Here is a 57,671-nt window from a genome sequence, read left to right as displayed (position 1 = left end):
CGGCCAGCCGGAAGCGTACGGGTGGTCCTCCGCCAGCCCGATTCCGTGCGCGCCGCTGCTGTACACATGCAGATCGAACGGGACGCGATGCGCGCTCAGCGCCGCGGCGAACATCAGACTGTTCTCGACCGGTACCGCACCGTCGTCGGCCGTATGCCATAGAAAAGCGGGCGGCGTATCCGCATTTACTTGAAGCTCGCCGGACAACGATTCGACCAGATCGGGCGCAGGCGCCTCGCCGAGCAGATTAAGCCGGCTGCCGGCATGCGTGTGCGGATCGCGGAGCGTGACGACCGGATAGCACAGGAGGATCAGGTCGGGTCTGGCGGATACACGCTCGATCGGATCCTCCGCATCCGGACTTCCCGCGTCCCAGTGCGTGCCGGCCGACGATACCAGATGGCCGCCGGCGGAGAAGCCCAGCAGTCCGATGCGGTCCGCATCGACGCCGAATTCGGCGGCGCGGGCGCGCACCGTCCGGACGGCGCGCTGCGCGTCGAGCAGCGGTGCCGGATGCTTGTACGGGGCGACACGGTACCGCAGCACGAAGGCCGAGATGCCGAGCCCGTTCAGCCACAGCGCGATCGGCTCGCCTTCATGATCGGCACGCATGCCGTAGCCGCCGCCGGGCGCCACGATGACGACGGGACGATCGGGTCCCTCGAGCAGATACGGAAAAAGTGCGGGCCTGTCCTCGGGCGTATCTCCCGCAGCATGGGGCGCCCCTTCCGGCCATAGCAACCATTCTTGTTCATTGCGCATGCACTGGCTCACCTCGGATAAATGAAATTGTTGCTATACGAGCATCTCCATCATCCTAGCATACCGCTCGGATTTTGCCGAGCGCATCGGACATTTCTCGCCGGAAATCGTTGCCAAGCCCCGCCGCTCGTGCTACTATTGTTAAAATTTATCGAGCGAGAGCTATGGGAGGACGATGAACAAGTGGCCAAATATTATACGGAACCTTCGCGCACGTTCAGCGAGTATCTGCTGATACCGAATTTAACGAGGCGCGAATGCACGACCGAGCGCGTGTCGCTCGCGACGCCGATCGTCAAGCACGCCCGCGGCGAGCACCCCCGCCTGTCCCTCAACATCCCGTTCTCCTCCGCGGTCATGCAATCCGTCTCCGACGACGCGATGGCCGTCGCGCTCGCCCGCAGCGGCGGCATCTCCTTTATTTTCGGCTCCCAGCCCGTCGCCGAACAAGCCAGCATGGTCGCCAAGGTCAAGTCCTACAAAGCCGGCTTCGTCGCCAGCCGCTCCAACCTTACCCCCGATCACACGCTCGCCGACGTACGCAAACTCAAGACGTCCACAGGTCACTCCACGGTCGCCATCACGGACGACGGCTCTCCGCGCGGCAAGCTGCTCGGCATCGTCACGAGCCGCGACTATCGCGACAGCCGCGACCCCGCCGACAAGCCGATACGCGAGTTCATGACGCCCTACGACTCTCTCGTCTGCGGCCGCTCCGGCATCTCTCTGCCCGAGGCGAACGACCTGATCTGGGCGCACAAGCTCAACGTGCTGCCGATCGTGGACGAAGCGCAGCGACTCGAGCATCTCGTCTTCCGCAAAGACTATGACGCCCACAAGGAGCACCCGCTCCAGCTGCTCGACGCCAACAAGAGCTATATCGCCGGCGCAGGCATCAATACTCGGGACTATGCGGAGCGCGTACCCGCGCTCGTCGAGGCCGGAGCCGACATTCTCGTCATCGACGCCTCGGACGGCTACAGCGAATGGCAGCGCGATACGATCGAATACGTGAAGGCGAACTTCGACATTCCGATCGGCGCAGGCAATATCGTCGACCGCGAGGGCTTTCGCTACCTGGTGGAGGCCGGGGCCGACTTCGTCAAGGTCGGTATCGGTGGCGGCTCCATCTGCATCACCCGCGAGCAGAAAGGCATCGGGCGCGGTCAAGCGTCGGCACTCATCGAGGTGGCCGAGGAGCGGGACCGCTACTACGCGGAGACCGGCATCTACGTGCCGCTCTGCTCGGACGGCGGCATCGTACACGATTACCACATCACGCTGGCGCTGGCGATGGGCGCGGACTTCGTCATGATGGGCCGCTACTTCGCCCGGTTCGACGAGAGCCCGACGCGCAAGCTCAAGGTCGGCAACAACTTCGTCAAAGAGTTCTGGGGCGAGGGCTCCAACCGCGCCCGCAACTGGCAACGCTATGACAGCGGCGGCAAGGAGAACCTGCTGTTCGAGGAAGGCGTCGACTCGTACGTGCCCTATGCGGGCGGCTTGCAGGAGAATCTGGACAAGACGCTCGGCAAGATCAAGTCGACCATGTGCAACTGCGGCGCGATCAGCATTCCCGAACTGCAGCGCGAAGCCCGCATCACGCTCGTGTCCGCGACGAGCCTCGTCGAGGGCGGCGCGCACGATGTCATGATCAAGGAGACCGGATTGTCCGGCGACTGACGGCAAACAGCCTGAACTCTTCGCTTATCGAAGAGTTCAGGCTGTTTTTTTGCGTGCGGCCTGCGACTGCGCTATCCCGCTCGCTCAGCTTCTCGCAGGGCATATGCGTCGATCCCGGCCCGCATGCCATTATCCCTTCGGCTCAGGACCGCGGCTGTGTCCGGATGGCTCGCTTCCTCCTGAGTCGACGGGATAGATGCGTCGATCCCGGCCCGCATGCCATTATCCCTTCGGCTCAGGATCGCAGCCGTGTCCGGATGGCTCGCTTCCTCCTGAGTCGACGGGATAGATGCGTCGATCCCGGCCCGCATGCCATTATCCCTTCGGCTCAGGACCGCGGCTGTGTCCGGATGGCTCGCTTCCTCCTGAGTCGACGGGATAATGGTATGTCCCACGCGAACGAAGGCATTCCCCTCAGCCGAACCGCCCGCTGATATAGTCCTCCGTCCGCCGGTCCGTCGGGTCGGAGAACAGCTTTTCCGTATCGCTGTACTCGACCACTTCCCCGTTCAGGAAAAAGACGGTCTGCTGCGACACCCGCGCAGCCTGGTGCATGTTATGCGTCACCATGACGATCGTGTATCGGTCCTTCAGCTCCTGCGCCAGCTCCTCGATCTTGAGCGTGGAGATCGGATCGAGCGCGGACGTCGCCTCGTCCATAAGCAGAATATCCGGGCCCACGGCGAGCGCGCGGGCGATGCACAGCCGCTGCTGCTGTCCGCCGGACAGACTGAGCGCCGAGCGCTTCAGATGATCCTTGACCTCACCCCAGAGCGCAGCCGACCGCAGACTGCTCTCGACGATCTCGTCGAGCTCGCGCCTCTTCGTGATGCCGTGCAGGCGCGGTCCGTACGCGACATTGTCATAGATCGATTTGGGAAAAGGATTCGGCTGCTGGAACACCATGCCCACCTTTTTCCGCAGCGTCTCGACATGCACGTCCCCGCTGTAAATATCGGTGCCCCCGATCTCGATGCTCCCCTCCACCCGCGCACCCGGGATCATATCGTTCATGCGGTTGAGCGTGCGCAGCAGTGTGGACTTGCCGCAGCCCGACGGTCCGATGAACGCCGTGATCGCGCGCTGGGGGATTTGCAGAGATACCTGCTTCAGCGCCTGGAATGTGCCGTAGAACAAATTCAGCCTGTCGATCTCGATCAGCGCCGTTCCTTGCATGACTGTTCGCTCCTCTATCATCTATTCGAATCGATCGCTTCTATCGCTTCATGTTCCGCGCCCTGATCCAGAGCGGCACGCGGAACGTCAGGTTGATGAGCAGTACGACCGCGATGAGCACGGCCGTCGCTTTCTGGGCGATGTCGCCCGCGTCCGGCACGATCGCTTCGGACTGGACGTACCACAGATGCACAGCCAGCGTCTCGCCCGGCGACAGCAGATTGAAGTCCCAGAGCGAGCCCGAGGTCGTGACGCCCGCGGTCAGGATGATGACGGCGCTCTCGCCGAAGGCGCGGCCCGCGGTCAGGCAGATGCCGGTCACGATGCCGCTCGATGCGACCGGAATCAAGGTTCTGACGATTGTCTGCAAATGGGTGGAGCCGAGCGCCAGCGATGCGTTCTTCAGCTCGGGCGGGACTGCCCGCAGCGATTCCTCGGTGACACGAGTCAGCATCGGCAGGTTAAGGAAAGCCAGACTGACCGCGCCGCCCAGTATCGTGAGATCGAGATGGAACATATCGACGAACAGCGAGATGCCGAACAGGCCGAATATGATCGACGGGACGGACGACAGTCCTTCGACGCATATGCGGATGAAGCCGATGAACCGATTGTCCGGCGCGAACTCGGCCAGGTAGATGCCGGCCGCCATGCCGAGCGGGATCGAGATCGCGAGCGACAGGAACAAAATATAGAAGGAATTGAACAGCGCGGGCCCGATGCCCCCGCCTTCCTCGATCTCGCTGGGCAGTCCGGTCAGGAAGTCCCACGTCAGCATCGGCAAGCCCTTGCGCAGCAGCATGAACAGCAGACCGAGAATGAACAGGATGATGCAGATGCCGGCAGCCCATACGAAGATGTCGAACAGCCGGTTGGATGCCGCTGCGGCTCCGCTGCGCCTCTTGAATGCGCCCGTATCGAGGGCGGCAGCGGACGTGGAGGCTGAAGTGGAGGCGGACGTGGACGTGGAGCGGCCTTGGCCTTGATCGGACTTGTGGCTCACAGCGCCTTCTCCCCCTTCTTCTGAAGCATCCGCACCGCAACGATCAGCAGCAAGGAGATTGCGAGCAGCAGGAAGCCCATGAGATAGAGCGCGTAGTTCCAAGTGGAGTCGGATTCGACGCTCGTGATCTGCATGACGATATTGCTCGTCAGCACGGCGGTCGGCATGAACAGACTGTCTGCCAGCTGGGGCGTATTGCCGATGACCATGACGACGGCCATCGTCTCGCCGATCGCGCGCGCCATGCCGAGGATAACCGCATACACGATCCCGCGCTTGGCGGCCGGCAGCACGACGCGGAAGATCGTCTGGAAGCGGGTCGAGCCGAGCGCGTACGAGGCGTCGCGGAACTTTTTGGGAACGGCCGAGATGGCGTCATCGCTGATGCGGGCGATCGTCGGCAGCACCATGATCGTGAGCACGATCGCTGCGGCGAGCAGACCGTCGGCCAGGTCCCGGCCGGTGATCTCGCGAAGCATCGGGATCAGAATCGTCAGACCCAGATAGCCGTAGACGACGGATGGGATGCCGACGAGCAGATCCATCACGGGACGCAGCGCGCCGCGCAGCCAGGACGGCGTGACCTCCGCGAGGAAGATCGCGATCAGCACGGAGATCGGTACGGACAGGATAAGAGTAAGCCCGGTCAGGGCGAATGTGCCGAAAATAAAAAGCAGCGCGCCGTAATGCCCATTCTCCGGATCCCAGTTGGCGGAGAAGAAAAATTCCTTGAAGGAAACGGTCTCGAACGTCATCATACCCGTCTTGAACATCAAAAAAAGAATGCCGAACAAGACGAGACAGACGAAGACGGCGGCCGATACGCAGACGATTTTGAACGTTGAATTTAAAAATTTCAGCCGGACTCTGCGTTCAAGCGGATTGCCGCCGGCCTGGCGCAAGCTGTTGCCCAGCTCCGCCGGCGCGATGACGCGACCTTGCGCGTTCATCTCAAGCATAGGACGAATCTCCTCTCCCAGGTGACAGCGTAAAGAAGGAAAAAGCCGGCTTTAAGCGTTGTGACGCTGCAGCCGGCTTGCGTGGCGCGATGCCTTGTCGGCATCGCTTCGGATTACTTGACGGCGGAGAGCGGGATGAACTTCAGCTTCTTGAGCGATCCGTTCTGGAACTTGGCGCTCTGAATGTATTCGATGAACGCCTTGGTCGCACCGGTCGGCTGGCCATTGGTCATGAAGTAGCCGATGCCCCACACTTTGTACTTGCCGTTCAGCACGTTCGCTTCAGTCGGCGCTGCGCCGTTGATCGATATAGCCTTCATCTTGTCGGTCACATAAGGCAGGTCGATATAGCCGATTGCGTTCGGCGTCGTCTCAATCGCCGTCTTCATGTCGCCGCTCGAGCCCGTTTCCTTGTAGTTGTCGCCCTTGGACATGAAGTCCTTGCCGTCCAGCGCCTTCAATTGGAAATTAACGCGCGTACCGGAACCGAACTTGCGGTTCACGACGACGATGTTGGCGTCGGAGCCGCCTACGTCCTTCCAATTCGTCACCTTGCCGGAGAAAATATCTTGCAGCTGCTTGGTCGTCAGGTTGTCGACGCCCACGTTTTTGTTGACGACCGCGGCGAACACCGTCACGGCGACCGGATTGGCCACTTGGCCGTCGAACTTCTTGAAGCCTGGCACGTCGATGGATGCGTCCCAGTCTACCGCGCCGATATCGGCGATGCCCTTGCGGACCGACTGCGGGCCTGCGATGGAGCTGACGGCGGACGCCGAGATTTTGACCTTCGGGTTCAGCTTCTGGAATTCGCTCTTTGCCTGCAGCGTCAGCGGCAGCAGCGCGGAGGAACCGTTGATGACAACTTTGCCTTTAAGCGTACTGGCTGCGGATGCGACAGACGCGCCGCCGGCCGTCAGGGATACCGCGAGCGCGATCAGCGCGGCGGGCTTGAACCATTTTTTCATGGAAATAAGAGCTCCTCTCGTATGGGGAAAAATGTTCGGTCATTCGGTCATTCGTGCGTGTGTGTTGGCGTGGTAATGAAGTTGATCGCGTATTATCGGGCGATCGGCTTCCAGGCTGCGCCTGCTTTTACGTACAGGCCGTCCTCCAGCGCAAGGATGATCTGCGAGCCGTTCACGGCAAGGCCGGAGGCGGCGGCAGGCACCTTGGACAGCAGCTTGCTCGACGCGCTGGCGGGATCGATCTCGTAGATGGCGGATTCGGCATCGTTGATTGCGGTCAGCGCGTACAGCTTGCCGCCGGACCATACCAGCTCTTCTACATCGCCTTCGGCCAGCAGCGTGACGGCCTTCTTGTTCTTGTCGACGGAGACGACGGCGGCCTTGGCATTCTCGTCCGCGACGCTCACATAATAAACGGTCGTGCCGTCGGAGGAGGTCACGAACAGCTTGTCATCCTTCGTCGACGTCAGTACGACTGCAGCCGGCTTCTCGGCGGACAGATCGTACAGATTGACCTGAACCTGCTCGCCGCTCGCATCGATGGCGACCGCATCCTTGTCCAGGTCGGCCGAGTCGGCCGTGGCCTTCGGCGGCGTCGTCACCAAATAAGTAAATCTCTTGCCGTCCGGGGAGACCGAGAGCGAGGACTTGTAATCGACCTTGTCTTCGACGATCTTGGCGATCTCGCCGGAGGCGATATCCATCTTCGCAATGACAGAGCCTTTGTCGCCCTGCAGGAAGTAGATGGCGCTGCCGTCGGACGACCATACGAGCTCGGGCTTGATCGACGTGTCCTTGCTGACTTGGGAGGGCTGCCTGGTCGCGAGGTCGATGATGTATACGGCGCCGTCGGCATCCGTATAAGCCGCCTTGGCACCGTTGGGCGATACGATCAGGTCCGAGCTGCCTTCGGACGTGAGCAGCAGGGTCGACTTGCCTGTCGCTACGTCGACCAGATAATCCGACCGGCCCGCATCAGTCTCCGTCGATACGATCGCTTGGCCTGCATTCACGAAGCGGGCATTTTCCCCGCCGACGAGCAGCTTGATCGTGTTGATCGCAAGTTTGCCTTCCTTCAGCGCCATCGTACCTCCGAGCGCCTGCACGAGCGGTCTGACCGGCACGAACGCCGTTCCGTTCACGCTTCTGACCGCCTGATTGAGGGCGGCTGTCTTGCCGTCGACGGATACTTGCTTGGCCCCCGTCTTATAAGCGAACGTGTGCCCGTCCAGCGTGACGGTCGTCGTACCGTTATCCGTCGTGAGCGCGGCCCGAAGCGCTGCGCTCAAGTCGCGCACGGATACGAGCGTCTCGCCGCCTGCCGCGACGGTGCGCACCGGTACGTCCACGTAGTTGACCGTGAATACGGATTGCTTCACCTGCAGCGTTTCGACTTTTGCCGAGACCGCCTTGACCGCGTTCGTCTGCTTGGCCGCAGTAGCGCCGCCGGCTTGCGCCGCTCCCGCCGTACCTGCCGCTGTCGTTCCCAGAGCCGCTGCCAGAATCGTTGCCGCGAATGCTTTCTTCATCACCATTTGCGCCCAGTCACCCTTCTTTTGGTTGATCTGTTTTCATTATAGGAAGGGTTTGTAAACCGGGATGAAGGCCTGTATTTGGGGGATGTAAATTTTTCCTGGCGTTATCATTCCGAGGGGGTGTCGGCATAAAGATGCCTAAAAAAAGCAGCGGACGCCTCCCTCCGCCGGAGGGGCGCCCGCTGCCTCGATGCAGCCTATGCCTTCTTAATAGCCATATACTTCAAAGCTCCACAGCGAGTAGCCATAAATGGTGCCCCGCTCCGTGCCGTACATCCGCACGTAGCGGCCGCTGCCCGTCACATTCACATCGTCCGTGCCGCCGTCGCCGGTCGTCGTCGTGTAGATGTCGGTCCAGTTCGTCCCGTCCGGCGACGTCTGCAGCTTGTAGGACTTGCCGTAGGCGGCCTCCCAATCCAGCTTGAAACGCGTGAGCGTCCGGCTCTGGCCGAGGTCGACCGCGATCCACTGCGGATCGCTGCCCGCAGCCGATGCCCAGCGCGTGCCGCCGTCCGCATCCACCGCATTCGCTCCCGCGAACGGCGTCTCCGTCGAGGAGACGGTGACCGGCTTGCCCTGCGAGAGCAGCGAAGACGTCTGCTGCGCCGCCGCCCCGTACACTTCAAATTCATACAGCGAGTAGCCGTAAGGCGTCGCCCGCTCCGTCGCATAGACGCGCACATAGCGGCCGGACACCGCAGACAGCGTGATCTCGTCCGTCCCGCCGTCGCCCGTCGTCGTGCTGTACGCATCGGTCCAGCTCGTGCCGTCGGTCGACACCTGAATTTTGTAGGACTTGGCATAGGCCGCCTCCCATTTCAGCGTCGCCTTGCCGAGCGCCTGCGCGCTGCCCAGATCGACCGACAGCCATTGCGGCGCCGCGCTGTACTCCGAAGCCCAGCGCGTGCCCGCATCGCCGTCCAGCGCCAGCGCAGCCGCGAACGGTCCTTCGACCGAGGAAGCCGTCGCCGGACGGCCCAGCGCCAGGTTCGTGCCCGTGCCGCCGCCGGGGTTGCCGCCCGGATTGCCGCCGCTGCCGATCGGCGGCCAGCTGTCGCCGACATTGCTGTTCGTCAGCGGATTGACCTTGACGAGCGACTTCGGACCGACGACAGCCGTCCCTGTCGTACCGGAGGCATTTTTAAACGTCACCGTCACCGCACTCGAGGTCGGATTCCAAACCTCCGCCGTATAAGCGCCGTTTTTCTTATAAACGCTGGCCGCACTCCAGCCCGTAGCCCACACATCGCGCGTGCGCTCGCCGAGCGAAGCCATATTGTTTACAAAATAATACGTATTGAAAATTTCATTTTTTTGCATCGTCGTCGTGTTCCACTTCGCCAGCACCGCCTGCGGATCGCTCAGCGACTGGATCGGCCAGACGATATGCTGCCAGTCGGTCTCCGGACCGCCGTTGTCGGCCACAAAGCCCGCATACAGCGCCGCAGCCTTCGCCTTGTTCAGCCCGTAGCTCGTCAAGTACTCCGAAGTCGGCAGCCAGTGAATGCCGTATATATGCACCGGCGCCGCGCTGAAAAACGTCCCGTAGAAGTTGGAGGAGCCGTATACCTGACCGACCGTCTTGTGCGTCCAGCCCGGCAGCCAGTTGTCCCCGTCATAGTTGAACCAATATTGCTCCACCGCCTTCAGCTCGGTCGTGAAGCCGTAGATCGCCGCGTCGCGATAGGCCGTATTGTTCGTGAGCAGCGCCCACATATACTGCCCGACCCAGCCGAACAACGACTCGCCGGCGGCCTCCTGGTTGTTGCCGTTGTTGTTGTCGGCATAGCCGCCCGCCCACGAATGCCCCTCGTACGGATCGAAGCTGCGGAACGAAGGGTACAGCGGGTCCGTCCGCGACGGATTGGCATAATCGCGAATCAGATGCTCGACCATCTGCCCGTAGTCGTTGCGGAACTGATCGTCGAACGTCGCCAGCACCGACGCCGCGAACACGTAATAGCCGTACGTGAAGTGGTGGTCGGTAATGCCGTAGTTGGCGCCGAACTCGCTCGTCTTGTAGTACATCGTGCCCCAGTCCGAATTATAGTAGAAGAAGTAGTCCGGCTCGCCGTTCGTATACGTGAACCAGTCGGTCAGCACCGACTTGATGCGCGCCAGGAACGTATCCCGATGCGCCGTATCGCCGATCTCGTTGGCCGCGAGCACCCCCATCGCCAGCGGATGCAGCGTCTTGCCCTGCCAGTAGGCGTCCGCCGCCTTGATGTTGCCCGCAGTCTCCTGATCCAGCGTGTTCAGATAGCCGATCAACTGCTGACGCGAATATTCCGGATTGGTCGGCTCCGTGAACTGCGGCACCATGCCGTAGAACCGGTCGTTTGTCGCAAAAGTATTGCCCTCGCGCACCTTCAGGGTGCCTCGGATCGACGGATAAGTCCGGGCGGTGAGCGGAGTGGACGATACTTTCCATTGATGCGGGAACAGCGCCAGCAGCGTCTGATCGGTGAAGCCGCTGCGAACCGACTGCGTCGTCGCTTGGAAATTCGTCGTCACCTGTGCGGTTGCGGGATCGAACGTATAGCTGACGTTCGTCCCCGTCACGAAGGCATAGGCATGGTCGTAGTAGAAGCCCAGGTCGGACAGTGCGGGCAATGCGGCTAGCGACAGGTACTTGCTGCCTGAGCCCATCTTGACCTTGATCTTGGCGCCCGCCCGCTGGAATACGGTGCCCGCAGGCGCGAACAAGCCGTAGTAACGCGTCTGCAGCACATTTTGCGGACTGCCGTCCACATTGACGACGCGCAGCGCCAGCCGGTCTCCGGTATAGGTCGAGCCGTCCGTCGCCAGCACGGTCGCGCCGCTGCCGTCGGTAATCTGCGCGATGAGCGGCGAATAAATCTCGGCGGCATTGCCGTCGCTGAACTGGCTGAACACATACGGCGAGCCCTTGACGAATGTCGTCTTGAGCTTGTCGGTGGCATCGTCGCTCAGCACGCTTTGCACGTGGAAGTCGCCGTAGCCTGTGACGCGCACCTTCATCTGCGCCGTATTGATGTTGCTGGCGGACACATACAGGTCGTACGGACCGTCCGCGTTGACGGCGTTGCCCGCGCTGTCCATCCAGCCCGCGCCAGGATTCAGCAGGCTGAGCCCCTGCGGCGTATACTTGGACTTGAGCGGCAGCGTCACGAGTGCGTCGCCCAGCGGCTTGATGAGCAGCGATTGCCACCAGTCGTTGGAAGCGATCGGCGCATTGATGTTGGAGGTGCGGTTCGCCGGATAGTTCGGCTGCGGCATCTTGATATCGTTGGTCAGGTAGCTGCCCTGCCCCGACTGCACCGTGGACGGCGTCGGCAGCGGCGGGATCGTATACGTCGGCTGCGGCTGACCCGCCACATAGTCGTATACTTCAAAATCGAACAGCGAGTATCCGAAGTTCGTCGCCCGTCCGATACCCTTCATGCGTACATAACGGCCGGATGCGTAGACGGGAATATCCTGCTTCCCGCCGGCTCCGTGCATCTCGCGATAAATCGGCGTCCAGCTCGAAGCGTTGTTGGACACTTCCAGATCGAATATGCGGCCTCCCGATTCCCAGTTCAGGACGATGCGGCCGATCGTGCGCGTGCTGCCGAGATCGACGTAGATCCACTCGTCGTTCGTATGGTTCGAGCCCCAGCGAGTCGACGAGTTGCCGTCGACGGCATTGGCGGGGAGCGTCGCGCCCGGCGGCAGATAGCCGGACTGCTCATAGGAGGATGCGGTGACCGGGCGGTTCAGCGCCACGTTCGGACCGTACTGGGCAGGCGGCGGATTGACGCCTCCCGTGCCGTATACCTCCAGCTCGAAAATCGAGTAGCCGTACGCGGCGAGCGAGCGCTGCTGGCCGAGGATGCGGACGAAGCGGCCGCTGCCGGTCAGCGTCAGATCGTCGACGCCGCCGTCTCCGGTCGTCGTCGTGTAAATATCGGTCCAGCTCGTCTCATCGTTCGACGTCTGCACCTTGTAGGCTTTGGCGTAGGCGCCCTCCCACTGAATTTTGACCCGGCTGATCTGCGCCGACGCGCCCAGGTCGACATAAATCCACTGCGGGTCCGAGCCCCAGGCGCTCGACCAGCGCGTGCCCGTATTGCCGTCCACCGCGAGATTAGCGGCATTGCCGCCCTCCGAGGACGAGGCGTAGGCCGTGCGGTTCAGCGACAGCAAGTACGGATCGGCCGCATAGGCGGACGGCGCTACCGGCAGGTAAGCGAGCGACAGAGCGAGCGACGCCGTCAGTACATACAGGAACGCCCGCCGCAGCCGCCCCGCCCTCTTCCCGGTTCGATTTGCTGCTGACATACTTCAATTCCCTCCATTCAAAATAAAATATTTATCGTATAAGCGGATGCCCCCGCCGCTCTAAGACGGGGACGTCCGCGAACACGCAGCAATTTGTCTACCGCCGCCGCTATCGCTGCTGCCTCTGCCGGCAGCGTCTTATTGGCTCGAAAACCCGTCCCACGCACGGAATAGCGATGTGGCAGCGTCTTATTCGCTCGAAAACCCGTCCCACGCACGGAATAGCGATGTGGCAGCGTCTTATTCGCTCGAAAATCCGTCCCACGCACGGAATAACGATGTGGCAGCGTCTTATTGGCTCGAAAACCCGTCCCACGCACGGAATAGCGATGTGGCAGCGTCTTATTCGCTCGAAAATCCGTCCCACACAAGGAATAACGATGTGGCAGCGTCTTATTGGCTCGAAAACCCGTCCCACGCACGGAATAGCGATATGGCAGCGTCTTATTCGCTCGAAAATCCGTCCCACGCACGGAATAGCGATATGGCAGCGTCTTATTGGCTCGAAAATCCGTCCCACGCACGGAATAACGATGTGGCAGCGTCTTATTGGCTCGAAAACCCGTCCCACACACGGAATAACGATGTGGCAGCGTCTTATTGGCTCGAAAACCCGTCCCACGCACGGAATAGCGATGTGGCAGCGTCTTATTCGCTCGAAAACCCGTCCCACGCACGGAATAGCGATGTGGCAGCGTCTTATTGGCCCGAAAATCCGTCCCACACAAGGAATAACGATGTGGCAGCGTCTTATTGGCTCGAAAACCCGTCCCACGCACGGAATAGCGATGTGGCAGCGTCTTATTCGGTCCGGTAGAGCGATCATCCGCAGCATAACGATACGGCGCAGCTCTACTCGGACCGATAGGACGATTGCGAGCGGTATAGCGTTACTTTTAGTAGACTTCGACCTCGAACAGCGACGGGCCGTAGGGGGCGAGTCCTTTTTCTGTCATGAAGATTCGTACGTATCGTCCGGTGGCCGGCGTGTCGAGCATGACGCTCTCCGCGTACTTGCCGCCGACGGTGAGCATACGGTCGAGCGACCGGGCCGTCTGCCAGTCTGCGCTATCGGCGGACAGATCGGCGCCTTCGGCAGCGGTCTGGATGAGCAGCGCCTTGGCGTACGCCGTCTCCCAGATGAGCCGCAGCGACTCGATGCTGTGCGATGCGCCCAGATCGATGTAGACCCACTCCGGCTTGAACGGCGCCGTATTGTTGTCCGTCCACACCGCCTCCCAGCGCGTGCCGTCGTTGCCGTCGGCCGCGGCCGCCGCGCTCGCGGCGCCGCTGGAGGCGACGACCGCCTTGCCCCGCGCCAGATTGGTCGGCAGCGCGATCGTCTGCGTCGTCTCCGCCGGATCGTAGCCGGCCGCCTCGACCGAGACGAGGTAACTGCCCGGATCTGGGAGCTTCGCGGCCTTGATCGTGAGCAGGCCGGACGCCAGCGTATAGTCGTCGCCCGCGGTCAGCGCCGCTCCGTTCAGCCTGACGGCCGTCAATGCGCCCTCCCATGCTGCGTCAGCGGCGAAGGAGATGCCGGCATCGCGGCCCGGCTTGCCCGTCGCCGCGAGCGGGGTCAGCGCCGGAGGCGTCTTGAGCCCCGATGCGACCGGCTGCCCGTAAATTTCGAACGACCAGAGCGAGTAGCCGTAGATCGTGCCGCGACCCGTGCCGAGCAGCCGCACATGGCGAGCCTGCGCCCCGCCGAGCGGGAGACTGTCGAGACCGCCGTTGCCGGCCGGCTCGGTATACAGGTCGACCCAATCGCCATCGCCGGGCGCGGCGGCCGTCGAGCCTTGAATTTTGTACGCTTTGCCGTACGCGCCCTCCCAGCTCAATTCGGCGCTCTCGAGCGTGTAGACTTTGCCGAGATCGACCGCGATCCATTGCGGATCGGAGGCAGCCGACTCCCAGCGGGTCGCCGGGTTACCGTCGAAGGCGTTCGCGGCGGGCTGGTTCGCGCTCGAGGCGGTCGCAGTCTTGCCGAGCGCCACATTCGGCGCATTCGTCTTGACCGCCTGCGTCAGCTCGGCGCTGCCGTAGCCCGTCGCCTTGACGACGACGGCATAGCTGCCGATCGCCGGGAACAGCGAGGCGTCCAGCGTCAGCTTGCCCGGTGCAACCTGGAACTTGGCGGGCGCCACGATCGTCCCGTTCACCGCGACCGAGACGATCGCGCCGCGCCACGCTTCACTGTCCGGGTAGGTCAGCTCGATCGGCTGTCCGAGCTTGTTGTCCGTCGTGTCGGCGGACAGCGCGGGCGGCGCCTGCACCTCCTTGATCGACACATCGTCGATGTAGACGATGTGCGCCGCGTCCGGCGTCTTGGCGTCGCCGTCCACGACATTGCCGAGCAAATATTTGAGCGACAGCGTCACATTGCCGGCCGGCTTCAGGCTTTTCGTATAGACAGCCTGGGCATCGCCCGTCAGCCGGAAGACGGCCTGCTCGCTGTTGTTGTAGCCGCCCAGCTCGATCAGGATCGGCCGATCCGCCGACGACCAGGCGCGGAAGCTCAGCTCGTACGCCTTGCCCGCCTCGAGCTTGATGCCGCTCTGCATAAGCTGCGTGGACCACGATACCGGCACATTCCACTCCGGATGCATGCCGCCGTGGTAATAAATGTCGAGCCTGGCTGCGCCGTCCGCGACCGCGAACTTCGAGTCGCCGCCTTCGCCGACCCAATACTCCCAGTTGTCCTGGCCGCCGCTGAACTTGCCGTTCAGGACCAGGTTGCCGTCGCCCGCGAATATTTGCTGCGAGACGGCGACATCTGCGTAGCCCTCCGCCCGGATCGTCACGGTGTAGCGCTTGTCGTCGGTAAATACGCCCGGCGCCAGCTCCAGCACGCCCGCCTTGACGACATACTGCGCAGCGTCCAGCGCCGCGCCGTCGACGATTACGGCTGTGATGGCTGCCCGCCATGCCGCATCGTCGGCAAACGCCAGCTCAATCGTGCGGCCGACCCGCGCATCCGTCGTATCGGCCCGCACCGTCGGCGGCCGTTTGACCGGCGCGTCCTTGACCTCGAGCACGACGTCGTCGATGTAGATGTCATGTGCGCCCGCCGGACTTCCCGGCGTCTTGCCCAGCAGGAGCTTGAGCGCGAGATTGGTCTCGTCCGCCGCCATTTTGAATTCATAGTCGTAGGTTTGCCATTCGCTCGTCAGGCCGATCGCACCCGAGTCGAACCGCCGCGTATACGACGGATTTTCCAGCACCGCCTCGATATCGCGCACCGCGGTCGACTTCGCCTTGAAGCTCAGCTTGTAGGTCATTCCCTTGGTGAACGCCATGCCCGACTGGATCAGCATGATGTTCCACGCTTCCGTGCCCGTGCCGCCGACCGCCACCTTGGCCGCGCCGTCCTGCGCCGTGAAGGTCGCCGTCGCGCCTTGGGTGAACGGCTCCCAGGAAGCCAGCCCCGCCGAGAAATCCCCGTTCGCCAGCGGATACAGCTTGACGCCCGTATAGTCCACGTTGCGATTGGTCAAGCGGACGAGGCGGACATTGTCGAGAGTCACCATCCCGGCGCCTTCGCCCATATCGAATATAAGCTGCGCCTCGCGGTCGCTCACCCCGGCCGGCATCGTCAGCGCCAGCTCATGCGCCGCCATCGCGCCGCCGAGCGCGACGTCCCGCGCCTCCCCGTATACGACGGAGCCGTCCTTCGACATCAGCCTGACGCCGATATGCCGTCCTTCGCTCGAAGCCTTCGCGTCGTACGTCAGCTTGTATTCGTCCGTCTGCAGCAGCTCGATGCCGCGCTGCGCGATCCCCACGCCGTCCGCTCCGCCGCTGTCCGTCACCTCGACCTTAAGCTGTCTCGCGTTCGGGTCGACACTGGCGACTGCCGCCGCGCGATCCGACTTGCGCAGCTCCCAATACTTCATCCGGTCCATCGTGCCCAGATCGAAGCCGCCGTTGTACACATGGTTGCCATTGTCCAGCGGCGTCTTGGGGCCGTCCGGATCGCTCGCGGACTCGACCTCGCGCAGTCTGACGTTGCCGATCCATACCGTGCTCGTGTTCGTGCCGAGATTGAACTCGAGCCGGGCGGTCGGATCGGTCGCCGCGTCCATCGCGAACCGGTACGTATAATGCTGAAGCTCCGTCTTGAGCGGGATGTCGAAGTTGTCGGAGTATGCGCCCCAGCCGTTGTCCGCATCGCCGCCGAGCTTGGCGCTGATGCTGCGCGGAGCGGCCGCCTTGGCGTCGAAGCTCAGCTCGTACGCATGGCCCCGGACCAGTGTCGCGTACTGGATCATCTGCAGCGCATACGGCACGCCGCCCCCGTTCGTAATTGTGAACTTCGCATATTTGTCTCCGCTCAGCTCGTCGACCTGCGCCGAGCCTGCGCCGCCGAAGTCAGGCGTATGCAGGAAGCTCCAATAGGTCGGGTCCAGCGCCTGCGAGGACGAAGTGATATCGGTCAGCCCATGCTCGTAGTCGGCATCGTAGATCAGGCTGCCTTCCACGGCAGGCTTGCCGTCCGCCGGGAACGTATCCTTGACCTGGACGGGTTCGACTGGCGTCCGATACGGGCGGCCGTCCATCTCGTACACGCGGACGTAGTCGACCTCCATCTTGGCGGGCAGATCCGCATCGGCCGGCATCCGGTTGCCGTCGTACAGTCCGCCGACCGCGAGGTTCAGGATCAGATAGAACGGCTGGTCGAACGGCGCCGGATAAGCGTACTTGTCAGGCTGGCCTTCGCCCTGGCTGTACCAGTCGTTCACCTTCTGGTACAGATTGCCGTCCACGTACCAGCGCAGCTCGCCCGGCTCCCATTCCACCGAATACGTATGGTAGTCTGCGACCGACTGGCCGGCGGGGAAATGATAGGTGTCGCCCATCGACTTGTTGTTCGGGTACGTCTTGCCGAAGTGAATCGTACCGTCCGCCTCGCCCGGCAGCCGGCCGCGGACTTCCATGATGTCGAGTTCGCCGGAGGACGCCCAGACGCCGTATTCGCTGTTCTTGGGCATCATCCAGAATGCCGGCCACAGCCCCTGGCCTGTCGGCAGCTTGATGCGCGCTTCGAACTTGCCGTACGTCTGCGTGAACGTATCGCTCGTCCATATCCGTCCGGACGTGTACGACTTGCCGCCGAAGCTTTGCTTTTTCGCTTCCAGCACGAGGCGTCCGTCCTTGATGCTCACGTTTTCCTTGCGGTAATATTCCTGCTCGTTGTTGCCCCAGTCGGTCACGCCGTAGTCCGCGCCGTTGCCGAGCTGGTAGCCCCACTTGGTGAGATCGAGCCCGTTCGTGTCGGGCGTCGCCGCCTGGCCGTCGAACTCGTCGCCCCACACCAGCTTCCATGCGCCGACCTTCTGGCTGACGGACGCGTCCGGGTAGCCGGCCGCCTTGACGACGATGCTGTAGTCGCCCTTCGCGGCGAAGGCTGCGGCCTTGATCGTCGCCTTGCCCGCCGCGAGGCTGTAGCCGTCCTGCGCCAGAGCCGTCCCGTTTACGGCGATGCCTGTGACGGCTTCGCGCCATGCCGCGTCGTCGGCGAACGTAAGCTCGATCTCGCGGCCGACCGTATTGTCGCTGTCGTCCGGCGCGAGCTGCGGGGCTATCCGCACGGGCGGCGGCGTCGAAGTCGGTGCTGTCGTCGGCGTCGATGTCGGTGCTGTCGTCGGCGTCGATGTCGGCACCGTCGTGGGCGCTGTCGTCGGTGCCGTGGTCGGTGCCGTGGTCGGTGCCGTCGTCGGCGTAGGTGTTGGCTGTAAGCCGCCCGCCTGGCCGACCCGGCCGCCCTGCACGCTTTTCGGCTGTCCGGCCGCGACGGATTCCCCGTTCAGCTTCACGTCCGCTGCGTTCGACACGACCTTGTCCGCCGTGCCCTTAATATCGAGCCTCGTGCCCGCCGCCGCTTCGTTCACGATCAGCTCTCCGATCCGCGCATGCTCGCCGGCCTCCAGCACGGCCGTCTCCTCTACGACGACGGCTGCAGCCTCGCTCTCTCCCTCCAGCGCGACGCGGACGGGCGATCCCGGCTTGTCGACGACGATTCGCTTCGCCTGCGTATCGATCAGGTGGATGCTGTTCGCCCCGCCGCCCTCGATATAGATCGTGCCGGCCGCCTTGACCTTGCTGAGCGTCACATCCCCTTCGCCGATGCCGGCCGTCAAGAAAATATCCCCCGAGACGGTCGCGTCCTCAAGCGTCGCTCCGGCTGCGCTGACGAGCATATTGCCCTCGAGCGTCAGTCCGGCCGTCCGCTTCGCCTCGCGCAGCGCCGCAGGCGCCAGCCGATCCAGCAGCGCGATCGCCTCTGCGCGCGTCAGCGGCCCGCCCGGACGGATCGTCCCGTCGGCGTAACCCTTCATGTAGCCCGCGGCGGACAGCGCGGACAGCGCATCGCGGGCGTACGCCGCGATCTCACCGCGGTCGGCGTAGCGGTCCGCCTCGTCTCCCGCCTGCTTCAGGCGGAACAGTCCGGCCGTAATCTTGGCCGCCTCCTGCCGCGAGATCGCCGCGTCCGGCTTGAAGCTGCCGTCCGGGTAGCCCGCGATATAGCCGGCGGTCTTCGCCGCCGCCGCATCCGCGGCATACCAGGCGCCTGGCGCGACGTCGGAAAAGGCCGCCCGGCCCGCTCCCGCGCCGTCTGCCTGCCCCGCGCCGAACCCGAACAGCGTGTTGACGAGCTTGGCGAACTCCGCCCGCGTCACCTGCCGGTTCGGCATGAACACGCCGTCCCCATAGCCGTTCGCGAGCCCTGCGGCCAGCCATTTTCTCGCCTGCGCCTCCGCCCAGTGTCCCTGCAGATCGTCCTTGCCGCCGGCAACCGCACCGACTGCCGTCGTGCCCGGCACGCCATCCTCTTCGCCCGCCGCATCGAGCGTGCCGGTTGCGGCGTTCGCCGGCAGCGCCGCCGCACTGCCGATCGCCAGGCTGAGCGCGACCGCCAGCAGCCGTTTGCTTTTCCTTACCATACTGTCATCCTCCAACCGCACATGGCGTCTAGTTTGCAACTGACATCATTGTAGGATGGATACGCTTACAGGCACAGTTAACCAATCAACGATAAATGTAACAAATTAAGGATTGTGTACAAGTGCGCAATGGCAATGGAGAACATACGACGGCGGCAATATGACGGGGGGCTATGGGCCGCATGCATCAAAGGGGGGCCGCGCTCGCGGGCCCGTGAGCGCCGGTCGACGACAGCGGACAAGCGGCGCATTGAACCGAAAAAGACGCACCAGGACCGTGTCGCTCGGACCTGATCCGGGACACAGCCTTGTGCGTCGATACCTCGCAAGGTTCCACTTTAACTTTACTGCAAATATGCATTTATTTTCGTCGTCCGCGCCGCCCGCTTCATAGATAGCTGCAGCTATACAGTTAATCTTTCGTTCCAGGCTCGATTTTGCGCTGCCTCTGGACCATGAGCTGCATATTTGCAGTTATGGCGGGAATAGCGTCCTCATTTCGGAAAAATAAATGTACGATTGCAGCTATCGGAGCCAAGCAGGCGCAGGCGGACAGAAGCAGCGAGCAATAGACGACGGCATACGTGCAAATTGCCCGGCAGAACTAGCCAGCCGCGGCCTCGTCCCCGGTCTCGACAGCCGGCAGCGTCAGCGTCACAGTCGTGCCCTTGCCGACCTCGCTCTCGATCTGCACGCCGTATTGTCTGCCGTAGTGCAGCTTGATCCGCTGGTCGACATTGCGGATGCCGTAGCCCGACTTGTCCCTGCCGTCCGCCCCCGCATTGTCTGCGGACTCGCCGCCGCCGGACTCGCGTTCCGCACGGCCGCCCGTCTGCGCGCCCGAGCCTCCCAGAATAGCTGCGGCCGTCTCCGGCTTCATGCCGAGACCGTTGTCGCGCACCTGCATGACGAGCCGGTCGCCCTGCCGCCGGACGGCGATGACGATCTCGATCTCGTCATCGTACCAGGCGTGCTCCAGCACGTTCTCGATAAACGGCTGCAGCACGAACTTCACCGTCTCGCAGCGCTCCGCCTCCGCATCCGTCTCGATCGAGGACCGGATTCGCCCCGCATACTTCATATTCTGGATATTCAGATACGACTCCACGATCTGCAGCTCCTTGCCGACCGAGATCAGCATCTCGCCTTTGTTCAGCGTCAGCCGGTAGAACTTCGCCAGCTCGCGGATAATCTCGTGCAGCGTCCCGATCTCGCCCAGCTTCGCCATCCGGCTGATCGAGGAGAACGTATTGTACAAAAAATGCGGGTTGATCTGCGAATGGAGAATTTGCAGCTCGGCTTCCTTTTTCGCCAGATTGCTCACGTACACCTCGCCGATCAGCTTCTGCGTCGCCTGCGCCATGTCGTTGAACGACTCCGCGATGTCCGCGAATTCGTCCCGCCCCCGGTAGTGGATGCGGCGGCTGTACTCGCCTTCCTTGAACGCGCGCAGCGACTGCGTCAGCTTGGACACGCGCTTGAAGAAGACGCGGGCGATCAGGAAGCTGACCAGCGTCATCGCCAGCACGCACAGCGCGCAGACGAGAATCGTCAGATCGCGCACGCGGCGCGAGTTTTCCTTGAACGAGTCGACCGGCACGAGCGCCGTCAGCGTGACCGGGAGGCGGTCGATCCGGCGCTCGATGCGCAAGTAACGGCGGTCGTCCGGCGTCAGGCCGGAAGCCGCCTCGCCGCCGCTCCCCGCAGCGCCCGCAGCCAGCTCCGCGCCAGCAACCGCCGAGCCGGCCCCACGCGCTCCCGAATCTCCCGCCGAACCGCCCGCAGTTCCCGCCGTGCCGGACGCCGCAGCTCCCTCGCCGCCCGCCGTCCCGTCCGCCGCGCCCTCCGGCAAGAGCGGATACAGCACGCCGTCGCCGCCGAGCACGTACAGCAGCGTCCCGCCGCCGAGCTGGTTCAGGTCGACGTCCGCGAATATATCCTTCAGCTTGACCGCGATCCGGACGAGGCCGATCGGCTCGAACGTCTCGTAGTTGATGAGCGGCCGCAGCAGCGAGATATAGCCGTACGCCTCGTCCGTGCCGACCCGCCGCCACGTGTAGCCGTCGAACGGCAGGTTCAGGCTGCGGTACCACGCCTCGCCGCTCACGCGGTCCGCATAGCGGATCTCGAACTGCCGGTCGCCGCTCTCCAGCGCCTCCGGCGTCTCGTTGTAATACAGCTCCCCGAGCGTATGCTCATTGAGGTAGACCGTCATGCGGATCTTCTGCTTGGGCAGGCTGAGCGCGGCGTCGAGCCGGGGCAGCACATACTGCGTCGTCACTTGATAGCGCTCCCAATTCAAATAATAGCCGGACAGATAGCGGGAGAGCACCTGATCGTCGTACAGCGCCTCTGCGCTGCGGCTCACGTCGTCGACACGGTACTGCACGTTGTTGCCGATCTGGTTGACGGCGATCTCGAGATTGTTGCGCGTATTGCGCTCGGCCTCCTTGGCGGAGGACAAGTAGGAATACCCGCCGACGATCGCCACGGGAATGACGACGAGCAGCATGAAGATGACGAGCAGCTTGTAGTGCAGCGGCAGGTAGGACGTCGATTGGCCTGTCATATTCGCCTCAGCCCTGCTTCCTGAAGTCGCCCGGCGTCATGCCGAACATCTCTCTGAACGTCTTGGAAAAGTAGGCCAGGCTGTTGTACCCGACCTCCTCCGCGATCTCGTACACCTTGAGCTTGGGCGAACGCAGCAGCTGCCGGGCGCGCTCCATCCGCTCCCTGACGACGAAGTCGCCGAAGCTGATGCCGACCTGCTCCTTGAATAACACGCCGAAATGGTTGGGCGAGTAAGCGAACTGCGCCGCCGCCTCCTTCAGCGTAATATCGCCGGACAGCCGGGTGCGCACGTAATATTGTATCTCCGGCAGCAGCTTCCAGGCGGGCTTGCGGCTCTGCCGGTGCAGCAGCAGGCCCTCCGACAGCTCGAACGCCGTCCGCCGCAGCCAAGACTTGATGTCCTCGACCGTCTCGAACCGCTCCACGGCCACGTAGCCGCTCTCCCGCCAGCTCCCCGGATGAGCAGCGGCGGCGCCCTCGGCGCTCAGATAGCTCTCCAGCCGGGAGACGATATGCGTCGAAAAGTGGTACACCTTGACCGGCTCGGCGAAGGCGCGCACATGGTCGAACAGGTCCTCGATCAGATCGCAGATGTCGACGAGGCGATAGTCGGAGATGGCGGCATACAGCCGGTCGAGGCTGTCGTCCACATCCTTCACGTCCAGCGCGGCGCGATGCTGGGAGATGCCGGGCAGGATGATCCGGTCTTTGCCGAGGAACATCTTGCCGCCGATGAGCTGGCACGCCTCGCGGTACGACAGCGGCAGCTCGGACAGTGAGCCTGCCATCTGTCCGACGGCGATCGTGGCCGTATACGGCGTCAGGCGGCGAATGTCGGCGAGCAGCGACTCCAGCGCGGCGTTCAACGCCGCCGCGTCCATAGCGCTGATGAGTCCGATCCGGTTGTCCGCGATCCGGCAGAGCAGGCCTTCGCCGCCCGCCGTACTGTCCCGCACGACGGCGAAGACGGCGTCGAACGGGCCGGCGGCTTCGCCCTCCGCGGCGCGCAGCCGCGCGGCGTCGTCGATCTCGACGACGAGGGCTCTGAGCGGACCGTCCGGCAGCTCGATCGGATATGTCCGGCGCAGCGCGTCCAGCGTCGCCGCGTCGATGCTCCCGTCGAGCAGATGCAGCACCAAGTCGCCCCGCATAAATTCGAACGCCTCGAGCGGGCCGTCCGGCAGCGCGCGCCGGCGCGCGTCGAGCCCGTCGACGACGCCGCGCAGCGCGGTGACGATCTCGTCGTCGTCGACGGGCTTCAGAATGTAGCCGTCCGCCCTGAGCTTGAGCGCCGTCTTGGCGTATTCGAAGTCCTGATAGCCGGAGATGAATACTGTCTTCATCTCCGGGTGCCGCTCGCGCGACAGCCTGGCCAGCTCCAGCCCGGACATGACAGGCATCTTGATGTCGGTGATCAGGATGTCGATGTCGTGCGCCTGCACATAGTCAAGCGCGGCGAGCGGCTTGTTCGTGCCGCAGACGACCTCGATGCCGAGATCGTCCCACGGGATGAGCCGCTGCAGCCCGAGCAGATCGAAGTTTTCGTCGTCCACCAGTACGGCCTTGTACATGTCGCGATCGGCTCCTTGATCTAGAAGTGCGGTGAAAAACAAGCCGCCTACGGTCGGTATGGGTCTCCACTCGCTGTTGTACCCGGATTTTTTTGAACGATACGCCCCTCAAAGGGGGAAAATCCGGTTACAAAGGCGACCGCTACGCTGTTCCGACTCCATACCGATTCTCCGGCGACTTCTTCACCGCACTTCTAGAGAATGTCGGGTAAATGCGAGCGAGAGGATATACCAGAAGTATATCCTCTCCATGTCCGCTCTGCCGAGCGTTTTGTTTTATTTGGCGCCCATTTGCTTCAAGTTTTCCTGCCAGCGCGCCGTCTTCCAGTCGAGCACCTTCTGGTAGCCGAGCTTGTCGGCTTCCGCCTGCGCCTCGCCGATCAGCTTTTTCACTTCATCGTCGCTCTTGGCGAAGATCAGCTTCGGGATGGCCTGCTTGTACTGGTCTCTCAGACGCTGCATGATGATGCCTTCCTCGGAGTTCGGCACCGGATCGAGGTTGGAGAACTCCGTAATATTTTTGGAAGTCTTGAACGCGACCGTCGCCTGGGCGATCGTCGTCCAGTCCTGCGCCTCCTGCGGCAGCAGCTGCTCCCGCTTCGCCTTCGTGCCGTCGACGTAGCTCGTATTGCCGTACCAGTTGAACTCGCCGATTTTCAGCTCGTCGTATTTTTTCGGATCGCGGTTGATGTACGCGTCGTTCGGGATCGGCACGCCGTCCTCGACCTTGTCGTAGAACAGTCCGGGCGGCCCGAAGAAGAACACCTGCTGGCCTTCCTGGCTGACGCCCCAGTTCATGTACGAGAAGATCGCCTCGGGGTCCTTGGCGTTTTTGGTGATGACGTTGACGTTCCAGCCCAGCGTATTGAAGCCGCTCGGGTACACTTTATTTTTGTCGACGCCGTCCGCGTGAACCGGCCAGATGACCTCATAGCCGTCCTCGGGGTCCTTCGCCTTCAGATTGTTGTTCGCCTCGCGGCCGATGCCCTCGACGACCGAATCGTAGGCGCCGAACACGGCGATTTTGCCGTTTTTTAGCTTCTCGAGAATCTGATCGCGCGTCTGGGTGAACGCGTCCTTGGACGTCAATCCTTCGCGGAACAGGCGGCTCGCATACAGGGCAGCGCTTTCAAATGCCGGGTCCTGATAGGCCGAAGTGAGCTTGTCGCCGCTCGGGATGCCGAACACGGCGCCGGAGCCGGCCGAGATCAGGCTCGGCGTGCGGTCGTCGCCCGCACCGCTGTACAGCATGCCGAGCATCTGCGATTCGCCGTCGCGAATCTCGCCGAAGTCGAGCGGCACGACGTCCTTGTACTTGTCCTTGACGAGCTTCAGGTACGCCTCGAGCTGGTCCCATGTCTCGAGCGCCGGCGAGCCGAGCTCCTTATAGATTTTTTTGTTGACGATATAAGCCGCGTTGCCGTTGCCGTTGTCCCCGCTGATGAACCAGTTCGGAATCTGGTACAGCTTGCCGTCGGAGCTGCGCAGCATGTTCAGCGTCTGCTCGCCGATCGTCGCGACGAATTCGGGATATTGCTCCAGGTACGGATCGAGCGCGACGAGTTGGCCGGCGTTGACGAGACGTTCGACGTCTTTGCCGCGGTCGAGCACGATCGCGTCGGGCAGCTGCTTGGATACGATCATCGAGTTGAGCTTGTTGGCGGCCGCGCCGTTGGACTGCACGGGCTCGACGGTCACGCCGAGATTGTCGGTGATCCACTTGGCATGCGGGCGCTCGGCCCAGGTCGGCGCGGTGTACCAGTCATAGTTGACGTACTGTGTAAATGTGACGGGCTTGACCTTCGCCGCCGCTCCTTCCGCAGCGGGCGACGGACTGTCCGCAGCGGATGCAGTGGCCGAGGCCGTGCTCTGCGCGCTGGGCGAGACCGAAGCGTCTGCGCTTGGACTCGCATTGCCTCCGCTATTGCTGGCACATGCGGTCAATGTGAGCGCAAGGCCCATCGTGGCCGCGAGCACGCCTTGCAGCGATTTTTTTCTTGTCATAACCAACCATACCCCTCTCGATCGCTTCATTTTATATGTTATGGGTCGGCCTGTCCGCTGACAAGCCTGACCTTATAACCCGGATCATCGACGGCCGAACCGCCGCAGTCCCGCTATTCCTTGAGCGAGCCGACGAGCACGCCTTTGACGAAGTATTTTTGCAGAAACGGATAAATCATGAGGATCGGCAGCGTCGCGACCATCATCGTCGCCATCTGCAGCGCCTTGACCGTAATCGTATTGGCCACGAGGCTCTGCGCATGGGAGTTGAGGTTGGTCAGCAGACTGGCCGTCGTGCCGGCATTGATGATCTGCACGAGCAGCGTCTGCAGCGGGATCAGGTCCTGGCTGCTGATGAACACCGCCGGGATGAACCAGTCGTTCCAGAGGAACACCGCGGTGAACAGCGACAGCGTCGCCATGACCGGCCCCGACACCGGGAGCACGACCCGGAAGAAGACGCCGAAGCTGCCGCAGCCGTCGATGCGCGCCGATTCCTCCAGACCGTCCGGCAGCGCGAGGAAAAACGTGCGGAAAATAATCATGTTGTACACGCTGATCATGCCATGCAGCAGCAAAAACGCGAATGTATCGTACAGCTTCAGATGGTAGACGACGATAAAGTACGGAATCAGCCCGCCGTTGAAAAACATCGTGACGACAGCCAGAATCGTATAAAACTTTTTGAAAACGATGCCCTTCTTCGACATCGCGTAGGCGAACAGCGACGTGAACAGCATCGCCAGCACCGTACCGCCGATCGTACGCAAGATCGTGATCAGATAGGCGTGGAAAATATGTTTTTCCTTGAACACGATCTGGTAGTTCTCGAGCGTGAACTTGCGCGGCCATACCGTCACGCCGCCGAGGCTCGTGTCGGAGCCGAGATTGAACGACAGCACCAGCGAGTTCCAGAACGGGTACAGCGTCGCAACCCCGAGCAGCGCGAGCAGTGCGTAGATGACGGACCGGAGCGTCTTGTCGCCGGCGGATAGTTTCATTGCGTTCTCACCTTTCTGCTTGAATCCGCCTCACCACAGGCTGGTCCTGCCGAATCTGCGGGCGATGCCGTTGGCGACGACGAGCAGCGTCACACTGAGGACGGACTTGAACAGTCCGGCCGCGGCCGCATAGGAGAAGCGCTGATTCTGGATGCCCATCTGGTACACGTACGTGTCGATCACGTTCGCCACGGGCAGCATGATGCCGTTGGTCAGGTTTTTGGTCAGCACGAGGATGTCCTCGTAGCCCGCGTTCAGGATGCTGCCGATGCCGAGGATGAGGAAGATCATCATGACCGGTGCGATCGCAGGCAGCGTGATGAGCGTCATCTGCTTGAACCGGCTCGCGCCGTCGATCGAGGCCGACTCGTACAGCGCCGGATCGATGCCGACGATGGCGGCCAGGTAGACGATCGAGCCGAAGCCGATCTCCTTCCACACGTTGAGCGATACGACTACGCCCCAGAAGTACGACGGCGTCGACATCCAGTTGACCGGCTCGTCGATCAGATGCAGCCACATCAGCAGCTCGTTGACCGCGCCGCCGTCGACCGCCATCATCGAGAAGGCGAGACCGGAGATGACGACCCACGACATGAAGTGCGGGATGTACGTCACCGTCTGCACGATCCGCTTGAACAGGCCGCCGACCTCGTTCAGCATGAGCGCCAGCACGATCGGCGCCGGGAAGCCCACGAGCAGCTTCAGCAGGCTGATGGCGAACGTATTGCGCATGACCTCCCAGAACTCCGGCGACTCGACGAACATCTTGAACTGGGCCAGTCCTACCCACGGGCTCGCGCCGAAGCCGCGGAACAGATCGTACTCCTGGAAGGCGATCAGTATGCCCCACATCGGCCCGTAGCTGAATACCAGCAAAAACACAATCGCGGGCAAAATCATGGCCTGGTACTCCCACTGTCCGGCGAGCCTGCGCCATAAAGAAACCCGCCGCGTGCCGGTCTGCACGTCGAGCCCGGCCGCAGTGATATCGGGCCGCCGGCGCCGTCTCCCGCCGCCCGCACTCGGCACGCTGTCGCCCGCCGCCGTCTCGCTTTTCATGCCATCACCAACTTCTTGTTGTTATGCTCTAATACTAAGCCGAGGCGCCGGCTCCTTCCAGAACACTGGATAACGAATAATGTAAAAAATCAACGATGGTTGACAGGCGGCGGAAGCGAGGCGCAGAAGAGAGAGGCGAGGCGCGCAAAAAGAGGGGGAAGCGAAGCGCAGATCGGAAATCGGAGACAATACCGTGTTTGATGGAAATTGGCGAAGCCGCTGAGGGCGCGGAGGACGCGGGAACGCGCATCATGCACATGAGATGTGCATGATGGCGGCAAGCAATGCTGAGGCGGCGGCAGAAGCGCGCCATGCGGAGGATTAAACGTAGTCGAGCGTCTTGACTTGGTTGAGGCAGATTGCCGTGGCCGTCATGCCTGCCGGCAGTCCGCCCTTCAGCACGATCTCGCGGCGCTCGCCTGCGCGCAGATCGAAGTAATTGTCCGAGAGCGTGCCGGGCATGTCGACGAGGCCGACATCCTTGGCGAACACGTCGCTCGACAGCGTGAAGCGCGTATCGCCATTCGCCAGCGTCTCCTGCTCCAGCGTGATGCGCGCCGGCTTCAGCGCCAGCTGATGCGGCTTGCCGAGCAGATAGGTGCTGGCCGACCGCAGCGCTTCGCCCTCATACAGGCTCACGCAGACGATCGTCTTCGCGGCGTCGAAGCCGGCGGTCGAGAAGGTACCGATGCGGGTGGAGCGATGTCCGACGCCTTGCACTTCGTTTACGACCGACTGCACCACGCTGTCTGTAGTCAGATCGTACAGCTCGACGACGATGCGGCCCTCGAGGCTGCCGTGATCGTGAATCAGGTACAGCTCGGCCTCGTCCGTGCCCGGCGTGATTTTCGCATAGGCGTTCGGCGACTGGAAGCTGCGTTTCATATAGAAGTAGGAAGGCTTGTGCACCTTGCCGTAATCGACGAGCGCCCAGCTGATCGACGGCCACAGATCGCTCCACTGCCAGATAAGCGCCCCGGACGTATCGGGCATGCGGGATACCCAGTGCTCGACACCATAGCGCAGCGCATTCGCCTGCATCAGCTGATTGACGTACACGAACTCGTCCTTGGCCGCAGGCAGCTTGTAGTCGCCGACCGTGTAATAGAACAGCCGCTGAATGCCGTTGGGCGCCTTCTGCATCGCATCCAGCTTCGGATCGCGCAGCGTGGCGGCCGGATCGACCCGGTTCAGTACGTAAGTCGAGGGATACGACTGCATGCCGAACTCGGACAGGAAGCGGCCGTTCACGTCGCGGTATTCCTCGTACGGATGCGTCTGCCCCCAGACGAACCACGAGTGCAGGTCGCCGTAGTTGCCTTCGAGCTTCGTATGGTCGAACGTGAGCGAGTACGGGCTCGACGGCCAGTACGGGCGCAGCGTATCGGCCGCGCAGGCGTCGTGCAGCACCTCGAAGTACAGCTTTTCCCCGTAGCCGTGCTTGCGGTGGACGCGGCTGCGCTCGACGAACACCTGGTTCTCGTTGTTGCCGCACCAGAGCACGATGCTCGGATGGCTGCCGAACTCCGAGATGACATAATCGGCCTCCTGGCGCACGAGAGCGCTGAATGCGTCGTCGTCCGGATAGTCGCCGCATGCGAACATGAAGTCCTGCCAGACCATGACGCCCAGACGGTCGCATGCATCGAAAAAGTCGTGATTCTCGTACGTGCCGCCGCCCCAGACGCGGATCATGTTCATGTTGGCGGCCGCGATGCGCTCGATCTCGACCTCATACTCTTCCTTCGTATCCAGGTTCGGGAACAGCTTGAGCGGAATCCAGTTGACGCCTTTGCACAGCACGGGAATGCCGTTCACCTGGATGATGAACTTGCGGCCCTGCTCGTCGTACGGCATGTCGATGCGGACCTCGCGCAGGCCGACCGCGCGGGACATCGCCGCGACGGCTTCCCCGCCTTCGTCCAGCACCGAAGCCTCCAGCCGGTACAGCGCCTGCTCGCCATGTCCGAGCGGGTACCAGCGCTTCGGCCGCGCGATCTCCAGCGCCGCCTCGAACTTGCCTGCGCCCGGCGTCAGCATGGCGCGCTCGGTCCGCTCCGCGACGATCGTCTCGCCGTCGTAGAGCGCATACCGCACGGTCGCCTCCACCGGATCGGCGCCGGCTGCCGCGACCGTGAACGCGGCGTTCACGATCGCCTTGGCGTCGGACAGATGCGTGATCGCATAGCCGAGAGCGTCGGCGCGGACGACGTCGTACGCTGCCACCGACACCGGCTTGTGGATGCCGACCGTCACCACTCTGGCCCCCCAGTCCCAGCCGTAGCCGTACTGCGCCTTGCGTCCGAACAGCCGCGCCGGAATGCCGTTCCACAGATTAAGCGTCGCGCCGAACGCCGCTTCCTTTTCCTTCAGCGTGTTGGTCGGCGAGGCGATGCGGACCGACAGCTCGTTGTCGGCCTGCGCGATGCCCTTGATATCGAAGCGGTAGGCGACAAACATATTTTCGGTCGTGCCGAGCACTTTGCCGTTGAGCGACACTTCGGCGTACGTATCCACGCCCTCAAGCACCAGCTCCAGCGCGTCCCGGGACAGCTCGTGCTCGCCTAGCGCGAAGCTACGCGTATATGTCCATTCGTCGTATTCGACCCACTCGATCTTCGGCTCGAACAGCGTATCGTATTCGTTAGGCAGTGCGCCCTGCTGCATCAGATCCTTTTGCACGAATCCCGGCACCGTGGCCGTATAGCGATCGCCGGTACGCCCGTTCGAGAGCTCCCAGCTTCCGTTCAACAATAGCCTTGTCATTTTTTCCGCTCCCACTCCTGATTTTTCTATAGTATGGTCTTGCCTTATTGTACATTATTAGGCCTTAGTCATGTTAGGCTAAATTTTATTGTTATTTGTTTATTTATAGGTTACAAAGTAAATAAAAACCCTCGCCTGCGCCGCGCGCACAACGAGGGTACTTCTAAGCATGCATTAACCATCCGTCGAAAAAGTGAACGTGTAGCGCCCCGAGCCGATGCCGAATGTGACGAACCCGCCTCCGCTCCCGACAATTGACACCTCGCCCGCGAGCGCCGCCGAACCGCCGTCCACCTGCACGAGGCTCGCATCCCCGGCCGGCAGCCTGACCTTAGCCGAAGCGCCGACCGGAATGTCCGTCTCCAGCACGACGATATCGGCTTCGCGCCTCCATGCCGACCTTATATTGCCGTATGGCGACACCAGCTCGGCCGAGGCATGACTCAACCCCGTCCCGCCCAGCAGCGGGGCAATCCGAACTCCGCGATACCCGGCCTCCGATTCATCCATGTCGAGGCCGGCCACGCGCCGGTACAGCCAGTCGCCGATCGCGCCGTACGCATAGTGATTGAACGAGTTCATGTCGTCGCTCCAGAACGTGCCGTCCGGCTTCACGCCGTCCCAGTGCTCCCAGATCGTCGTCGCGCCCTGCTTGACCGGATACAGCCAGGACGGATAGCTCTCCTGGAGCAGCAGCTTGAGCGCCGTCTCATGGTAGCCGTTGTCGGACAGCGCGAAGCAGAGATACGGCGTGCCGACGAAGCCTGTCGTCAGGCGATAGTCGTTCTGCGCGACCAGCTTGTTCAGCTCGCGGGCGACGCGCGTCCGCACCTCGCCTTCGACGAGCTCGAAGACGAGCGCCAGCGCATGTGCGGTCTGCGTCGGCGCCGCCAGCCGGCCGCCCGGCGTGACGAACTCGCGGCGGAATGCCGCCACGACCCGGTGATGCAGCTCGCCATAGCGGCGGACGTCGGCCGCCCGCCCCAGCGCGACGGCCGCATCCCGCACGAGTCTCGCCGAATAGGCATAGTAGGCGGTCGCGATGAAGTCCTTCGGCGTGGCGCCGATATAGCTGTTCTCCTTGGCGTCCAGACCGAGCCAATCGCCGAAGTGAAAGCCGGTATTCCACAAGTATTCGTCGTCTCCCTGCGCACGAATGTATTCGACCCATGCCTTCATGCTGTCGAACTGCTCCGCCAGCAAGCGCACATCTCCATAGCACTGATAGATCGTCCACGGGCAGATGACGGCCGCATCGCCCCAGGCCGCCGAGGAGTGGCCCTCAAGCACGTTCGGGATGACGAACGGCACGCCGCCGTCGGGCAGTTGATCGGCCGCGAGATCGTGCAGCCACTTGGCGAAGAAAGGTCCGACCTGATAATGAAAGGCCGACGTCCGCACGAACACCTGCGCATCGCCGGTCCAGCCGAGGCGCTCGTCGCGCTGCGGACAGTCGGTCGGCACGTCGAGGAAGTTGCCCCGCTGTCCCCAGCGGATGTTGAGGTTGAGCCGATTGATCAGCTCGCTCGAGCAGTCGAAGCGGCCGGTCTCCGGCATGTCGGAGTGCATCACCTCGGCTTCGAATGCCTCGAGCGGCAGGCCGTCCTCATCCTGTCCGGGATAGCCCTCCACCGTCACGTACCGGAAGCCGAAAAACGTAAACGACGCTGCGTACGATTCGTCCGCGATGCCGCTTGCCGTATATATGAACTCCTGCCTCGCCGAGCGCAGATTGCCGAAGTATGCGTTGCCGTCGCGGTCCAGAATTTCGGCGTGACGCAGCTTCACCGTCGTGCCCGCCGGCACGTTCAGCTTGAGCCGGACGCGCCCGACCAGGTTCTGGCCATAGTCGAGCACCGTGTCGCCGGCCGGCGTGCGCACCAACCCAACGGGGAGCAGCCGCTCCGTCACCCGCACGGGCCAGTTCTCCTGTGCGACGAGGCGCCCCGTCCCCGGCTCCGCGATCGTCGCGGGACTCCACTCGGCGTCGTCGTAGCCGGCCTCCCGCCATCCTGCCGGCTCCAGCCGCGCGTCGACAGTCTCGCCGTGATAAATCTCGGAGTAGCGGACAGCGCCCGTGGACATCCTCCAGGATGAATCGGTGACGACCACCTGCTCGCTGCCGTCCGCCAGCCAGACGTGCAGCTGCAGCAATGCGGCGCGCCTGTCGCCGTATCGGTTGTTGTCGTTGACCAGCTGGCTCTTGTACCAGCCGTTGCCGAGCGAGAGGCCGAGCGCGTTGGCGCCCTCCGCGAGCGCATCCGTCACGTCGTACGTCTGGTATTGCAGCCGCTTGCCGTAGCTCGTCCAGCCGGGGGTCATCAAGTCCTCGCCCACCCGCCTGCCGTTCACGTACAGCTCGTACAGACCGGCGGCCGACGCATAGAGGCGCGCCCGCACGACCTTGCCCGGCAGCTCGAACGCCTTGCGCAGCAGCGGCGACGGACCTGCATTCGGATCGTACCGCTCCGGGTCCGCGCCGATCCACGACGCCTGCCACGCTTGCGGCGACAGCAGCGCCGTCTCCCACCACGCCGTCTCGCTCCATGCCGATTCGACGCCTGCACCGTCCCATGCCTTTATCCGATAATAATACCGGGTGCTGGGCCGCAGCGCAGGGCCGCCATAGGCGATCAGGACGGAATCCGCGCTCCTCACAAGGCCGGTATCCCACAGCGGCTGCACGAATTCCGGTCTCTCTGCCGCGACCTGAATGCGGTAGCCGGACTGGCATGCGCCCCGCGCCTCGCTGCTGAGCTTCCAGGAGAGCCGCGGCTGCGGCGTGTCGATGCCGAGCGGGTTCGTACGGTATTCGCAGGTCAGATCGTAGATATCCAATGTCATTGCGCTATCCCTACGCTATTCATGTGATTGCTTCCATCATATAATGAGAAACAAACGGCGAATCGCGGCAATCCCGACATTTTGAACGGGTATATGCGACATTCTCGACTATCGTGCCTGTGGGGAGGAAATTCCGGCATGGTCAATCGTTTTATCGGCTTTTTGCATGGAGAGCTTTTTTTCGAGGACGATCTGCCGATCTATGTTAACCGGGCCGTCGAGAACTACAGCTCGCACGAGCATCGGCACGACTTTCTCGAGATCAGTTATGTATCTGAAGGGAGCGGCAGCCACCATACGGGCGAATCGGCCATCCCGGTCTCTCAAGGCGACATCGTCCTCATTCCCGTGGGCGTCTCTCATGTGTTCAGACCCGGCTCCCCGGTGCCGACACGCCCGCTCATCGTACGCAACTGCTTGATTCATACGGACAAGCTGGCAGGGCAACTCGCTGGCTGGCCGGGCTTCGCGGCGCTTGCCCCGTTCCTGGCGCAGCCCGATATACGCTATTACCGCGATCGGGATGGCGAGTGCGGCCGCCTGTTCCATCGGCTGCATCTCGAATACGGCGCGCGGAGGACGGCGCGCGAAGCCGCCCTGCATATGCTGCTGCTGGAGCTGCTCATCCAGCTGCACCGCCTGGGCGAAGAGGAGGTCCCGTTCGCCGCGGCGCCGCCGGCGGGGATGGAGGCGGCGCTGCGGCTGATGCATGCCGAATACGCCGCCCCGCTCTCTACAGCGACGCTCGCAGCGAACGCCGGTCTGGGCGAGCGGCAGTTCCAGCGGCTGTTCGCGAAGTATACCGGCATGACGCCGCTCGCCTATCAGCAGACGCTGCGGATGCAGGAGGCCTGCCGGCTGCTGCGCGATACCGACTGCAAGCTCGCCGCCGTCGCTGCGGCGACCGGCTATCAGGACATATCCCACTTCGCCGCGCTGTTCAAGCGCATCGTCGGCAGCGCGCCCGGCCAATATCGCAAGCAGGCCCGCGCTCAGCCGGCGCAACGCAGCGACTGAACACGGGCCTGGCGCCATACACGGCTGCCTCAAGCGATCTCGCGGCGCCTCCTCCTCTCAGATCCGGCCGGCCAGCTCGGCCTTGGCCATTCTGCGCTGCGAACGCAGCGAGCGCACATAGTCCATCGGCTCGACCTGGTACTTGTCCCTGAACATCTGGACGAGATGCCGCGGGCTGATCTTGGACAGTCCGGCCAGCCGCTTGATCGACAGCGGCTCGTAGTAGTGCTGCTCGATATAGGCGCGCAGATGCTCCAGCGCGATATGCAGCTCGTCGCTCGGCTCGGCGGTCAGCTCGCTCCATACCCGGTGCAGCAGCTCCTGGAACATGAACTGTCCGCGGAATCTCTCCAGTCCGCTATCCCCTGCCATGCTGCCATACGCGGCCGCGCTCATCGCGGACAGCGATACGGGCGGGATCCGCAGCGGCTTGCCCAGCTGTCTCATCGGCTGCAACCCGGGGCGCCCGTCTCCGGTCTGCTCCCGTCCGCGATCGCTCTTGACGTCGAATTCGAAAAAATAAAAGGTGAGCGGCATCTCTCCGTCCGGCACCATCGACAGCAGCGATCCCGGCTCGGCGACATATACGGCCCCTTCTTCAACCGCGAACGACTGCTCCGGCGTCAGCAGCGAACCGCGCCCGCCCGTCACTGCGATCAGCGCATGCCGCGGTCCGCAGGGCGGGCACGCATAGCTGACCTGCCCGCTCCGTTTGGCGATCCGCTTCGCTTTTCGAAGCTTGAACCACAGATGGTCGAGTCCGTTCATCGATTCAGCTAACATCGGCGCATCCCTCCTCTCCCGGACCGTCGGCCTGCTCCGCGCGATAAGTCTCGACGAACTCGCACTCCACGGCGAGCCGTCCTCCCGGGTACGGCATCCCGGGCAGCGGCAAGTTCAAGTCGCGGTCGACGATCCCTTTGCAAGTATAGTAAATGAGGCATGATTCGCAGCCCTTCTCCGCCATCTGTCCCCTTGTGAATGAGCGGACTGCTTCCAGCAGACCTTCGTATTGCTCCGGGCTGTCCAGCTCCGGTAGAAATATGCGCGCGCACAGCTCCAGACGATTGTGGTCGGGCTGTTCCTTGTCCGCGATTTGAGCGATTGCGACCCAAGGCTCCAGATAGCCGCCCTCGGCTTGGAAGCCGAATAGGCTTGCCGTAATCGGCGATGCGGAATACATAATCAACATCCTTTCCGGCAGTTTGTCCTTTGTTTATGTATATTTTATTGATAATGATTCTCATTGTCAAATAAAAATAAACCCGTACGGTCGAGCCGTCGGGCAGAGCAGCAAACTTGGCGCATGAGCATGCTTCGTATCAGGGCTTCTCGTGCAAAATATGCGACGCTACATATCGCTTGGAACGGTCGATCTCGAGCCGGATCGCGCCCTGTTCCTTGGCGACGAACTCCACATCGTGACGGATGACTTCGAGCTTGTTGTTCAGATGACCGAGCATCGCGACGACATCCTCCGCCTGCGCCCGCTCCATACGATCCAGCTGCTCGACGACCGCGTCCAGCCGCTCTTTGATCGGATCGAGCTCCTTTTGAAGCTCGTCTCGAAGTTCTTCCCTGAACACTTGCCTAAGCGCATTCAACAGCTCCTGGTCCATCCGGCATCCCTCCGGTTTGCTTCGTATGCTCACATTATACCATCGGCCGGGACAACCGTCTTGAATTGTTTAAATCTGCCAGTTTTACGATACGGCCCACTCCATCGCGCCGTCCGCCGTCTCTCCCATCCGTCCGATCAGACCGTGGCAGAGGGGCGGATAGTCGTACAGCCGGCCTTCGTACACCGTCTCCAGTCCGCCGTGCGTCCGAAAATGATCCGGCGTCACAAGCGAGGACGGCCGCTCCCACAGCGGTACATCCGCCTCGCGCAGCGCCTCGGCCACGAACTGCGAGCAAAAGTAAGCTTTGTCCGTGCCCGTGTCGAAGTCCAGCAATACGCCCAGCAGCCCGACGAGGTTATAGCGGTACTGCGCCTGCTCCCGCTTGAACTTCTCTACGACGAGGCGGGCGGCCGCCAGCTGGCGGGACGTGACCCGCAGGCGCAGCAGTGTGCAGCGCGTATCCGGATAATGGCTGAACGTGCCCGCATAGACGTCTTCCTCGACGAATCCGCCCGAGAAGGGATTGGTCGGCTTCTTGCGGCCGAAGCTGTACAGCTCGCTTAGGCCGGCGTCAAAAGCGAGCGAAGCATGGTTGTAGGGCGCGGCGGTGAATCGTTTGATCATCGTGGTGAACAACGTTCCCGTATCGGTCAGCAAAATATAGATGCTCTTCTCCTGCTGCTCGTCATCGCGCTGTCTATCGTACATGCCGCTCGCTCCCCGCCAATTGTTCTCTATGGCATTATCGTATCAAAGCGCGGGAGCGGCGGAATCTGGCGGAGGTTCGGCTTGAGGGACAGACTTTGGTCTTGGCGAATGCTGGACTGCGCGCTGCACGATCGGCATGCGGAGCGACACAGTAAAAAGCCCCGCCTCCGGCAATGCCGGTCGCAGGGCTGAACGCCGTCTATGCGGCTGTCAAAAAATAAAGTCCTCGTCGCGCAGCTGTTGTACGTTGGTCGTACGCACATACCCGTTTCCCTTTTTCGAGAAAAAGTCGTGCTGCTTGGTCCGCGTGCTGATGCCGTTCTGAACGATCGGATTGATGTCTTCGTCGTCGAACAACGGCTCGAGGCCCATGTTCATCATCGCCTTGTTGGCGTTGTAGCGGAGGAATGCCTTGACCTCGTCGGTCAGGCCGACCGTGCCGTACAGGCTCTCGGTGTACCGCTCCTCGTTGTCGTGCAGATAACGGAGCAGGCCCTTGAGCGTCTCGTACGCCGCCGTCTGCTCGTCCTCGTCGAGCCTCGCGTAGATCTCCTGCGCCAGCAGTCCGACGTATACGCCGTGGATGCTCTCGTCGCGCAGGATCAGGTCGATGATCTCGCCGCTGCTCGTCATCTTGCCCTGGCCGGCCAGGTAGAGCGGATAGAAGAAGCCGCTGTAGAACAGGTAGCTCTCGAGCAGCACGGATGCGCCCATGGCGAGATACAGGTCCTTCGGCGTATTGATGTTGTTGTAGTATTGGGCGATCGTCTCGGCCTTCGTCTGCAGATGCGGGTTGCGTTCGACCCAGGCGAATACCTGGTCGATCTCCTCGGTCGTCGCCAGCGTCGTGAAGATGCTCGAATACGACTTGGCGTGGATCTGCTCCATCATCGCCATGAAGCCGAGCACGGCTTTGCGCTGCAGGCCCTCGACATGCTCCAGAATCTTCGGCATGCCGACGCCGCCCTGCACGGTATCGAGCAGCGTGAGGCCGCCCAGCACCTTCATATACAGATCGCGCTCGTTGTCATTCAGCTCCATCCACGACATCTTGTCGTCGGACAGCGGGATCTCTTCGTCCGTCCAGAACTGCATAATATTCTGGTTCCAGAACATCGCGGAGAAGTCGTCGTCGGGCCGGTTCCAGTTGACCGCCTTGTGCGTTGCCATGTCTCTAATCTCCTTCGGCTTCAGCCGCGCCGTCTTAGACGGCGCAGGCGATGCATTCTTCGACGGACAGACGGTTCGTCCGCGTATAGTAGAGGGACTTGAGTCCCAGCTTGTCTGCGTAAATGTAATAGCGGGCCAGATCGCGCGTCGTCACGTTGCTGTTGACGTGCAGCACGGTGGAGATGCCTTGGTCCACATGCGCCTGAATCTCGCCGATCAGATCGAGCACCTTGAGCTGGTCCATCTGATAGGCCGACTTGTAGTAGAAGAAGTTGTCCTGCGCCATGAACGGCATCGGATAATACGTCGTCGAATTCGCGTAGGTACGCGTCTCGATCTGCTCGACGATCGGCATGACGCTCGACGTCGCGTTCTGCACGTACGAGATGCTCTGCGTCGGTGCGATGGCCAGGCGGTAAGCATGGTACAGGCCGTGCTTCATGACGTCCTCGCGCAGCTGCGCCCAATCCGCCAGCGTCGGGATATGGATGCCCTCGAACAGCGCCTTGACCTTGTCCGTGCGCGGTGCATAGTCGGTCGTCAGGTAGCGGTCGAAGTACGTGCCCTTCGCGTATTCGGACTTCTCGAAGCCGTCGAACGTGACGCCCGTCTGGCGCGCGATGTCCATGCTCTTCTCGATCGAATGGAAGTTGACGCTCATGAAAAACGCACGCGCGAAGTCCTTGGCTTCTTCGCTCTCGTAGGCAATCTTGTTCTTGGCCAGATAGCCGTGCAGGTTCATCGCGCCGAGGCCGATCGAATGCAGCTCGCGGTTCGCCTTGGCGACGCCCGGCGCATTGGCGACGGTCGTCATATCGCTGACTGCAGTCAGCGCCATGACGCCCTCATGCACGGATTCCTTGATTTTCTTGCGCTCCATGACGTTCGCGATGTTCAGCGATGCCAGGTTGCAGCTGATGTCGCGGCGGATGACGTCGGACTGGCCGTAGTCGCCGATCTCGCTCGTCTCCTGCAGCTGGAAGATCTCCGTGCACAGGTTCGACATCTTGATATTGCCGATATCCTTGAGCGCGTGATGCTTGTTCGCATTGGAGCGGTTCATAATGTACGGATAGCCGGACTCGAGCTGGATCGTCGCGATCTTGACGAGCATGTCGCGCGCGGTCATGATGACCTTCTTTTTGACGCGGTCGTCGGCGAGCAGCGTATCGTACATCTCGTCGAGGTCCATGTCGTCGAGATGCGTGCCGTACGCCTTGAACACCGTGTACGGCGCGAAGACGTGCAGCGGCTTGTTGTCCTGGGCCAGCTGGTAGAACTTCGACGGCACGATCAGACCGATCGACAGCGTCTTGAGGCGCGTCTTCTCGTCGGCGTTGATCTTCTTGCTGTCGAGGAACTCCATGACGTCCCAGCCGAAAATATTGTAGTAGCCTGCGCCGGAGCCCTTGCGCTGACCCATCTGGTCGGCGTAGGAGAAGGCGTCCTCCATCAGCTTGAGCACCGGCATGATGCCCTTGGCCGCACCCTCGACGCCCTTGATGCTCTCGCCGCGCCCGCGCAGCTTGGACAGGTTGACGGCGACGCCGCCGCCGATCTTGGACAGCTGCATGCAGGTGCCGAGCACATGGTTGATCGAGTTGAGCGCGTCGTCCATCTCGAGCAGGAAGCACGACACCATCTCGCCGCGACGGCTCTTGCCCGCATTGAGGAAGGTCGGCGTCGCCGGCTGCACCCGCTGCTCCATCATCGCCTGCGCCAGCAGATGGGCGGCGTTGACGTCGCCGCGGCCCAGATGCAGCGCCACGATCGCGACGCGGTCCGGATAATGCTCGAGGTAGATGCTGCGGTCGTTGCTCTTCACCGCATAGTCGGTATAGAACTTGGAGGCCGCCATATAAGAAGGAAACTTGAAGTCGTAGCCGTGCGCGATCCGGTACACCTCTTCGACCTCATGCTCCTTGTACCTGGCGAATACGTCCTCGTAATAGTCGTTCTCGATCATATAGTGAACCTTGGACAGATGCCCCGTGAAGGTCAGGCTGCGCTGCTTCACTTCCTCCATGAATGCGTCGACGGCCTCCCGGTCCTTGTCCAGTTGAAAAAATCCGTCCGCCCCGCGCTGCATCAGCAGGTTGTTCAATTCAATATGCCGCAACTGCGAGCACCTCCCGCTTGAAATTATCGACATCGCGCTGCGTGCCGGACAGCTCGAACTTGTAAAGCACCGGCACCCCGTACCGCTCGGAGATCGTGTCCGCGCTCTTCGCGAAGCTGCCGCCCCAGTTGCGGTTGCCGCTGGCCGATACGCCTACCATCCGGCTTGCATTGCGTTCCAGGAAGGAGACCACGTTGTCGGGTACCTGTCCGAATCCGGTCGTATAGGTCACAAGCACGAACGGCTCCTCCAACGTCTCGGTCTCGTCGATCGGTACGGCCGGCAGATTCAGCTTGTTAATGAACCTCCGTACGTTGCCCGTCTTCGATGCGTATGCGATCAGCATGGCGCAACTCCTCCTGAAAATACATTAATTGTAATAAAATAGAAGATTCGGTCCGCAGAAATCCGCTATCCGGGCATCACGAAAAAGCTTTCGCCTTCGCTGCACCGCAGCCATCGAAAACATGCCGTGTATCCTGTTGTTTGTTCCGCCGATTCCTACCGGACCGGGTCAACCTACCGTCATATTCCGCTACGGTCTATTAACCAACCGCAGTGGAGTTCAAACCGATATGTTGAGGACATTTATAAATTTATATCAATATATTGTGGCTGTCAATCCATGGAGAGACCTAAAATTTATACCGGGACGGCAGGAATTCGCAAAACCCGCGTCCCGCAAGGGCTGAGGCGCTGCCGGCCGATTCGCAAAAAAAAATGGCGGGACGCAAATGCGGCCGGCCGCCCGCTTGCACTACATATTGGGTATGCGCTTGTCCGATTTGTCAAGGGATAGTTAACGAATATTCGGCGTCAATTGCGCATCCGCTGCCTGAATTCCTTGGGCGAGTGCTGGTTGTGCCGCTTGAACAGCTTGTAGAATTGGGCCATATTCCAGATGCCGACCTCGAAGCTGACCTCCATGATGCTGAGATCGGTCGTCAGCAGCAGCCGTTCCGCCTTCTTGATGCGGTTGTAATTGACATAGTCGACGAACGGGATGCCCATCGTCCGCTTGAACGTCTTGATGAAGTGGTGGTAGCTCATGCCGAGCAGGCGGCGCACGTCGTCGACGGCGATCCGCTCTCCCAGACGGCTGTCCACATAATCGAGCACGGGTCTGAGCCTCGCGACCCCCGCCTCTTCGGTGCCGCGCAGCAGCCCGCGGTCGTCCCCCCGCAGCAGCAGCAGCAGCAGACGCTTGATGGACGCGCTGACCGCGATCTCGTAGCCCGCTTCCCCCTTGTGCGTCTCCTCGTAGATGTCGCCGATCAGCGCATAGGCTTCGTTTCTGGCGCGGGCGCTTTCTTGAAATATGTAGTTCAGGTCCTCCAGCGGACGCTTGAGCTCCGAGAAGTGGTGCAAATACGGCAAAATGCTCTGGTCGAAGTGCCGTACGAGATCCACCTGGAAAACGAGATAGCGCAAGGGCTTGCCGCCTGTGCAGCACGTCCTGTGCGGTCGCGAGGAACCGACGACCATCACGTCGCCCGGACCGAGCTGCGTCAGAGACGTCATCGTCTGCACCTCGAGACCGCCCTCGACGATCGCCAGAAACTCCACTTCCTTATGGTAATGCCAATCCCACGGGTCTGCGGCTTGGCGCACTACCCCCACGCTCTGAATCTCCCATATCTTGAGGAACAGCAGCGGGTTCTGATAGACGACTTGCTCGTTCACGGCCCCCTCGCGCATATCGGCGGCACTCGTCATATCGGTCGTTCACCTCTTTGTCGCGAATAGCGTCAATGAGCAGTATAACACTTTTGCATACAAATGAATTAGGATTCGGCATATTACCGTCGCTTCCCTTCGTCTATACTGATAACAAGAAAGCATATACAATCATTGACTATCGGGAGGCAAACGAAAATGACACAGCGTCTGCGCGTTACAGTATGGAACGAAGGCCGCCACGAAAAAACGAACGAGAAGGTGCGCGCCGTCTATCCGGAAGGCATCCACACCGCAATCGGACAGGGGCTCGGCACGGACGACTTCGAGGTCCGCTATGCGACGCTCGACGACAACGAGGAGCACGGCCTGTCCGAGCAAGTGCTGAGCGAGACCGACGTATTGTTCTGGTGGGGGCATATGGCCCACGGCGACGTGAAGGACGAGATCGTCGAGCGCGTTCACGCCCGCGTGCTGCGCGGCATGGGGCTGATCGTGCTGCACTCGGGACACTTCTCCAAGATCTTCAAGAAGGTGACGGGCACGTCCTGCGACCTCAAGTGGCGCGAAGCCGACGAGAAGGAGCGCATCTGGGTCGTCGCTCCGAACCATCCGATCGCCGAAGGCATCGGCGAGTACATCGACCTCGAGATGGAGGAAATGTACGGCGAGCACTTCGACATCCCGGCGCCGGACGAGCTGGTCATGGTGAGCTGGTTCGAGGGCGGCGAAGTGTTCCGCAGCGGCTGCACGTTCCATCGCGGCCAGGGCAAGATCTTCTACTTCCGCCCGGGCCATGAGACGTACCCGACCTACTACAACGAACAAGTGCGCCGCGTACTGCGCAATGCCGCCAAGTGGGCCGCCCCGTCGACCCGCGAATATCCGAAGTACGGCAACCACAAGCCGCTTGAGGTTATCAAGGCGAAGGGCTGAGCGAGGCGGTCAAATCAAAGAGCTGAGAGTCCTTTCTGTATCCTAGCGGATACAAAAAGGGCTTTTTTTATTTGGGGGCGGAGAACCGCACAAATTCGGGCGGTTGGCGGGCGGTTGGCGGTGTGGCGAGAATCGGCCGTGGCTTGATGCGGAGGACGGCGGTGTGGCGAGAATCGGCCGTGGCTTGATGCGGAGGACGGCGGCGCGCCGGTGAGAATCGGCGGCCTTCTCCCCCGCCCGCAACTGCGGTAGAATAGAGAGATGCCTCCGTGACGGGACATGTTAGCGATGGGACGAAATGGAGATGAGTAATTTGTCGGAAATGAACAAACGAGCCCGTGTGCTCGTGATGACCGCCGTCGAGGCGGAACGGGACGCGGTCGTTCGAGGGCTCGGCGGCGACCCGCGCTTTGAAGTACAGCTCTGCGGCGTCGGGCCCGCGAGCGCGGCCGCCCGCACGGCCGCCGCGCTCGCCGCCGGCGGCGACTGGGCGCTCGTCGTGAGCGCCGGCATCGCCGGCGGCTACCCGGCGCACGCCCCGGTCGGGACGCTCGCGGTCGGCACCTGGGCCGCGGCGGCCGATCTGGGCGTCGAGACGGCGGACGGCTTCGCCTCCGTCGACGAGCTGGGCTTCGGCGCGTCGCGCCTCGCGGCGAATGCGCCTCTGGCCGAGGCGCTGCTGCAGGCGCTCGCCGCGGCCGGGCTGACCGCGGCCGCCGGCCCGATCGTGACCGCGGCCACGGCCACCGGCACCGCCGCGACGGCGGCCGAGCGGGCTGACCGCGTGCCGGGCGCCGTCGCCGAAGGCATGGAAGGCTTCGGCGTCGCGACGGCCGCCGCCTACGCGGACAAGCCCTTCCTCGAGCTGCGCGCAATCTCGAATGCGGTCGGGCCGCGTGATCGCGACGCCTGGCGGATCGGAGACGCGCTGGCGGCGCTGGCGGCGGCTTGCAACATTTTAAAGGAGGTCGTATTGCCATGAAAATCGCTTATTCGCCTTGCCCCAACGATACGTTCGTCTTCCACGCGTGGGCTGCGGGCCTGATTCCCGGCGCTCCGCGCCTGGATGTGACATATGCCGATATCGATATTACGAACGGCTTGTCCGAAGGAACCGACGGTCCGGAGATCATGAAGATCTCCTACGCCGCCCTGCCGTGGACGCATCCCGATTATGCGCTGCTCCCCTGCGGCGGCGCGCTCGGACGCGGCTGCGGCCCACTCGTGCTGACCGCCGGCGCCCCTGCGGCCGCCGGCCTGCCCGATCCGGCGCGGCTTTCCGGCAAGACGGTGGCGGTGCCGAGCGAGCGCTCCACCGCCTATCTGCTGTTCCGCCTGTGGGCCGCCCGCCATGTGCCCGGCGGCGTCGGCCGCATCCTCGTCATGCCGTTCAATCAGATCATGCCGGCCGTGCAGCGCGGCGACATCGACGCCGGGCTCGTCATCCACGAAGCCCGCTTCACATACCCGCAGTACGGCCTCTCCCTGCTGCAGGATCTGGGCAGCTGGTGGGAGCAGGACACCGGCCTGCCGATCCCGCTCGGCGCGATCATCGCGAAGCGCACGCTCGATCTGGAAGCCGTCGCCGGCTGGATTCGCGCCTCAGTCGATTATGCGTGGGCGAATCCGGAAGCTTCGCGGGAATACGTCATGTCGCATGCGCAGGAGCTGTCTCCGGAAGTTGCCAAGTCGCATATCGACCTGTACGTGAACAGCTTCACCCGCGATCTGGGGGCTGACGGCTTCGCCGCCGTCAACGCGCTGCTCGGCCGTGCCGCCGCAGAGGGGCTCGTGCCCGAAGCGCGCGTCGCTTCGCTGCAGCAGCAGCTGCAGAGCGGCACGAACGCCGTCTGAGCCCGCGTCATCCCTAGACATACAGCCGCGCCGTCCTCCTCGGACGGCGCGGCTGTATTTTTGTGCGCGCTGCGGCGATTCACCCTGCCGTCCCGCGTGGTATGTACTAAGCAGCAAACTAGGGCTGCGCAGTGCAGCGACGGGAGGTTATGCGAGTGGCGTCAAGCAAGGCGCAAGTTCCCTTTGAGGCGGTCAGATCGGCCGTCGCCGGCTCGGCCGCCTATGCGCCGGGCGGCCGGTTCGGACCGCGCAAGCAGCGGGATTATGAACTGCTGCTGCTGGACGAAGGCGAGATGCGCGTCACGATCGACGGCACGCCGCAGCAGGTGAAGGCCGGACAAGCCATCCTGCTAAGGCCGGGTCACACAGAGTCCTTCGACATTACGGGACGGGACGTCACGCGGCACAACTGGGTCGCCGTGCAGATCGACAAGCGATCCTGCGCCGATGCCGCCGGCCAAGAAGAGCCGCCCGGCGTATGGCCCGTATCGACGGAGATGGCCAAGCTCGTCGAGCTGATCATGACTATGCAAAACGAGCTGCCCAGCGACGGGCCGATCATGCGCAGCCTTGGCGCTGCCGTCCTTCAGCTCCAGCCGGCAGGCGAAGGGGAGCATGCGGGGCAGAACGGCGCGCAGGACGCGTCTCCCGCGGTCGAACGGGCGCTCTCGTGGATCCGGTCGCACTATACCGGTGAGATCAAGCTGAACGACCTGGCGTGGGAAGCGGGCGTCACGCCCGAGCATCTCGTCCGTCTCTTCAACAAGCACGAGCGGGAAACGCCGATTCATTATGTGTGGAAATACCGCAGCGAGCGCGCCGTGGAGCTGCTTGAGCACACGGGCCTGCCGGCCGCCGAGATCGCTCGCCAGTGCGGGTTCAAGACGCCCCACCACTTTTCGAGGACGATCAAGCAGTTCACGGGACGCACGCCCTCCGAGATCCGCCGTGCCAGCTGGAGCGGCGAAGAGCTGTAGACGGACAGGGTCGCTTAAGGCTATTCGAATCCCCGGGCAAGCTATTGTTGCGCCGGGTGTTCGCCGTTCGTCCGCACGGCGCCGAGCGCCTTCGCAATTCGGGACAGCCCTTCCTCCAGCAGCGCGCGCCGCGTCGCCAGATTGATGCGTACCCGCCCTTCGCCTTCGCTCACGAACGCGCTGCCGCCGCTGACGGCGACACGCGCCTCCTGCACCAGGAGGCGTCCGATATCGGCTTGGCTCAGCCCGAGCGGGCGCAGGTCCACCCACAGCAGATAGGTCGCCTCCGGCACGTACACGATCGCCTCCGGCAGTCGCTCCGCCAGGTAGCCCGCCGCAAACGCCGCATTGGCGCGCAAATACGCGAGGCATGCCTCCAGCCATTCCTCTCCTTCCCGGTAAGCCGCCTCCGCCGCCGCGAGCGACAGCGGGTTCGGGTCCTGATGACCGAGCGCATCGATCAGCGCCTTCTTTAACCCTTCATCGGGTACGACGGCGAACGAGGTGTGCAGTCCGGCCAGATTAAACGTCTTGCTCGGCGCGATAAACGTGGCGGTCCGCTCCGCCATCCCCGGCAGCGACGCGAACGGCGTGTGCACCCCTTTCAGAATCAGATCCGCATGAATCTCGTCCGACGCGACCGTGACGCCGTAAATGCGGCACAGCTCCGCGAGCCCGCTCAGCTCCTCCGCGCTCCATACGCGGCCCGCCGGATTGTGCGGGCTGCACAGCAGCAGCAGCTTCGCCCCCGTGAGCTTTAGCTTGGCCTCGAGATCGTCCAGGTCCATCCGATACTGTCCCTGCTCGATCTTGAGCGGATTAAGCACGAGCTCCCGCCCCTGTCCGGTCACCGCCTCCGCGAACGGTCCGTATACCGGAGGCTGGACGACGATGCTGTCGCCCGGCTGCGAATAGGCGCGCACGGCCGCCTTCAGCAGCGTGACGACGCCCGATGCGTACAATAGATCGCGCGGCTCCACCCGCCACTTCAGCCTGTTGTCCAACCAGGCCGCGACTGCCTCCAACAGGGAAGGCGGAATCACGGCATAGGTGAACAGTCCGGCGTCCACCCTGCGGTGCAGCGCCTCCAGCACGGGCGCCGGCGGCTCGAAGTCCATGTCGGCCACCCATAGCGGCAGCAGATCTTCCCCCTTGAAAAGAACGTCCGCTCCCGACCACTTCAAGGAGTCCGGGCGGCGCAGCTCTATCGTATTGTCAAATCGATTCATCTTGATGTCCTCCCGTTGCGGTTGATCGTTGTCCGCTGTTCGTATTATATCCCCGCGACCTTAGTCAGCTTGTATGCATGCCCCGCGACCGCCAGAAAGACCAGACGGCCTTCCTCCATCTCGGCGGGTACGGTATTTCCCTCGGCGTCCACGACGGCCACCCGGCCCCCGGCAAGCCGCACCACACAGTGGCCGTCCCGCTCGGCCGCGATGGATACCTCGCTCCAATCGCCGCCGCTCCACTGCAGGTCGACGCGATAGCCGCCTCTCGCCCGCAGGCCGCTCGCGCGTCCGTCCGGCCATGCCGCAGGGAGCGCCGGCAGCAGGCGCAGCTCGCCTGCGTGGCTCTGCAGCAGCATCTCGGCGATGCCCGCCGCGCCGCCGAAGTTGCCGTCGATTTGAAACGGCGGATGCGCGTCCAGCATATTCGGATACGTGGACTTCGCCAGCAGCTGCCGGACGTAGCGATACGCCTCTTCGCCGTCGCCAAGCCGCGCCCACAAATTGACGAGCCAGGCGCAGCTCCAGCCCGTGTGCCCGCTGCCCGCGGCCAGACGCAGCTCCAGGCTGCGCCGGACCGCTCCCGCCAGCTCCGGCGTCCGATGCAGATCGATCTGCTCGCCGGGGTACATGCCGTACAGATGCGAGAAGTGGCGATGACCCGGCGATTCCTCCGCGAACTGTTCCGACCACTCCAGCAGCTGACCCTGCGTGCCGATCCGGTAAGGCTCGATGCGGGATATCGCGTCCTGCAGCTCGGGCCGCCACGCTTCGTCGACGCCGAGCTCTTGGCTTGCGTCCAGCACGCTCTGGAGCAGCTCGGACAGGATCGACAGGTCCATCGTCGTGCCGGCGCTCAAGGCGCATTGGCGCCCCTGCTCGTCGAGGAAAAAATTCTCGGGCGTCGAAGCGGGCATGGTGACGAGCCTGCCGTCTGCGGCCGGGAGCAGCCAATCCAGCGCGAACCGCGCCGCCTCCTTCATGAGCGGGTACGACCGTTCGGCCAGTTCGGTCCGATCGCCGCCGTAGCGGTACCGCTCCCACAGATGCCGGCACAGCCAGCCTCCGCTCATCGGCCAGAACGCCCAGCTCGCAGAGCCGGTCACCGGATTCGACCTGCGCCAGATGTCCGTGTTGTGATGCGATGTCCAGCCTCTGGCGCCATAATGTATCCGCGCCGTCTCCTTGCCCTTCGCGGCGAGCTCGGAGACGAGGTCGAACAGCGGCTCGGCCAGCTCGTGCAGCCCGAGCGGCTCGGCCGGCCAATAGTTCATCTGCGTGTTGATGTTAATCGTATAATTGCTGCGCCAGGGCGGCGTCAGATGATGATTCCAGATGCCCTGCAGATTGGCAGCCTGCGTGCCGGGGCGGGAGCTCGAGAGGAGCAGGTACTTGGCATAGTGGAAATAAAGCGCCGCAAGCGCCGTATCCGCTCCGCCCTGTGCGAGCCGGCGCAGCCGTTCGTCGGTCGGGAGCGCGGCGGCCTCCGGCGACGAATCGTCCGTCCCGAGCCGAAGGTCCGTGCGGTCGAAATAAGCCCGGTATTCCCCGACATGCCGATCGAGCAGCGCATCGTAGGCAAGACGCGACGCGTCCGCCAGGTCCCGGCGGCAGCGCGCGGCCGGGGCCGGACCGGCCGCCGGATCCCGGTCGTACCCGGCGTAGCTCGTGCCTGCGGACAGCAGCACCGTCGCCCGGGTAGCGCCTGTTACGCGGAGCGTCCCGTTACCCGGCGTCTCGATCGCGCCGTCGGTGTCGGCGACCCGAACCCCCGCCTGGAATGCGATGCCGCGTCCCGGCGCATATACGACCTCCGGGCTGATGGAGATGGGCGCCCGGCCCCGGATCCATGCGTCGCCTTCGTCCGTCGTACCGCTCTCCGCAGGATGCAGGCTCGCGAGCGAGACCTTGAAGCCCAGTGCGCCCGGCCGTGAAGCCGTCAGCCGCATCACGAGCACCTGCTCGGTCGCGGAGACGAACGTCTCCCGCACGAATGCAACGCCGTCCTCCTCGTAGGAGACGGTGTGCACCGCTCGCGAGAGATCCAGCGACCGGACATAGCCCTCCGGCGCGCCGCTGCCGGGGCGGACAGCGTCCACATCGATCCGCAGGTCGCCCAGCGGCTGATAGGCTTCGGTATCGGTGCCCAGCATATGCGCCTCGGCAAGCTGCTGCGCTTCCCAGTATTCCCCCTCCGCGATCAACGCCCGGCAGCGCGCCAGATGCGGCAGCGCCCCGTGATTGTCGGTATCGGCGGGCTCGCCCGACCAGAGCGTATCCTCGTTCAGCATCAGCAGCTCCCGCCGCGGATCGCCGAATACCATCGCGCCGATGCGGCCGTTGCCGACCGGCAGCGCTTCTTCCCACGCCAACGCGGGCTTGTCGTACCACAGCGTACTGTCCGCTCGTGTAGACGGCAGTGACATCGTTTTTTTCCCCGCTTCCATGTTAGGCCTTGTCCGTGCCGATGACGGACGAATACTTCCATGCTATCAGAAGGGGTCGGGATTGTGAACGCATTTTTGGCGCGTCTGCGGTATACTGGACGGAACAGATCGGAGGGACAGCAATGAAGCTGGGCATATTGGATCAAGCGCCCGTCATCGCCGGACAGGCCCCGTCCGAAGCGCTGCGGGCGTCGGTGCGGCTCGCGCAGGCCGGGGAGCGGATGGACTACGGACGGTATTGGCTTGCGGAGCATCATGGCCTGGGCGGACTGGCGAGCTCGACGCCCGAGGTGATGCTCGGCATGATCGGCGCGCTGACTTCGCGCATCCGGCTGGGTGCGGGCGCGATTTTGCTGCCGTATTACAAGCCTTACAAAGTCGCCGAGACGTTCCGCCTCCTCGCCTCGCTGTACCCGGGACGCATCGACCTCGGCGTAGCCCGCTCTCCCGGCGGACCGGCGGAGATGTCGATGGCGCTGTCCGACAACTACCTGGAGCGCGCGCTGCGCATGCCGGAGGACTTCGCCGAGCTCCTGCGCTACCTGGACGGCGAGGCGCCCGCCATTCCCGGCGCGGGCGCGGCGCCCGCGGCGAAGCGGGCAGAGGGTCCGTCACGCGGCATGGCGGACGACGGCCCTGCGCCCTGGGTGCTCGGCACGAGCGTCAAGAGCGCACGCTTGGCCGCCGCACACGGGACGGGCTACGCCTACGGACACTTCATGAACCGGGATCATGCGCAGGAAGCCCTCGCGGCGTACCGCAAGGGCTTCAATGAGGCGCGGGGCGGCGAGCCCCGTGCGATATTGGCCGTATCCGCAATCTGCGCCGATACGCAAGCCAAGGCGGAGGAGATCGCGCTCGGCGTGCGCGCGTGGCGCTTGCTGGCCGGCCAGGGGAAGGGCGAGGCGGGTATCCCCGGGACGGAGGAAGCGGCCCGCCTGCTCGCGTCGGAAGGCGCGGCCCCCGTGCGGGCGCCCGGCGAAGGGCATGCGATGGCGATCGGCGATCCCGCACAGGTTCGGGAGACGCTCGCCAAATGGCAGGAGGAGTATGATGCCGACGAACTGATGATCGTGTCGTATGCGCATGACTTCGACGACCGGCTGCGCTCCTACGAGCTGATTATGGAAGCTTGCTCACGCTAAGTCAGACGCTCCGCCAGCCGGGCTTCGAGCCACGGCAGCACCGCGGCGAGCGTCTCGTCCATGTTCGTCCGCCCTCCCTCGCCCTCGTAGGGGGCGCGGTCCCGGAAATAATCGGCATGGCCGCCGATGATGCGCACGGCGGCGCGGGCGGACGGCGCATGGCGGTCGGATCGCCACCCGGGCAATAGCCGTCCGCTCCCCTTCGCCCAGCCTCCGAACGAGCCGATCCGGCAGACGGGATCAGACGTCCTGCCCGCCGAGCCCTTCGCCCGTCCTACGCCCGCGGTCCCGCTGCTGCGCTCCGCCTGCACGTACAGCACGGCTTCGCGCAGCGGCTCGGGAATGCGGCATTTGGGCGATCCGATCATGACGACGGGTATGGGCGGACCGCCTTCGCGCGCGAGCAGCAGGCCCGCCGCGTGCACCGCAGCCACGCCGCCGGCGCTATGGCCGACGAGTACGGTGAGCTCGCGCACCGGCCGCTCCCCGGCGGCGGCTTCCGCATGCGACCGGTCCGCATCCAGATCGGCGAGCGCTCTGCTGCCGCCGATCGACCGCTCGTACCGCCGATAGGGAAGCATGATATCGAACCGCACCTCCCGCACTTGCGGCAGCAGACGCCGGCTCCAGTCGTCATAGGGGAACAGCACGACGGCCGACACGGCGAACCCCAATGCGCGGAGTTCTCCCGCCAGCGTCTCCTGCAGGCGTTCCATGAAGCGCGGCGCGCTTCGCACGCCGTTCAGCAGGTACAGACGCAGGCGGACAGGCCCGACGCTTGTCAGCTCGTCCCCCAATGCGCCCCTGTTCCCGCCGGCCGTCATGGCGTCCGCTCCCCGTGGGCCCGGGCATAGCGCTCGGCCTGGACGATCCGCTCCATGTCGCTCGGATGCGTCGAGCGCAGCCACTTCACGAGCAGCGGCGGATTCACGTCGCTCAGGGCGGCGACAGCCAGCTTCTGATGCATCGATACCGCGCCGTCCGCCGTCCCCAGCAGGTCCAGCGCATAGCGGTCCGCCGCCGCTTCGGCGTGCCTGGACACGGCATTCGATACCGGCAGCGAAGCGAAGTTGAGCACCGACAGCAGGAGCAGTATTAGCGGCAGCGCGGATATGTCGGACATGTGGCCGATTCCCCAGTCTCTTCCTTTCGATCGCACGACGATCTTATAAATTCCGCCCCCGAGCCACAGCAGTACGAGCGAGCTGCCTATCGCGCCGAGCGCGCTCCATTCCAGATGATGCTTGACGTAGTGGCCCATCTCATGCGCCATAATCTGCATGATCTCCGGACGCTCCAGCCGCGACAGCGCCGTGTCCCAGAGGACGATGCGCAGCGAGCTCCCGATGCCCGACACATAGGCGTTGATTGCGTTCGTCTTGCCTGCCATCCGCACCTCGTACACCCGGTCTGCCGGAATGTCCGCACGCGCCGCCAGCTCCAGGATCGCGCCCTCCAGCGCCGGATCGGACAGTTCCTCGAACCGGTTGTACAGAGGATCGATGACGACAGGCTGCACATACATCATGAACAGCGTGAACGGAATGGACAGCAGCCACAGCTTGAGCCACCACCTCCCGCCGCGGGCCATGATCCATCTGGCGACGGCGAAGACGAGCAGCATCGTCGCATAGCCGATGACGAAGTCGAGTCCCCGGTCCTCCAGCCAGCCCGCCGCGGTCTGCGTGGAGATGCCGTAGCTGCGGGACACCAGGTAGCTCGCGAGCTTCAGAGGGAAATAGAGCAGCGCGGAGACAGCATATACGAGCAGGACATAGACGGGCATACGGAAAAGGCGCGGCAGCGCGCTGCCTTCCAGCCGTTCTCTCCAGGCTCGCGCCCACCCGCTCGTCAGCAGAAACAGATAAATCGCCCACTGCCACGGCCAGCTCAGCATAAATATGCCGTTGCGGAGCGCATTCAGCACGGTGCTGTCGCGGAGCCGGTCCGGCTTAAAAAAAGTGGACGGATCCGCCGCTGTGCCGAGATAGGAAGGCGGCACCTCGTTCGGCGACGTATACCATACGTACAAGGCGACGAACGCCGCGCAGCAAGTGAGCGCCAGACCGTACCGCCCAAGCTTGATTCGGGTAGACATGAACAATCTCCTTATTCCGTTCCCATTTCTTTCATCTTAAAAGTTGTTCGGCACAATTGCAAAATATATCCTTGCTGATGTCCCGGTAACTAATCGAGCTGTCTAGGCTATAGCATAGTCCATTCGGCATCCGCTACATACACTGAGCAAGTAACACGCATTCTACTTCGGTTATGGTGGTGATAGCGATGGGATATCCGGTTGAAGGTGCATGCGGTGGCGGTTACGGCAGCGGCGCGGCGTTTGCGATCGTGCTGTTCGTACTGTTGGTCATTATATTGCGGGTCGGCATCTTTTAATTAATTCGATAAAAAAAAGCGGCCTTGGCGCGGGAGCGTGCATCCCCGTCAAGGCCGCTTTGCGTTATGCGGGACTGCGCGCGACAGATTATAATCGCAACCTGTCAGCGCCGCCTTCCCATCCCCTGCCCTGATTAGGTACAATAGGGAGGTCAGACCAGCTTGTTCAGTCCTCATACTCTATATAGCAAAGGAAAATGCGAACCCATGATCATCCAACCGAAAACACGCGGCTTCATCTGCACGACCGCGCACCCGGACGGCTGCGCCATCCAGGTTCAGCGTCAAGTGGAATATGTGAAGGGCAAGCCGGCCATCAAGGGGCCGCGCAATGCCCTCGTCATCGGCGCTTCGACGGGTTACGGCCTCGCCTCCCGCATCGTTGCGGCGTTCGGCGCCGGAGCGAATACGATCGGCGTCTACTTCGACAAAGCCGCCGAGGGCGCCCGGACCGCATCCGCCGGCTGGTACAACTCCGCCGCCTTCGAGTCAGCCGCCCTGGAGGCGGGCCTCAAGTCGTTCAGCATCGTCGGAGACGCCTTCTCGGACGAGATCAAGGACAAGACGATCGCCACGATCCGCGAGGAGCTGGGCCAGATCGACCTCGTCGTCTACAGCGTCGCTTCGCCGCGCCGGACGCATCCGAAGACAGGGGAGACGTTCTCCTCCGTCATCAAGCCGCTCGGCGGCACGTATGCGAACAAGACTGTCAACTTCCATACCGGCGAAGTGTCGCTGGCCTCGATCGAGTCCGCTACCGAAGACGAAGTGCGCCAGACGGTCGCCGTCATGGGCGGCGAGGACTGGGAGATGTGGATCGACGCGCTGCGCGAAGCGGGCGTGCTGGCTGACGACGCGACGACGGTCGCCTATACGTATATCGGCCCCGAGATTACGCATGCCGTATACCGCGAAGGCACGATCGGACGAGCCAAGGAACATCTGGAAGCGACCGGGCTCCGCCTGAACGATCGGCTGTCGGCCTCCGGCGGGCGGGCATTCGTCTCCGTGAACAAGGCGCTCGTCACGCAGTCCAGCTCCGCGATACCGGTCGTTCCGCTTTACATTTCCGTGCTGTACAAGGTCATGAAGGAAAAAGAGCTGCATGAAGGCTGCATCGAGCAAATGTACCGGCTGTTCTCCGAGCGCTTGTACGGCGGCGGGGAGACGGCGGTGGACGACAAGGGCCGTATCCGTATCGACGATTGGGAGATGCGCCCGGACGTTCAAGCGGCAGTCGAAAAGCTGTGGGCGGAGCTCGCCACGGACAATGTGTACGAGCTGTCCGATCTTGAAGGGTACCGCAAGGAATTTTTCCAGCTGTTCGGATTTGAGACCGGCGCCGTGGACTATGAAGCGGAAGCCGAGCCGAACGTCGAGATCGTGAACCTTCGTTAAGACGACAGGGAGCCCCGGCGGGGCTCCCTTTTGGTTCTCATTTATTTTATGACCCCGATGAACGCCAGATCGAACCGCGTCCCCGCGCAATCCGGCTTGTTGCCGTGAATGACCTCAATCTCGACTTCGTGCCGTCCCTGCGGCAGATCATCGGCCAACGTCTCCAGCTTCAACCAGCCGTGCGGTCCGCACCAGTCCGGCCGCTCGCGCGCGGTCGCCTGCCATGCGCCCCCGTCGATTCGATAGCGGCACTCGGCCGACAGCTTGCCGAAGTCGAACGCCAATGCCAGTCCTCTGCCCTCGAACGAGAAATAAAGCTTGGAACCGATCGCCGAAGTCGACAGCGCCTGATCGATCCACGCCAGCGTCACCCAGCGTCGTATGCTCCACGGTCCTTCTGTACGGACGTCCTCCAGCGGCACGAATGCAACCCGCTCCCAGTTGCCGGGCGCAAGCGGCTCCGGCAGAGCGCCCGGACGGCTCCGGGAGACCCGCTCGGCATCTGCCAGGTCGTCGGACAGCGCCCGCCGCAAAAAATCGATAACGCTGACGCCATAGCTCAAGCTGCCGCGCTCCGTCGGATGCAAGCCGTCCGGCAGCCATTCTTCCCAGCGCAGGAAGCCGGCCTTCACTTCGTTCAGCGCATGGAGGCCCATCCACACGGAGCTGAGGCCGTAATACTCCGCCAGCGCTTCGAATTCGGCAATGCTGGGCGGCATCCGACCTTCCTTCATGGACGCGTACATATCCTGGCAGTAAGTGTAGACGAGTACCACATCGGTCGTCCCGCTTGAGAGCAGCTGTCTGAGCAGGCCCTCCCTCGTTTTGTTCCGCCTTTCGGTCGGCGCGCCATTGTCATTGACGGCAAATTCGACAAATACGAGATCGCAGCCCCGGTCGATGAGATCGCGCTTCGCCCTGAATGCGGCCAGATCGCTGCCCGTCGCGCCGATGCCCGCATTTTCGACGACGATTCGGGTGTTCGGATAGTTCGCTACGACCCATCTCGTGACCGGCTCCGGCCAGTTATGTCCGGACCGTCCGTCCGTGATCGATCCGCCGATATAACCGATTGTCAGCTTGCCTTCCGTCAGCCTGCGCTTCGTATTCGTCAGTTCGCCACGCACGCGGACGACTTCGTTTTCTTTGTCGTTTATAGTCGCCATTTGATTTGCTTGCTCCCCTTTCGTTTTGCCGCATGACGTTATTTTAACAGCGCAGCCCCAATTAACAATCGTCCGAATTTGCTTTTTATATTCGAATTTTGTTCAAACTCGCCAAATTGGGTAATAGAAGATATCCCTACGATATGGAGGTCATGACAATGGTACTCGTACTCGGAATCCTCGCGATTATTGTAGCTGTCGTACTTTGGCTGGCCAAGGCAGCAGTCGAATTCGTCTGGTCCTTCGGCGGCATCGGTTTAATCGTTCTGATCGTCGGTCTCGTGCTTCTCACCCGCGGCCGCAGAAGCGCATTATAACGCAGTCTACTTAGAAGAAGCCGCTAGCGTCGAGCTGGCGGCTATTTCATTGCGGAATTTTATTGTTCGGCTGCAAAATAAAAAGCAAGCGGTACGGATAAAAACGGCTGGACCATGGTCTTAATCGTGAAGCTGCCGCTAGTGTCGATGAGTCTGACCTTGCCGGCATCATACGCATATTGCGTTAGAGGGGCGTCAGGGCTGATCTTATAATGAATATAGCCGCTGTTGCTCGTCCCGTAGCGGGCTCCATAAGCGGTCAGTACCGACGGATGGGATGCGGGCTTTGTAATCAGAAACTGAATGGTATAATCGGTAACCCAAAAGGCGCCTCTTTTTTTGCCTTTAAAGACTACCTCGGTCGGCTTGTTGTACTTCGTGCCATGCTCATCCCAGCTTGAGATCAGCGGCTCCTGCTCTTCAGGATAGGCGGCAGGCTCAGCATCGGCAATATTTATAAATTTCCGGGGCTCCGCTACCGTCAGATTCACGTTCACCTTCGCCGTCCTTCCGCTATGCCGCAATACGCCCCGATAGTCGTCTGCCGACCCCTTGTACAAATAATTCGTAGGGGCAATCTGCGCCGAAGACGCATATGCGGCCACATTGGCGGCTTCACTATCCGTGACGATATCGGAGACGGTGACTGCCGCATCGCTGCCTGTCGATGCATCCACCGCTCTAAAATCGGCGATGTAATTCATGCTGTATCCGTCTTTTACGCCGGAAGCATACCTATAAGCATAGCCGCCTCCGGACGGAATCGTAGCCAAATAGCGACCTTTGCTGTCTTGCGACTTCAAATATTGATTTGTTGCCGCTGCCGCTCCCGGCTCCGGCTTGGACGTCAGACTCGCACCATAGCCGGCGCCTTTCATGTATAGCTTAACCGCTGTTTTTGAAGCATTTTTTACATACATATAAAACGACAGATTTTCTTTTGCAGAATTCGAATGAACCGACCAAAATCGGAAATTCCCCTTCATCTCATCCCGGTAAAGCGTGCTGTTCACCTGGTGCATCTCGGCGTCGTCGTAGCTTCTCGGCCCGTTCCACAACGTCTCTGGCGCGTTGGAGACAAATACGGGAATGCCCGTTTTCGCCATCGCCACATCGGCGGATGCGATCTTGACAGCGCCGCCCGGACGATCCATCTCCGCTCCGATCGACGGTGCAGCATTTAATATAGTGGGACTCATAAAAGCCGCAACGATCGCGGCGGTCCATATGAGCTTCTTCAAAAACCAGCCTCCCCTGTGCGGTTCGCTTTTGTTAGACGCTGCTAAATCTCACTATATCAGGATGCCATACATCCAGCAGGAACGAAATAGTATCTAAGACTCAATAGCTTCACCAACTCCTGTATGCACGGTTACGATCCTAAGCACAAATGCGATCGATACGATCCGCTTAACATACAGCATTCGCAAGCATAAAAGCCGTCAGAATAAGCCTACGCTGCACTTAGCAAGCCCGGCTTGCATTCCGAGCGCGGGACCGCGTTCGAGTAAATAAGGTGTCGCGCATGTTCGGCGGCGACATCCCCCAGTGCTTCACCTCAGACGTCGGAACTGACCGGCCGAGTTCTAGACAAACAACCGGAAAAACCTGCAAATATGCAGGCTTTAGACACGCCGCCGATCCATACACCCCAAAACCTGCAAATATGCAGGCTTTAGGGCCGGCAGGCTACTGCTATTCGCGCCGCGCGCCTAAAAGGATGCACGATCGGCTAGGCCCCCTAAAATTGGAGTCATGCCCCACAATGATACCAATCTCACACCATAGCTCGTTATTTCGTGGGATTACACTGTTCGGTAGAAAGCCGAAGCATCTTCCAACGTCTTGACCCACGCCGAAAATGCTGTTGGCGGCATGTACTTTAAGCTGCCGTGCATCTTGCGGTTGTTGTAAAAGTCCATGAATCGGTCGAGTGCTTCATAAGCTTCCTCGAGCGTCGTGAATTCGTGAATGCGAAACAGCTTCAGCTCAAGTATGCTGTGAAACGATTCAATGTAGGCATTCATATTCGGCGTTCGTGGCGGGATCCGTTCGTGGACCATCTCCCAGCACTCGCACATGTCCCCGAACAGCTTGCTGACGAATTGCGGGCCGTTGTCCGTACGGATGATAGGCATCGCTTCGCCTGGCCCAATGCGGTGCTGCAGAGCGGTTCCCAGCGTCTGCACGACGTGCTTGGCCTCGCAAACAGGGCCTCGATACTGCCCGACGATGACGCGGTCGAACACGTCGATGATGCTGAGCACGAAAAAGAAGCGCGCTTGGCCGGGTACAAAGCCGTATTTAATATCCATCTGCCAGAGTTGATTCGATGCGGTGA

General features: G+C 62.3%; 40 protein-coding genes (1 of these 40 running past the window's edge). 10 read left to right on the top strand and 30 right to left on the bottom strand.

What is annotated here, in order from left to right; genetic code table 11:
- Positions 1 to 762, bottom strand: partial view of an alpha/beta hydrolase gene (locus tag VQ071_RS03225; protein WP_340512426.1) — the 5' portion only. It extends 39 nt beyond the left edge of the window; only the first 762 of its 801 coding nucleotides appear in the window; it begins with the start codon at positions 760 to 762; its stop codon lies off the left edge, out of view.
- Positions 763 to 945: 183 nt separating this feature from the next.
- Between VQ071_RS03225 and VQ071_RS03220 the strand changes: the two genes are divergently transcribed.
- Complete coding sequence (locus VQ071_RS03220) at positions 946 to 2,445, top strand: IMP dehydrogenase (RefSeq protein WP_340512425.1); 1,500 nt, start codon at positions 946 to 948, stop codon at positions 2,443 to 2,445.
- 414 nt (positions 2,446 to 2,859) lie between these two features.
- Here VQ071_RS03220 and pstB read toward each other — a convergent pair whose 3' ends face one another.
- The 14 genes from pstB to VQ071_RS03150 all read right to left on the bottom strand — a co-directional run bounded on the left by pstB (position 2,860) and on the right by VQ071_RS03150 (position 33,151).
- Positions 2,860 to 3,621: a phosphate ABC transporter ATP-binding protein PstB gene (gene pstB, locus VQ071_RS03215; RefSeq protein ID WP_340512424.1), complete on the bottom strand. Its 762-nt coding sequence runs from the start codon at positions 3,619 to 3,621 to the stop codon at positions 2,860 to 2,862.
- Between the two features lie 40 nt (positions 3,622 to 3,661).
- Positions 3,662 to 4,489 carry a phosphate ABC transporter permease PstA gene (gene pstA, locus VQ071_RS03210; RefSeq protein WP_340512903.1) on the bottom strand — a complete coding sequence of 276 codons (828 nt, stop codon included), beginning with the start codon at positions 4,487 to 4,489 and terminating at the stop codon, positions 3,662 to 3,664.
- A gap of 131 nt (positions 4,490 to 4,620) precedes the next feature.
- The gene (gene pstC, locus VQ071_RS03205) at positions 4,621 to 5,583 is read right to left on the bottom strand and encodes a phosphate ABC transporter permease subunit PstC (protein WP_340512423.1); all 963 of its coding nucleotides are present in this window, start codon (positions 5,581 to 5,583) and stop codon (positions 4,621 to 4,623) included.
- A gap of 113 nt (positions 5,584 to 5,696) precedes the next feature.
- Positions 5,697 to 6,551, bottom strand: a complete 855-nt coding sequence (locus VQ071_RS03200; protein ID WP_340512422.1) for a phosphate ABC transporter substrate-binding protein — start codon at positions 6,549 to 6,551, stop codon at positions 5,697 to 5,699.
- A gap of 92 nt (positions 6,552 to 6,643) precedes the next feature.
- Entirely contained in the window at positions 6,644 to 8,080 is a 1,437-nt protein-coding gene (locus tag VQ071_RS03195) for a stalk domain-containing protein (protein ID WP_340512421.1), read from the bottom strand.
- A 213-nt stretch (positions 8,081 to 8,293) separates the two neighbouring features.
- Entirely contained in the window at positions 8,294 to 12,388 is a 4,095-nt protein-coding gene (locus VQ071_RS03190) for a discoidin domain-containing protein (protein ID WP_340512420.1), read from the bottom strand.
- Between the two features lie 896 nt (positions 12,389 to 13,284).
- The gene (locus tag VQ071_RS03185) at positions 13,285 to 19,332 is read right to left on the bottom strand and encodes a hemoblobin-interacting domain-containing protein (RefSeq protein ID WP_340512419.1); all 6,048 of its coding nucleotides are present in this window, start codon (positions 19,330 to 19,332) and stop codon (positions 13,285 to 13,287) included.
- A gap of 604 nt (positions 19,333 to 19,936) precedes the next feature.
- Positions 19,937 to 21,901: a cache domain-containing sensor histidine kinase gene (locus tag VQ071_RS03180; RefSeq protein WP_340512418.1), complete on the bottom strand. Its 1,965-nt coding sequence runs from the start codon at positions 21,899 to 21,901 to the stop codon at positions 19,937 to 19,939.
- Positions 21,902 to 21,908: 7 nt separating this feature from the next.
- On the bottom strand, positions 21,909 to 23,474 hold the full coding sequence (locus VQ071_RS03175; RefSeq protein ID WP_340512417.1) for a helix-turn-helix domain-containing protein: 1,566 nt from the start codon (positions 23,472 to 23,474) through the stop codon (positions 21,909 to 21,911).
- 276 nt (positions 23,475 to 23,750) lie between these two features.
- Positions 23,751 to 25,478, bottom strand: coding sequence for an extracellular solute-binding protein (locus VQ071_RS03170; protein ID WP_340512416.1), 1,728 nt, complete (start codon positions 25,476 to 25,478; stop codon positions 23,751 to 23,753).
- A 113-nt stretch (positions 25,479 to 25,591) separates the two neighbouring features.
- A complete protein-coding gene (locus VQ071_RS03165) occupies positions 25,592 to 26,479 on the bottom strand; it encodes a carbohydrate ABC transporter permease (protein WP_340512415.1) in 888 nt (295 codons plus the stop codon).
- Positions 26,480 to 26,509: 30 nt separating this feature from the next.
- Positions 26,510 to 27,382, bottom strand: a complete 873-nt coding sequence (locus VQ071_RS03160; protein ID WP_445293259.1) for an ABC transporter permease — start codon at positions 27,380 to 27,382, stop codon at positions 26,510 to 26,512.
- 480 nt (positions 27,383 to 27,862) lie between these two features.
- Positions 27,863 to 30,307 carry a beta-mannosidase gene (locus VQ071_RS03155; protein ID WP_340512413.1) on the bottom strand — a complete coding sequence of 815 codons (2,445 nt, stop codon included), beginning with the start codon at positions 30,305 to 30,307 and terminating at the stop codon, positions 27,863 to 27,865.
- 174 nt (positions 30,308 to 30,481) lie between these two features.
- Positions 30,482 to 33,151 (bottom strand): family 78 glycoside hydrolase catalytic domain, encoded by a 2,670-nt coding sequence (locus VQ071_RS03150; RefSeq protein WP_340512412.1) that lies wholly within the window; start codon positions 33,149 to 33,151, stop codon positions 30,482 to 30,484.
- 138 nt (positions 33,152 to 33,289) lie between these two features.
- Between VQ071_RS03150 and VQ071_RS03145 the strand changes: the two genes are divergently transcribed.
- Positions 33,290 to 34,168, top strand: coding sequence for an AraC family transcriptional regulator (locus VQ071_RS03145; RefSeq protein ID WP_340512411.1), 879 nt, complete (start codon positions 33,290 to 33,292; stop codon positions 34,166 to 34,168).
- A 57-nt stretch (positions 34,169 to 34,225) separates the two neighbouring features.
- On the opposite strand, the gene VQ071_RS03140 is transcribed toward VQ071_RS03145, so the two are convergent.
- The 8 genes from VQ071_RS03140 to VQ071_RS03105 form a co-directional block, all read right to left on the bottom strand.
- Positions 34,226 to 34,951, bottom strand: a complete 726-nt coding sequence (locus tag VQ071_RS03140) for an AraC family transcriptional regulator (protein WP_340512410.1) — start codon at positions 34,949 to 34,951, stop codon at positions 34,226 to 34,228.
- Complete coding sequence (locus VQ071_RS03135) at positions 34,941 to 35,351, bottom strand: hypothetical protein (RefSeq protein WP_340512409.1); 411 nt, start codon at positions 35,349 to 35,351, stop codon at positions 34,941 to 34,943. The genes VQ071_RS03140 and VQ071_RS03135 overlap by 11 nt, the downstream gene beginning before the upstream one ends.
- Positions 35,352 to 35,490: 139 nt before the next feature.
- A complete protein-coding gene (locus VQ071_RS03130; RefSeq protein ID WP_340512408.1) occupies positions 35,491 to 35,787 on the bottom strand; it encodes a hypothetical protein in 297 nt (98 codons plus the stop codon).
- Positions 35,788 to 35,871: 84 nt separating this feature from the next.
- Positions 35,872 to 36,498, bottom strand: coding sequence for a hypothetical protein (locus VQ071_RS03125; protein WP_340512407.1), 627 nt, complete (start codon positions 36,496 to 36,498; stop codon positions 35,872 to 35,874).
- A gap of 210 nt (positions 36,499 to 36,708) precedes the next feature.
- A complete protein-coding gene (gene nrdF / locus VQ071_RS03120; RefSeq protein WP_340512406.1) occupies positions 36,709 to 37,668 on the bottom strand; it encodes a class 1b ribonucleoside-diphosphate reductase subunit beta in 960 nt (319 codons plus the stop codon).
- Between the two features lie 34 nt (positions 37,669 to 37,702).
- Entirely contained in the window at positions 37,703 to 39,787 is a 2,085-nt protein-coding gene (nrdE, locus tag VQ071_RS03115; RefSeq protein WP_340512405.1) for a class 1b ribonucleoside-diphosphate reductase subunit alpha, read from the bottom strand.
- Positions 39,774 to 40,133 carry a class Ib ribonucleoside-diphosphate reductase assembly flavoprotein NrdI gene (nrdI, locus tag VQ071_RS03110; protein ID WP_340512403.1) on the bottom strand — a complete coding sequence of 120 codons (360 nt, stop codon included), beginning with the start codon at positions 40,131 to 40,133 and terminating at the stop codon, positions 39,774 to 39,776. Before nrdI ends, nrdE begins: the two co-directional genes overlap by 14 nt.
- A gap of 470 nt (positions 40,134 to 40,603) precedes the next feature.
- Positions 40,604 to 41,503: an AraC family transcriptional regulator gene (locus VQ071_RS03105; protein ID WP_340512402.1), complete on the bottom strand. Its 900-nt coding sequence runs from the start codon at positions 41,501 to 41,503 to the stop codon at positions 40,604 to 40,606.
- A gap of 159 nt (positions 41,504 to 41,662) precedes the next feature.
- Between VQ071_RS03105 and VQ071_RS03100 the strand changes: the two genes are divergently transcribed.
- From VQ071_RS03100 to VQ071_RS03085, 4 genes are all read left to right on the top strand, one after another.
- Positions 41,663 to 42,400 (top strand): ThuA domain-containing protein, encoded by a 738-nt coding sequence (locus VQ071_RS03100; protein ID WP_340512401.1) that lies wholly within the window; start codon positions 41,663 to 41,665, stop codon positions 42,398 to 42,400.
- A gap of 313 nt (positions 42,401 to 42,713) precedes the next feature.
- The gene (locus tag VQ071_RS03095) at positions 42,714 to 43,382 is read left to right on the top strand and encodes a futalosine hydrolase (protein ID WP_445293251.1); all 669 of its coding nucleotides are present in this window, start codon (positions 42,714 to 42,716) and stop codon (positions 43,380 to 43,382) included.
- Positions 43,379 to 44,254, top strand: a complete 876-nt coding sequence (locus VQ071_RS03090) for a 1,4-dihydroxy-6-naphthoate synthase (RefSeq protein WP_340512400.1) — start codon at positions 43,379 to 43,381, stop codon at positions 44,252 to 44,254. The genes VQ071_RS03095 and VQ071_RS03090 overlap by 4 nt, the downstream gene beginning before the upstream one ends.
- A 155-nt stretch (positions 44,255 to 44,409) precedes the next feature.
- Positions 44,410 to 45,231: an AraC family transcriptional regulator gene (locus VQ071_RS03085; protein WP_340512399.1), complete on the top strand. Its 822-nt coding sequence runs from the start codon at positions 44,410 to 44,412 to the stop codon at positions 45,229 to 45,231.
- Between the two features lie 41 nt (positions 45,232 to 45,272).
- Here the strand turns inward: VQ071_RS03085 and VQ071_RS03080 are convergent, their stop codons facing one another.
- Together VQ071_RS03080 and VQ071_RS03075 are read right to left on the bottom strand one after the other, a co-directional pair.
- Positions 45,273 to 46,460, bottom strand: a complete 1,188-nt coding sequence (locus VQ071_RS03080; RefSeq protein WP_340512398.1) for a MalY/PatB family protein — start codon at positions 46,458 to 46,460, stop codon at positions 45,273 to 45,275.
- A 44-nt stretch (positions 46,461 to 46,504) separates the two neighbouring features.
- Entirely contained in the window at positions 46,505 to 48,886 is a 2,382-nt protein-coding gene (locus VQ071_RS03075; protein WP_340512397.1) for a glycoside hydrolase family 95 protein, read from the bottom strand.
- Positions 48,887 to 49,029: 143 nt separating this feature from the next.
- Between VQ071_RS03075 and VQ071_RS03070 the strand changes: the two genes are divergently transcribed.
- A complete protein-coding gene (locus VQ071_RS03070; protein ID WP_340512396.1) occupies positions 49,030 to 50,052 on the top strand; it encodes an MsnO8 family LLM class oxidoreductase in 1,023 nt (340 codons plus the stop codon).
- On the opposite strand, the gene VQ071_RS03065 is transcribed toward VQ071_RS03070, so the two are convergent.
- On the bottom strand, positions 50,049 to 50,876 hold the full coding sequence (locus VQ071_RS03065) for a hypothetical protein (protein ID WP_340512395.1): 828 nt from the start codon (positions 50,874 to 50,876) through the stop codon (positions 50,049 to 50,051). The two genes, VQ071_RS03070 and VQ071_RS03065, sit on opposite strands and share 4 nt — an antisense overlap.
- Positions 50,873 to 52,150: a M48 family metallopeptidase gene (locus VQ071_RS03060; protein ID WP_340512394.1), complete on the bottom strand. Its 1,278-nt coding sequence runs from the start codon at positions 52,148 to 52,150 to the stop codon at positions 50,873 to 50,875. Before VQ071_RS03060 ends, VQ071_RS03065 begins: the two co-directional genes overlap by 4 nt.
- Positions 52,151 to 52,338: 188 nt before the next feature.
- On the opposite strand from VQ071_RS03060, the gene VQ071_RS03055 reads away from it, so the two are divergent.
- Both VQ071_RS03055 and fabV read left to right on the top strand, forming a co-directional pair.
- The gene (locus VQ071_RS03055) at positions 52,339 to 52,449 is read left to right on the top strand and encodes a YjcZ family sporulation protein (protein ID WP_340512393.1); all 111 of its coding nucleotides are present in this window, start codon (positions 52,339 to 52,341) and stop codon (positions 52,447 to 52,449) included.
- A 207-nt stretch (positions 52,450 to 52,656) separates the two neighbouring features.
- The gene (gene fabV, locus VQ071_RS03050) at positions 52,657 to 53,847 is read left to right on the top strand and encodes an enoyl-ACP reductase FabV (protein WP_340512392.1); all 1,191 of its coding nucleotides are present in this window, start codon (positions 52,657 to 52,659) and stop codon (positions 53,845 to 53,847) included.
- 41 nt (positions 53,848 to 53,888) lie between these two features.
- On the opposite strand, the gene VQ071_RS03045 is transcribed toward fabV, so the two are convergent.
- The gene (locus VQ071_RS03045; protein WP_340512391.1) at positions 53,889 to 55,013 is read right to left on the bottom strand and encodes an SGNH/GDSL hydrolase family protein; all 1,125 of its coding nucleotides are present in this window, start codon (positions 55,011 to 55,013) and stop codon (positions 53,889 to 53,891) included.
- Between the two features lie 158 nt (positions 55,014 to 55,171).
- Here VQ071_RS03045 and VQ071_RS03040 point away from each other — a divergent pair, with 158 nt between their 5' ends.
- Positions 55,172 to 55,330, top strand: coding sequence for a hypothetical protein (locus VQ071_RS03040; RefSeq protein ID WP_340512390.1), 159 nt, complete (start codon positions 55,172 to 55,174; stop codon positions 55,328 to 55,330).
- 59 nt (positions 55,331 to 55,389) lie between these two features.
- Here VQ071_RS03040 and VQ071_RS03035 read toward each other — a convergent pair whose 3' ends face one another.
- Together VQ071_RS03035 and VQ071_RS03030 are read right to left on the bottom strand one after the other, a co-directional pair.
- Positions 55,390 to 56,343, bottom strand: coding sequence for a hypothetical protein (locus VQ071_RS03035; protein ID WP_340512389.1), 954 nt, complete (start codon positions 56,341 to 56,343; stop codon positions 55,390 to 55,392).
- A 792-nt stretch (positions 56,344 to 57,135) separates the two neighbouring features.
- On the bottom strand, positions 57,136 to 57,671 hold a 536-nt coding region (locus tag VQ071_RS03030), incomplete at its 5' end, for a DDE-type integrase/transposase/recombinase (RefSeq protein WP_340512388.1).

This window comes from Cohnella sp. 56 (genome assembly GCF_037963805.1).
Lineage (GTDB): Bacteria > Bacillota > Bacilli > Paenibacillales > Paenibacillaceae > Cohnella.
This window is presented reverse-complemented; position numbering and strand designations above follow the sequence as displayed.

Bases quoted from the DNA above. Each gene is read 5' to 3' on its own strand.
- VQ071_RS03135 (WP_340512409.1), bottom strand. From the start codon at position 35,351: ATGTATTCCGCATCGCCGATTACGGCAAGCCTATTCGGCTTCCAAGCC.
- pstB (WP_340512424.1), bottom strand. From the start codon at position 3,621: ATGCAAGGAACGGCGCTGATCGAGATCGACAGGCTGAATTTGTTCTAC.
- VQ071_RS03170 (WP_340512416.1), bottom strand. From the start codon at position 25,478: ATGACAAGAAAAAAATCGCTGCAAGGCGTGCTCGCGGCCACGATGGGC.
- VQ071_RS03100 (WP_340512401.1), top strand. From the start codon at position 41,663: ATGACACAGCGTCTGCGCGTTACAGTATGGAACGAAGGCCGCCACGAA.
- VQ071_RS03105 (WP_340512402.1), bottom strand. From the start codon at position 41,503: ATGACGAGTGCCGCCGATATGCGCGAGGGGGCCGTGAACGAGCAAGTC.
- VQ071_RS03195 (WP_340512421.1), bottom strand. From the start codon at position 8,080: ATGAAGAAAGCATTCGCGGCAACGATTCTGGCAGCGGCTCTGGGAACG.
- VQ071_RS03180 (WP_340512418.1), bottom strand. From the start codon at position 21,901: ATGACAGGCCAATCGACGTCCTACCTGCCGCTGCACTACAAGCTGCTC.
- VQ071_RS03175 (WP_340512417.1), bottom strand. From the start codon at position 23,474: ATGTACAAGGCCGTACTGGTGGACGACGAAAACTTCGATCTGCTCGGG.
- VQ071_RS03090 (WP_340512400.1), top strand. From the start codon at position 43,379: ATGAAAATCGCTTATTCGCCTTGCCCCAACGATACGTTCGTCTTCCAC.
- VQ071_RS03080 (WP_340512398.1), bottom strand. From the start codon at position 46,460: ATGAATCGATTTGACAATACGATAGAGCTGCGCCGCCCGGACTCCTTG.
- nrdF (WP_340512406.1), bottom strand. From the start codon at position 37,668: ATGGCAACGCACAAGGCGGTCAACTGGAACCGGCCCGACGACGACTTC.
- VQ071_RS03040 (WP_340512390.1), top strand. From the start codon at position 55,172: ATGGTACTCGTACTCGGAATCCTCGCGATTATTGTAGCTGTCGTACTT.
- VQ071_RS03130 (WP_340512408.1), bottom strand. From the start codon at position 35,787: ATGGACCAGGAGCTGTTGAATGCGCTTAGGCAAGTGTTCAGGGAAGAA.
- VQ071_RS03190 (WP_340512420.1), bottom strand. From the start codon at position 12,388: ATGTCAGCAGCAAATCGAACCGGGAAGAGGGCGGGGCGGCTGCGGCGG.
- VQ071_RS03060 (WP_340512394.1), bottom strand. From the start codon at position 52,150: ATGTCTACCCGAATCAAGCTTGGGCGGTACGGTCTGGCGCTCACTTGC.
- VQ071_RS03045 (WP_340512391.1), bottom strand. From the start codon at position 55,013: ATGGCGACTATAAACGACAAAGAAAACGAAGTCGTCCGCGTGCGTGGC.
- VQ071_RS03065 (WP_340512395.1), bottom strand. From the start codon at position 50,876: ATGACGGCCGGCGGGAACAGGGGCGCATTGGGGGACGAGCTGACAAGC.
- VQ071_RS03070 (WP_340512396.1), top strand. From the start codon at position 49,030: ATGAAGCTGGGCATATTGGATCAAGCGCCCGTCATCGCCGGACAGGCC.
- fabV (WP_340512392.1), top strand. From the start codon at position 52,657: ATGATCATCCAACCGAAAACACGCGGCTTCATCTGCACGACCGCGCAC.
- VQ071_RS03145 (WP_340512411.1), top strand. From the start codon at position 33,290: ATGGTCAATCGTTTTATCGGCTTTTTGCATGGAGAGCTTTTTTTCGAG.
- VQ071_RS03160 (WP_445293259.1), bottom strand. From the start codon at position 27,382: ATGATTTTGCCCGCGATTGTGTTTTTGCTGGTATTCAGCTACGGGCCG.
- VQ071_RS03075 (WP_340512397.1), bottom strand. From the start codon at position 48,886: ATGTCACTGCCGTCTACACGAGCGGACAGTACGCTGTGGTACGACAAG.
- pstC (WP_340512423.1), bottom strand. From the start codon at position 5,583: ATGCTTGAGATGAACGCGCAAGGTCGCGTCATCGCGCCGGCGGAGCTG.
- VQ071_RS03140 (WP_340512410.1), bottom strand. From the start codon at position 34,951: ATGTTAGCTGAATCGATGAACGGACTCGACCATCTGTGGTTCAAGCTT.
- VQ071_RS03150 (WP_340512412.1), bottom strand. From the start codon at position 33,151: ATGACATTGGATATCTACGATCTGACCTGCGAATACCGTACGAACCCG.
- nrdI (WP_340512403.1), bottom strand. From the start codon at position 40,133: ATGCTGATCGCATACGCATCGAAGACGGGCAACGTACGGAGGTTCATT.
- VQ071_RS03200 (WP_340512422.1), bottom strand. From the start codon at position 6,551: ATGAAAAAATGGTTCAAGCCCGCCGCGCTGATCGCGCTCGCGGTATCC.
- VQ071_RS03165 (WP_340512415.1), bottom strand. From the start codon at position 26,479: ATGAAACTATCCGCCGGCGACAAGACGCTCCGGTCCGTCATCTACGCA.
- VQ071_RS03055 (WP_340512393.1), top strand. From the start codon at position 52,339: ATGGGATATCCGGTTGAAGGTGCATGCGGTGGCGGTTACGGCAGCGGC.
- VQ071_RS03185 (WP_340512419.1), bottom strand. From the start codon at position 19,332: ATGGTAAGGAAAAGCAAACGGCTGCTGGCGGTCGCGCTCAGCCTGGCG.
- VQ071_RS03155 (WP_340512413.1), bottom strand. From the start codon at position 30,307: ATGACAAGGCTATTGTTGAACGGAAGCTGGGAGCTCTCGAACGGGCGT.
- VQ071_RS03125 (WP_340512407.1), bottom strand. From the start codon at position 36,498: ATGTACGATAGACAGCGCGATGACGAGCAGCAGGAGAAGAGCATCTAT.